Source organism: Bacillus salacetis (assembly GCF_003581585.1).
Lineage (GTDB): Bacteria > Bacillota > Bacilli > Bacillales > Bacillaceae_B > Rossellomorea > Rossellomorea salacetis.
The window spans coordinates 1-46,416 of sequence record NZ_QXIR01000039.1 but is presented as its reverse complement, the minus strand read 5'-3'; the positions used below and the strand labels follow the sequence as shown (position 1 = coordinate 46,416).

41 protein-coding genes and 1 riboswitch are annotated in these 46,416 nt (G+C 43.9%); of the genes, 19 read left to right on the top strand and 22 right to left on the bottom strand.

What is annotated here, in order from left to right:
• Positions 1-28: 28 nt before the first annotated feature.
• The 3 genes from msrB to D3H55_RS20775 form a co-directional block, all read right to left on the bottom strand.
• On the bottom strand, positions 29-1,003 hold the full coding sequence (gene msrB / locus D3H55_RS20785; RefSeq protein ID WP_420808779.1) for a peptide-methionine (R)-S-oxide reductase MsrB: 975 nt from the start codon (positions 1,001-1,003) through the stop codon (positions 29-31).
• 61 nt (positions 1,004-1,064) lie between these two features.
• On the bottom strand, positions 1,065-1,478 hold the full coding sequence (locus D3H55_RS20780; protein WP_119549220.1) for a VOC family protein: 414 nt from the start codon (positions 1,476-1,478) through the stop codon (positions 1,065-1,067).
• A gap of 35 nt (positions 1,479-1,513) precedes the next feature.
• Positions 1,514-2,320: an AAC(3) family N-acetyltransferase gene (locus tag D3H55_RS20775; protein WP_119549219.1), complete on the bottom strand. Its 807-nt coding sequence runs from the start codon at positions 2,318-2,320 to the stop codon at positions 1,514-1,516.
• A 332-nt stretch (positions 2,321-2,652) separates the two neighbouring features.
• Between D3H55_RS20775 and D3H55_RS20770 the strand changes: the two genes are divergently transcribed.
• The 6 genes from D3H55_RS20770 (at position 2,653) to D3H55_RS20745 (ending at position 9,637) form a co-directional block, all read left to right on the top strand.
• Positions 2,653-3,534, top strand: a complete 882-nt coding sequence (locus D3H55_RS20770) for an ABC transporter permease subunit (protein ID WP_119549218.1) — start codon at positions 2,653-2,655, stop codon at positions 3,532-3,534.
• Complete coding sequence (locus tag D3H55_RS20765) at positions 3,531-4,571, top strand: ABC transporter permease subunit (RefSeq protein WP_119549217.1); 1,041 nt, start codon at positions 3,531-3,533, stop codon at positions 4,569-4,571. The genes D3H55_RS20770 and D3H55_RS20765 overlap by 4 nt, the downstream gene beginning before the upstream one ends.
• Positions 4,572-4,597: 26 nt before the next feature.
• Positions 4,598-5,176 (top strand): hypothetical protein, encoded by a 579-nt coding sequence (locus tag D3H55_RS20760; protein WP_168413195.1) that lies wholly within the window; start codon positions 4,598-4,600, stop codon positions 5,174-5,176.
• 276 nt (positions 5,177-5,452) lie between these two features.
• The gene (locus D3H55_RS20755) at positions 5,453-6,943 is read left to right on the top strand and encodes a peptide MFS transporter (protein WP_119549215.1); all 1,491 of its coding nucleotides are present in this window, start codon (positions 5,453-5,455) and stop codon (positions 6,941-6,943) included.
• Positions 6,944-7,166: 223 nt separating this feature from the next.
• Positions 7,167-8,627 carry a M20 family peptidase gene (locus tag D3H55_RS20750; protein WP_119549214.1) on the top strand — a complete coding sequence of 487 codons (1,461 nt, stop codon included), beginning with the start codon at positions 7,167-7,169 and terminating at the stop codon, positions 8,625-8,627.
• Between the two features lie 119 nt (positions 8,628-8,746).
• Positions 8,747-9,637, top strand: coding sequence for a vanadium-dependent haloperoxidase (locus D3H55_RS20745; RefSeq protein ID WP_119549213.1), 891 nt, complete (start codon positions 8,747-8,749; stop codon positions 9,635-9,637).
• A 14-nt stretch (positions 9,638-9,651) separates the two neighbouring features.
• Here D3H55_RS20745 and D3H55_RS24570 read toward each other — a convergent pair whose 3' ends face one another.
• The 3 genes from D3H55_RS24570 to folE are packed head-to-tail and all read right to left on the bottom strand — an operon-like array spanning position 9,652 to position 11,317.
• Positions 9,652-9,894, bottom strand: a complete 243-nt coding sequence (locus tag D3H55_RS24570) for a hypothetical protein (RefSeq protein ID WP_119549212.1) — start codon at positions 9,892-9,894, stop codon at positions 9,652-9,654.
• Positions 9,891-10,655, bottom strand: coding sequence for an SDR family oxidoreductase (locus D3H55_RS20735; RefSeq protein ID WP_119549211.1), 765 nt, complete (start codon positions 10,653-10,655; stop codon positions 9,891-9,893). The genes D3H55_RS24570 and D3H55_RS20735 overlap by 4 nt, the downstream gene beginning before the upstream one ends.
• 23 nt (positions 10,656-10,678) lie before the next feature.
• The gene (gene folE / locus D3H55_RS20730) at positions 10,679-11,317 is read right to left on the bottom strand and encodes a GTP cyclohydrolase I FolE (RefSeq protein ID WP_119549210.1); all 639 of its coding nucleotides are present in this window, start codon (positions 11,315-11,317) and stop codon (positions 10,679-10,681) included.
• A gap of 226 nt (positions 11,318-11,543) precedes the next feature.
• Here folE and D3H55_RS20725 point away from each other — a divergent pair, with 226 nt between their 5' ends.
• The 9 genes from D3H55_RS20725 (at position 11,544) to D3H55_RS20685 (ending at position 21,886) form a co-directional block, all read left to right on the top strand.
• Entirely contained in the window at positions 11,544-12,422 is an 879-nt protein-coding gene (locus D3H55_RS20725) for a dimethylarginine dimethylaminohydrolase family protein (protein WP_119549209.1), read from the top strand.
• Between the two features lie 574 nt (positions 12,423-12,996).
• Positions 12,997-13,689, top strand: coding sequence for a response regulator transcription factor (locus tag D3H55_RS20720; RefSeq protein ID WP_119549227.1), 693 nt, complete (start codon positions 12,997-12,999; stop codon positions 13,687-13,689).
• Positions 13,686-14,690: a sensor histidine kinase gene (locus tag D3H55_RS20715; RefSeq protein ID WP_119549208.1), complete on the top strand. Its 1,005-nt coding sequence runs from the start codon at positions 13,686-13,688 to the stop codon at positions 14,688-14,690. The genes D3H55_RS20720 and D3H55_RS20715 overlap by 4 nt, the downstream gene beginning before the upstream one ends.
• Positions 14,691-14,791: 101 nt before the next feature.
• The gene (locus D3H55_RS20710) at positions 14,792-15,556 is read left to right on the top strand and encodes an ABC transporter ATP-binding protein (RefSeq protein WP_119549207.1); all 765 of its coding nucleotides are present in this window, start codon (positions 14,792-14,794) and stop codon (positions 15,554-15,556) included.
• Complete coding sequence (locus tag D3H55_RS20705) at positions 15,543-17,489, top strand: FtsX-like permease family protein (RefSeq protein ID WP_119549206.1); 1,947 nt, start codon at positions 15,543-15,545, stop codon at positions 17,487-17,489. The genes D3H55_RS20710 and D3H55_RS20705 overlap by 14 nt, the downstream gene beginning before the upstream one ends.
• A 155-nt stretch (positions 17,490-17,644) precedes the next feature.
• The gene (rluF, locus tag D3H55_RS20700; protein WP_119549205.1) at positions 17,645-18,352 is read left to right on the top strand and encodes a 23S rRNA pseudouridine(2604) synthase RluF; all 708 of its coding nucleotides are present in this window, start codon (positions 17,645-17,647) and stop codon (positions 18,350-18,352) included.
• Between the two features lie 598 nt (positions 18,353-18,950).
• Entirely contained in the window at positions 18,951-19,733 is a 783-nt protein-coding gene (locus tag D3H55_RS20695) for an HAD-IIB family hydrolase (RefSeq protein ID WP_119549204.1), read from the top strand.
• 132 nt (positions 19,734-19,865) lie between these two features.
• Positions 19,866-21,362 (top strand): glycine betaine uptake BCCT transporter, encoded by a 1,497-nt coding sequence (locus tag D3H55_RS20690; protein WP_119549203.1) that lies wholly within the window; start codon positions 19,866-19,868, stop codon positions 21,360-21,362.
• 146 nt (positions 21,363-21,508) lie between these two features.
• Positions 21,509-21,886 (top strand): VOC family protein, encoded by a 378-nt coding sequence (locus tag D3H55_RS20685; RefSeq protein WP_119549226.1) that lies wholly within the window; start codon positions 21,509-21,511, stop codon positions 21,884-21,886.
• 41 nt (positions 21,887-21,927) lie between these two features.
• Here the strand turns inward: D3H55_RS20685 and D3H55_RS20680 are convergent, their stop codons facing one another.
• The 3 genes from D3H55_RS20680 to htpX all read right to left on the bottom strand — a co-directional run bounded on the left by D3H55_RS20680 (position 21,928) and on the right by htpX (position 24,927).
• The gene (locus D3H55_RS20680) at positions 21,928-22,605 is read right to left on the bottom strand and encodes a YdeI/OmpD-associated family protein (RefSeq protein ID WP_119549202.1); all 678 of its coding nucleotides are present in this window, start codon (positions 22,603-22,605) and stop codon (positions 21,928-21,930) included.
• A 47-nt stretch (positions 22,606-22,652) separates the two neighbouring features.
• Positions 22,653-23,747: an ATP-binding protein gene (locus D3H55_RS20675; protein WP_240628726.1), complete on the bottom strand. Its 1,095-nt coding sequence runs from the start codon at positions 23,745-23,747 to the stop codon at positions 22,653-22,655.
• A gap of 298 nt (positions 23,748-24,045) precedes the next feature.
• The gene (gene htpX / locus D3H55_RS20670) at positions 24,046-24,927 is read right to left on the bottom strand and encodes a protease HtpX (protein ID WP_119549201.1); all 882 of its coding nucleotides are present in this window, start codon (positions 24,925-24,927) and stop codon (positions 24,046-24,048) included.
• A 195-nt stretch (positions 24,928-25,122) separates the two neighbouring features.
• Here htpX and D3H55_RS20665 point away from each other — a divergent pair, with 195 nt between their 5' ends.
• Complete coding sequence (locus tag D3H55_RS20665; RefSeq protein ID WP_240628724.1) at positions 25,123-25,896, top strand: DUF1836 domain-containing protein; 774 nt, start codon at positions 25,123-25,125, stop codon at positions 25,894-25,896.
• Between the two features lie 141 nt (positions 25,897-26,037).
• On the opposite strand, the gene D3H55_RS20660 is transcribed toward D3H55_RS20665, so the two are convergent.
• The 6 genes from D3H55_RS20660 to nhaC all read right to left on the bottom strand — a co-directional run bounded on the left by D3H55_RS20660 (position 26,038) and on the right by nhaC (position 32,834).
• Positions 26,038-26,922: a YitT family protein gene (locus D3H55_RS20660; RefSeq protein ID WP_119549223.1), complete on the bottom strand. Its 885-nt coding sequence runs from the start codon at positions 26,920-26,922 to the stop codon at positions 26,038-26,040.
• Positions 26,923-26,953: 31 nt separating this feature from the next.
• Positions 26,954-28,420 carry a potassium/proton antiporter gene (locus tag D3H55_RS20655; protein ID WP_119549200.1) on the bottom strand — a complete coding sequence of 489 codons (1,467 nt, stop codon included), beginning with the start codon at positions 28,418-28,420 and terminating at the stop codon, positions 26,954-26,956.
• A 29-nt stretch (positions 28,421-28,449) separates the two neighbouring features.
• The gene (locus D3H55_RS20650; RefSeq protein WP_119549199.1) at positions 28,450-29,001 is read right to left on the bottom strand and encodes a site-specific integrase; all 552 of its coding nucleotides are present in this window, start codon (positions 28,999-29,001) and stop codon (positions 28,450-28,452) included.
• Positions 29,002-29,431: 430 nt separating this feature from the next.
• The gene (locus tag D3H55_RS20645; protein WP_119549198.1) at positions 29,432-30,205 is read right to left on the bottom strand and encodes a TerC family protein; all 774 of its coding nucleotides are present in this window, start codon (positions 30,203-30,205) and stop codon (positions 29,432-29,434) included.
• Positions 30,206-30,585: 380 nt separating this feature from the next.
• On the bottom strand, positions 30,586-31,296 hold the full coding sequence (locus D3H55_RS20640) for a DUF421 domain-containing protein (protein WP_119549197.1): 711 nt from the start codon (positions 31,294-31,296) through the stop codon (positions 30,586-30,588).
• Positions 31,297-31,409: 113 nt separating this feature from the next.
• Positions 31,410-32,834: a Na+/H+ antiporter NhaC gene (gene nhaC, locus D3H55_RS20635; protein WP_240628722.1), complete on the bottom strand. Its 1,425-nt coding sequence runs from the start codon at positions 32,832-32,834 to the stop codon at positions 31,410-31,412.
• A gap of 430 nt (positions 32,835-33,264) precedes the next feature.
• Between nhaC and D3H55_RS24565 the strand changes: the two genes are divergently transcribed.
• Complete coding sequence (locus tag D3H55_RS24565) at positions 33,265-33,402, top strand: hypothetical protein (protein WP_168413194.1); 138 nt, start codon at positions 33,265-33,267, stop codon at positions 33,400-33,402.
• A 44-nt stretch (positions 33,403-33,446) separates the two neighbouring features.
• Here D3H55_RS24565 and D3H55_RS20630 read toward each other — a convergent pair whose 3' ends face one another.
• The 5 genes from D3H55_RS20630 to D3H55_RS20610 all read right to left on the bottom strand — a co-directional run bounded on the left by D3H55_RS20630 (position 33,447) and on the right by D3H55_RS20610 (position 39,537).
• Complete coding sequence (locus D3H55_RS20630) at positions 33,447-34,136, bottom strand: ECF transporter S component (protein WP_119549196.1); 690 nt, start codon at positions 34,134-34,136, stop codon at positions 33,447-33,449.
• On the bottom strand, positions 34,094-35,761 hold the full coding sequence (locus D3H55_RS20625; RefSeq protein ID WP_119549195.1) for an ABC transporter ATP-binding protein: 1,668 nt from the start codon (positions 35,759-35,761) through the stop codon (positions 34,094-34,096). The genes D3H55_RS20630 and D3H55_RS20625 overlap by 43 nt, the downstream gene beginning before the upstream one ends.
• Complete coding sequence (locus D3H55_RS20620) at positions 35,734-36,621, bottom strand: energy-coupling factor transporter transmembrane component T (RefSeq protein ID WP_119549194.1); 888 nt, start codon at positions 36,619-36,621, stop codon at positions 35,734-35,736. The genes D3H55_RS20625 and D3H55_RS20620 overlap by 28 nt, the downstream gene beginning before the upstream one ends.
• Positions 36,622-36,632: 11 nt before the next feature.
• Positions 36,633-37,481: a DUF4430 domain-containing protein gene (locus tag D3H55_RS20615; RefSeq protein ID WP_119549193.1), complete on the bottom strand. Its 849-nt coding sequence runs from the start codon at positions 37,479-37,481 to the stop codon at positions 36,633-36,635.
• A 67-nt stretch (positions 37,482-37,548) separates the two neighbouring features.
• Positions 37,549-39,537 (bottom strand): DUF4430 domain-containing protein, encoded by a 1,989-nt coding sequence (locus tag D3H55_RS20610; protein WP_168413193.1) that lies wholly within the window; start codon positions 39,535-39,537, stop codon positions 37,549-37,551.
• A gap of 146 nt (positions 39,538-39,683) precedes the next feature.
• Positions 39,684-39,872, bottom strand: a riboswitch (cobalamin riboswitch).
• Positions 39,873-40,262: 390 nt separating this feature from the next.
• On the opposite strand from D3H55_RS20610, the gene ahpC reads away from it, so the two are divergent.
• Positions 40,263-40,826 (top strand): alkyl hydroperoxide reductase subunit C, encoded by a 564-nt coding sequence (gene ahpC, locus D3H55_RS20605; RefSeq protein WP_119549191.1) that lies wholly within the window; start codon positions 40,263-40,265, stop codon positions 40,824-40,826.
• Positions 40,827-40,839: 13 nt separating this feature from the next.
• Entirely contained in the window at positions 40,840-42,369 is a 1,530-nt protein-coding gene (gene ahpF / locus D3H55_RS20600; RefSeq protein WP_119549190.1) for an alkyl hydroperoxide reductase subunit F, read from the top strand.
• A gap of 245 nt (positions 42,370-42,614) precedes the next feature.
• Here the strand turns inward: ahpF and D3H55_RS20595 are convergent, their stop codons facing one another.
• Both D3H55_RS20595 and D3H55_RS20590 read right to left on the bottom strand, forming a co-directional pair.
• Positions 42,615-44,189: a histidine kinase N-terminal 7TM domain-containing diguanylate cyclase gene (locus D3H55_RS20595; protein ID WP_119549189.1), complete on the bottom strand. Its 1,575-nt coding sequence runs from the start codon at positions 44,187-44,189 to the stop codon at positions 42,615-42,617.
• Positions 44,190-44,524: 335 nt separating this feature from the next.
• Positions 44,525-46,069, bottom strand: a complete 1,545-nt coding sequence (locus tag D3H55_RS20590; RefSeq protein WP_119549188.1) for a malate:quinone oxidoreductase — start codon at positions 46,067-46,069, stop codon at positions 44,525-44,527.
• Positions 46,070-46,416 lie beyond the last annotated feature (347 nt).

Below are 46,416 nucleotides of genomic sequence, written 5' to 3'. Positions count from 1 at the left end.
CCAATCCAAGCGTTTTTTTTATGCCACTTCACCGCTCCGTTTCCTGCCTTCCCGGAAACAGAATCTTAAAGTCTTCATATCCCTCTTTGGCGAGGTCTTCAACAGGAATGAACCGCAATGCAGCTGAGTTGATGCAATAGCGTAAGCCGTTTTTCCCCGGACCATCCTCGAACACATGGCCAAGGTGAGAGTCGGCATCCCGGCTTCGCACCTCGACTCTTGTACTTCTATGGCTCAGATCATATCTTTCCTTCACACTTGCGGACATGACCGGCTTTGTGAAACTCGGCCAGCCGCACCCGCTGTCATATTGATCTTTCGAGGTAAACAGCGGTTCACCGGAAACTATATCGACATAGATGCCTTCACGGTCATTGTTCCAGTACTCATTATTGAAGGGAGGCTCTGTGCCATTTTCTTGTGTAACATGAAATTGAATAGGTGTAAGTGTTTCTTTCAGGTGCGAATTATCCTTCGGCCAGAACTTCTTTGAAAATTCCTGCCTTCCGGAACCCCTTCTATACAATTCATACCTGAAATTATTCTTCTTATAAAAGTCCTGATGAAACTCCTCCGCCGGATAAAAAGGCTGGGCCGGAAGGATTTCTGTTACTATAGACTGTTGAAACCGTCCGCTTTCCTCCAGCTGCCTTTTCGACTCTTCCGCGAGCTTCCTTTGCTCATCACTGTGATAGTAAATAGCTGTTGTATACGCAGCCCCTCTGTCACTGAACTGTCCTTCCGGATCTGTAGGATCGATCTGCTGCCAATACAGTTCCAGGAGCTTTTCATAAGGAAATATATCGGGATTATACAGAATTTGGACGGCTTCCCTATGGCCCGCTTTACCGGAAACCACATCCTTATAGGAGGGATATTCCTCATTGCCCCCTGTATATCCAGAAATGATTTTCTCTATGCCCTGCTGCTCATCAAAAGGAGAAACCATGCACCAAAAACAGCCGCCGGCAAATGTCGCCTTTTGAAATTGTATTTGGGTCAATAAGAACTCCTCCTCCATCATTACTTCCGCTGCCGAAATCGTTTCACGTGAAACATTGTCATTAAATATTATATTTACTTTTAAACTCCGGGCTCAGTTCACTCCAGACATCGAACATATTTCCATCCATGTCCCAGAAGACAAAATTCCGGCCGGCATGTCCCCTGTCTTCTATATCGCCGACCTTCATCTGCTTTTCTTTGAATTCCTTTTGAAGTTCTTCCAATGCAGACAGGCCATCGACTTCAAATGTCACGGAAAAATGTTCTTCGCCGTTCTTATCAAAGAAGTTAGAAGATTGATTGCTTCCTGCGTGGACAAGGAAAAAACTCTGGTTTGCCAGATTCAATATGGCTTTATCCTCATCCTGATAGTTTATTTCTGCCCCCAGATTCACGGTATACCAGTCAGCGGCCGAAGCAACATGACGGACCGGTATATAAGAAGTGCCCACCCTTAACAGTTTTTCGCTCATCACCCTTTTTCATCCTTTCCATTCTCAGATATCCATTATGAATTTTTCTCCTGAAGCCATTTCCGGGCAAAGTCGACCGCCGGACGCTGCTTCAAGAGACGGCAATCGGCATGTCCGATTTTAACGGGGGTCATCCCGAGAAACCCATCAAGATCTTTTCCCAATTCTTCAAAATGATCGGAGTCATACAAAATCTCTTTGTATTCCTTCCATACACGTAGTCCATTCTCCTTCATCGCTGTCCCTTTTTTGACTTTCTCTCGATTGGGAATACTGTGTTCGGCAAAGTGCAGGGATGTGTTGCTGTCATGCGTCACTCCCAGCAGCAAGATCGACCCATCGAGTTCATAGAGTTTTGCCAATGGTGAGCGCGGGCCAAATCCTTCCTCCAGAGGCTGTTCACTTATTATGTAATCAGCATTCTTTCCCCAAGCTGCAAAAGAATAAACAGGATGGGAGCTCCTTTTGGTCCCCGGGAACATCCTGAATGCTTCCACGATGGCCCCCATGCCTCTTACAGGAGTTGTATCCGGATCATAGGCCGGCATTTCTGCCCGGATGATCGGCCACCATTCTTCCGGGACAGGGGGCATCTGCCACTCGGCGGGATCTGAGTTATCTGCCGATTGGGCTGGCATGATCAATGTACCTTCCTCACCCACTGCGTCCATCAGTGCTGTTACGACAGCTGCCGCCCCTCCGCAAACCCACCCAAGCGAGCTCAAGGATGAATGGACGATCAGCGTCATCCCCTTATGGACACCAAGGCGTTGAAAATCGTTAAACAAGCTTGAAATCGTGTGAGGAGTCTGAATCTTTTGAATCGCTTTGTTCTCTGTCATTGTTATCCCCTTCCATTATATCTAGTAATCCTTTATGGATTCGGACAGAAATTTTGAAAATGAGGCCATGTTTGTCCGAATCACATCGACATTCGGACTGAGTTCCCAAAAACAAACCATGATTGTCCGAATCGCACCACTACATTCTCTCATTATATCTTATTCCTAAACTAGTATTCTCCTAATATTTGGACTCCTTTTCAAAAACATTCTTGAAGGCATAATTTGTAAATGGTATAGTTATGTAGTTAAATAATCTGAAAAATTTGAAATATAATCGCAACAAAAGTGTTCGATATGCTTTATTAAATTCACATTTAGGAGGGAATCTCATGAAGCAAATCATGTGGCTGCCCATTCAATTTCTTCTGACTTGTACAGGTTTATTTTTATTCAGCGCCGCCGGTTCTTTGCTTTTTTATGATCATGAACTTGTGATACATCTTGCGAAATATATCCATACTTTGAAACAGATTTTCCATGATCTAATACACCCCGGCTCCATATTCATCACAGTGGGTGAGGAAGGAAAGAATTATCCGATCTTCCCTATGCTTTTGAAGTTATTTGGCTATTCCTTTCTTCTTTTGGCATCAGCATTTTCCATTGCTGTTGTGGTATCTGCTTTCACAAGCTATCTCATTATGTTTCTGCCGCGATGGGCAAAGCGGGTATGTTTCCGGATTCTGGATCTGTTTGATTCCCTCCCGGATGTGCTGATTGTCGTGCTGCTGCAGCTGTTCATCATCTGGCTTTTCAAACAGACGGATCTCCTATTGTTTGATATTTATAAACTCGGCGAAGATAAGATCTATGTTTTGCCGATCGTCTGTCTGGCCGTCCTGCCGATTGCTTTTCTTACAAAGCACTTCCTATTCCAGATTAGAGAAGAGGAAGACAGGCCGTACGTTGAATACTCTTTTTCCAAAGGCTTTTCGAAGGCTTATACTTTGTGGGTCCATTTATTCCGCAATGTATGGATTCAATTCTATTATCATATCAAGCCGATTTTCCTTCTGATGTTATCGAACCTCCTTATCATCGAGATCCTGTTTAACATCAATGGGTTCATGTATGTCATGCTGTCGACGGCTACAGTAAAGCCAAGCGCCTTCTTCATTGGAATGCTCATGATATATATTCCTTTTTTCATCATTTTCAGTGTGGGCCGGATTCTTTTAATGAAAACGATTGGAGGGGAACTTGAGGTATGAGTATATTTAAATCATTACGATTTTGGATTCCATTTGGGGTTCTCGCCGCTATGATTGTGGGAAGCTTCCTTGTTCCAGTCCTTTATCCCGACCTTCAGGAAGCTGGACCGCCTTACATAACAGATCCCGATACCCATAAAGTTCTTGCGGCTGCGCCGTATTCGCCGTCTGAAATGCCGCCGATGGGAAGCGATAAGCTCGGCAGGAACATTTTCCTGCTGCTGATTGATGGTGCCAAGTATACACTGCTGGCTGCACTGGCCATTGCTCTCCTGCGTATGATAGGCGGATTCTTCACCGGACTTCTTTACGCATTCATGCCAAGGTGGCTCCGTTCCGGTGTTAAGGGTTTTTGGGATACTTTCAACTTTATCCCGCTGGCTATCGTTGGATACATCCTTCTTCAGCCCCTTCAAGTTGCATATGAAGCCGGTGCTTTGACAAGTTTTCGGTTCATGCTGATTGAAGTGGCCGTCATTGCACTCATTGTCATCCCCTCCCTGGGAATGTACGTTGGACAGGGGATGAATGACTTCATGAAACAGGAGTTCGTTGATGTATCAAGGCAGATGGGCGCCAGCCGTTTTCATTTAATCAGGAAGCACTTAGTGCCTCACTTTGGAAGGCACTCGATCGTATTGTTTTCAGAGCAATTATCCCAAACGCTCCTGCTTCTGATTCAGCTGGGAATTCTGCATATCTGTCTTGGAGGACTCATGACAGCCAATTTTGGGATCATGGAAGTCATCCCTGAATATTTTTCAGCTATAAATGAGTGGGCCGCAACCATTGCGATCAATATTAAGCAAGTATTCATCCGTCCTTATATCGTATTGGGACCTCTCCTCTTTTTTGCTGTCGCCATTTACTGTGTAAATGAAATCAGTGCTGTCTTACGGTCTGTTTTAGTTGAAGGAAATCAGGTCGGCCTGAAATTCTTCGGCAAGAAAAGAAAAGAAGCAGAACGCCAATCCGCTCATCAGCCGCAAAAGGATGATTTCACCTTCGCCAGCCATAAAGGGGAAAAAGCATGCTGAGGAAAGGTATGTATGCAATAGTCCTGTTGCTAGTTATAAATTTGCTTGCAGGCTGCAGGGTGATTTGGGTTGATAAGACATTGGACGAAAAAACAGAAACTGTCATGTCAAAAGGGAAAGAAGAAATCAAGATTGAGGCCACTCTTCAATCCGACCAGACCAGGCTGATCTTCAGGGGGAATGCTAACCTTCCACAGGGTGCTGTTCTTGTAGCGGAATTAAAGGAATACCCTGATGGAGTAGAACAGACAGAAGTTTTGAATGGCGAGGTTCAGCCTGTAGATGAAACAGCTCTGGAAAAAGAGGCGGAAATGAACGAGGATGGCAGCTTTCTGATCGTAATGGACCGTCCTGACACGGAAAAGCGCTATCAGGCTGCAATCCGGTTCGCTCCTGAAATTCAACCAGAAGAAATTCAACAGAAATTCGGAAAAATGGGCGAGCTGATTGGTGAAAGCGACGGTTTGTATCAATATGAAGCCGACGGCACCACGGTTACAGGCATTGCCAAATATGCCCCGGTTTTCTCTTTATCTGATGGAGGCTGGTACAGAGGAAAGTTCGATATGTTTCCAAATATTGAGGATGCACGTCCCTCCCATTAAAAAAATACTCCTTGGTTTCCCAATGCCAAGGAGTATTTTTTTATTCTTTATATTTCCTATTTAACACAGGAAGCAATGTCCATTTTTGAGGCCTTTCTACCTAATTGTTATTTCGAAATAACATTAATACCACTACACTCCCTCTAAATCAAACTACTTTTTTCCTATATTTTCTTATAATTCATAATACTTTTACTTAAAAAAACACCAATAAGTTTTTTGACAACACGGAAAATAATAATTATTATAGTAAAGTATTTTATAGGAGGTAGACATATGTCAAAACTAGACAAACAAAGAATTGTTGAAAGCGTCCCTCAAAAGGGTTTCTTCGGCCATCCTAAAGGTCTTTTCACGTTGTTCTTCACTGAGTTCTGGGAGAGATTCTCCTACTATGGCATGAGAGCCATACTTGTGTTCTATATGTATTATGAAGTTTCCAAGGGTGGACTAGGTCTTGATGACAATCTTGCCCTTTCCATCATGTCCATCTATGGTGCACTTGTCTATATGTCAGGTGTCATTGGAGGCTGGCTCGCCGACCGGGTTTTCGGAACCTCCAAAGCGATCTTCTATGGCGGGATTCTGATTATGTTCGGTCATATTGCTTTATCAATCCCTGGAAGCCTTTCCATGTTCTTCGTATCGATGGTGTTCATTGTCCTTGGTACCGGATTGTTAAAACCGAACGTATCCAGCGTAGTCGGTGAAATGTATGCTGAGAATGACAGCCGCCGGGATGCGGGCTTCAGTATTTTCTATATGGGTATCAACCTTGGGGCGTTCATCTCTCCACTACTTACTTCATCTGTTTCAGATGCCTATGGATTCCATTGGGGCTTCGCGATTGCAGCGGTAGGTATGTTTGTAGGTTTGATTGTCTTTATGGCTACGAAAAAGAAAAATCTTGGACTTGCAGGAACGTATGTCGGCAATCCGCTGACAGCTTCTGAAAAGAAAAAGTATTCTATCATCTTCGGTGCAGCGATTGTTATCATCGGCGGTCTGCTGGCTGTCCTGATTCCTAACGGCCTGTTCACCGTAGATACATTCATCAATCTAATCGGTATTTTGGGTATCTTGATCCCTACAATTTATTTCCTTGTGATGTACTTCAGTCCGAAAACGAATGAAGTTGAGCGTTCCAGAGTCGTTGCCTATATTCCGCTATTCATTGCAGCAGTTATGTTCTGGGCAATCCAAGAGCAGGGATCCACAATTCTGGCAAACTATGCTGATAAACGGACAGATTTGGATTTTGCCGGCATCAGTATCTCACCAGGCTGGTTCCAATCACTGAATCCATTGTTCATCATCATGCTGGCTCCTGTGTTTGCTTCAATGTGGGTAAAACTTGGAGACCGCCAGCCAAGCATTCCTAAGAAATTCTCCCTTGGATTATTGTTTGCAGGGATATCCTTCCTTGTCATCCTGATCCCTGGCTACATCAGTGGAGATTCATTGGTGAGCCCATTATGGCTTGTACTCAGCTATTTCATCGTTGTCCTTGGGGAGTTATTGATTTCACCTGTAGGATTATCAGCAACAACCAAATTGGCTCCTGTGGCTTTCTCAGCCCAGACAATGAGTGTCTGGTTCCTGGCCAGTGCCGCAGCCCAAGCTTTGAACGCACAGTTGGTTAAATTCTATACACCTGCCAATGAAACCATGTATTTCGGTTCTATTGGTGGAGCAGCCATACTATTAAGTATCATCCTGTTTGTCATCTCTCCGATCATCCAGAAGTTCATGAGAGGGATAAATTAGTATACAGAATCAAGAACCGCCGGCCATTGGCCCGCGGTTCTTTTTCTTTACTCTTTTCTTCAATATTCCTGCTATAAATTTTATAGAATTTTCTCTGATAGCAACGGGGAAAATCCGCGATATGCCAAAATTCCTGGGTTCCTGCATAGTAATACCACTTTAAAATCCAGACTATTCTAAAACCATATTTTTCGATTATACTTGTCTAAAGGGAGGGATAAGTGTGAAAAAGTGGAAACTGTTTACCTTGATATTTATTTCTTTTTTAACTGTATTTCTTATTGTAACCGTTTACAAGACATTGACCATTGCTTCAAAGCAGCCTGATGGACAAATAACCGAAGCGACGGTTAATAAGAATGAAGCTGTAGAGCACCTTTCAGAAGCTGTTACATATAAGACGATTTCATACCAGGACAGGGCTAAGATGGAGTTTAGTGAATTTGATCGTTTCGTCGATTTTTTGGAACGCGCCTATCCTTCTGTCCATGAAGAACTTCAGTTAGAGAAAATCAATGATTATGGCCTCATGTATCAATGGAAAGGGAAGGATAATGGCAAACAGCCCATCGGCCTGACCAGCCATTATGATGTTGTACCTGTCCTTGATGGAACAGAGGGGAACTGGGAACAGGAACCCTTCAGCGGTACTGTCATTGACGATAAGATCTGGGGGCGCGGCACTCTTGATGACAAAATTGGGGTGATCGGGATCTTACAAGCCCTGGAATACCTTTTAAAAGAAGGGTATGAGCCAGAAAGGGACATGTATTTCATGTTCGGGTTCGACGAGGAAATCGGGGGTGATCTAGGAGCGAAAGCGATGGCAGACACCTTGAAAGATAGAGGAATCCAATTTGAGTACGTCTTGGACGAAGGCGGCGCGATAGTCGAGGATATGGTACCCGGAGTACAGTCCCCCGTAGGCGTTGTCGGTATCTCGGAGAAAGGATCTGCAACGGCCGAATTATCAATTGAAGGCAGCGGCGGCCATTCCTCACAGCCAAAAAGCCAAACAAATATCGGAAGGATTGCCCGCGCCATTACCAAGTTGGAGGATACCCAATTCCCTGCAGACCTTAAAGGTCCCGGCGAAGATCTATTTGAGTATGTCGCACCTGAAATGAGCTTCGGAATGAGATATATTTTCTCGAATAAATGGATCTTTGAACCCGTCATCGAAAGGGTCCTGCTGCAGGAGCCTGCCTCTGCAGCCCTGATCAGAACGACGATTGCACCGACAATTTTCCAGGCAGGCGAACAATATAATGCCCTGCCCGAAAAGGCATCTGCTGTCATCAACCTGCGCCTGATGCCCGGGGATTCATTACAAGATGTAAAGACTTTCATTGAAGAAACGATTGAGGATGACAGCATAAAGGTCGAAGTTGAAGGTAGTGAGGCAACAAAGGTATCTTCTGTTGAAGGGGAGCCCTTCCAAAAGGTCCAGCAGGCTGCGAAGAATGTGTATAACGATGCCGTCATCGCCCCTTACCTCATGTTTGCCGGCTCGGATGCCAAACACTATGACAGTGTTTCAGATAACACATACCGTTTCCTGCCTGTCCAAATCACCTCTGAGGATCTGAACAGGATGCACGGTACGAATGAGCACATCAGCATCGACAACTACTTAAATGCGATTAAATTTTATATAGAAATCATAAAGGAAAGTAACCGATAATCACTGAATACCTGCTCCCAATCCGGGGGCAGTTTTTTTTGTAATGCTCCCCATTCCTTGGCTTTAACCTATTCCACCTAAGGTCTCCCTTCATAGCATGTATAAAGGAGGTGTTGAGGTTGCAAAAACCCTATCTGCTATGGTCGGAAGTCCCTTATGCAGGGGAGGCGAGACCCCCGGATGACCCGGTGACACCTGATGCCGGATCCTGGCCCCTCGTATATTTAAAGCGCAGGCCAGATGGTGAAATTGTCACTCCAGGCGGCAAAAGGCTAAAACTTGCCATTAAGTCCCCTTACGACATTGATTTTGAGAGAGAACTAAAAACGGTTAAGGAAACTTTGAATTCATTGAGCCCGGAACAAAAGAAGATAGCTGTCTATTATGGTACAGGTGTACCCACCAAACAGTGGACACCGGTAATAGACCGGCTGATCGACTCCTATAATGTCTCTCCAACTGCTGCAGCATTCATATTGGCTGTTGTCCATGGAGCTGCCAGTGACGCAATGGTCGTTACTTGGAGACTGAAATATGAATGGGATGTTGCCAGACCCAATCAATATGATCAGACACTGGAGACTTTCATCTGTACGCCGCGGTTTCCTACCTACCCTTCCGGACACGCAGTCTTATCGGGATGCACAGAGGTCGTTTTGAGTTATTTCTTTCCTAAAGAGTCACACAAGCTGAGGAAGATTGCTGAGGATGATGCTTTAAGCCGGCTATATGGAGGAGTCCATTTCCCTTCCGATAATAACGAAGGCTTGAAATTGGGGAGAACAGTCGGCAGAGCCGTCATAAACATGATACAAAAACAACCTGGTATTTCCCGGGATATGGTATCCAGGAGCTATAGAAACGCCAATCTTTTTCCTGATCGTTACCGGCAGTTCATCCCTTATGAATTTCCTGGTGAGTGCTCTTCCCTGATTCTAAGCGATGGAAAAAATAAATCCACTCTGCAGAACCTGGACGCACCAAAGCCATTCTTGAAGAGACAGTATTGATTATAATGATTTTTTCACAAAGCTCTTTTCGTAACCTTGTTGCTATTCAATATGAGTTTCAAAAAATCATCCTGGTAAATCGTCGTAAAAACCCCGGTAAGCAGGAAAGAAAAGAGCTGCTCGTTCTTTTTCGAGAATAAACCCTTTGAATCCGAAAGCAGCAATATATGAGAAAACAGCTTTTGCCAAATGAATCCTCTCTGAATAAAAAGAAATCCCGCATCCCATGGTTTGGATGCAGGATTTCTTTTTTTCATTGAAGCACATTGCGGCTCACCACGTTGATGCCTCCCGTAGCAGAGATGATGCTCCCGGTAATGAGATCTGAATTATCATCACACAAAAAACCGATAATTCGGGATATGTCTTCACCTGTACCCGATCTTCCAATCGGGGTCCGGTCATCCTTGATCCCTCTTGCAGTATCTATCGACGACTCTTTCATCTCGCCTCTGATATCCCCGGGACATATCATATTGGCTGTGATTCCATGTTCAGCCTCTTCCAAAGCGATGGTCCTGGTCAGAGAAACCAGTCCCACCTTTGCCGCGCTGAAAGCAGACCTGTACAGCCATCCAGGAGAATGTTCAGCATCCTGAAAACCATAATTGATGATTCTGCCGTACCTTTGGTTTCTCATGATAGGAATCGTCAATTTCAAAAAATGAAAAACGGCGGTTAAGTTTCCATTGATCATCTCTTCCCATTCGGAATCGTCATAGTCAATCAATTTCTTGCGCTCAAAAATATAGGGACCGGCATTATTAATAAGATAATCGATGCGGCCGAACCGTTCCATCGCCTGAGTGACAATCCTGACGATGTCTTCCTTCTTTGTGATATCTCCCTGGACAAACTGGAGCTGCGGGAGATAAGGCGCCCATTCCTGTTTTAAATGTTCAACCCGCGCAATGTCACTTTTGAAATTGACGGTGACCGAACAGCCCCTTTCAAGGAAATGCTCCGTCACTTTTTTACCAAGTCCCTTGGAACCGGCAGTAATCACTGCATGTCTCATTTTTTTCACCTGCAATATCGACTTTATCTATTTAGAAGAGAAATGAATTCCATCCTTGCATCCGCTTTGTCAGCATACAATCCCCGTACGGCTGTGGTTGTGGTAGAAGCATTGGACTTCTTGATGCCCCGCCCGCACATGCACATATGCTTTGCTTCGACTACGACCATTGTACCCTGCGGTTCCAGGATGTCCTCTACAGCCTGGGCAATTTCATTTGTCAGCCTTTCCTGAACCTGAAAGCGTTTCGCATACCCTTCGACCATACGGCCGATTTTGGATAAGCCTGTGATTTTCTTGTCAGGGACATAGCCGACATGAGCGACTCCAAAGAACGGGGCAAAATGATGCTCACACATGGAGTAGAACTCGATGTCCTTTACCATCACCAGCTCCTTATGCTCGACATCGAATGTCTTTTCCAGGTGAAGCTTAGGATCTTCTCTGTACCCCTCAGTGTACTCCCTGAATGCTTTCAAGACACGGAAAGGCGTGTCCTGAAGCCCGTCACGTTCGGGATCGTCCCCGCAGAGTTCTATGAGGGTTTTGATTCCATCCATATACTGCTGAGCCTTGATTATATCTTTATCTATATCTCCAGAAGTTCCTTTGAACAAATCTTGGAGCTTTTTAATCATGAATTGATCTTCGGTCATTAACATAATAAATCTCTCCACTCTATTATGAAATAAAACCTTAAGAAGAAACATCTTACGGTTTCATGTATCCTTACTATATCACAAAGTTCATCAACCTTTTATATTGGAATGCTCCTTGAAAATCATTACCATTTTTGTTTCCCTTTCCCGAGCCCTCATAAAAAACCATAAATATTATCCGCTCATACGGTTTATCCTAAGGGTAAATTCATTTGTGAGGAGAGTTCTAATGAGTACTGAATCCCCGAAGAACCACAGGACGTTTTGCAGGAGTGAATACGATACGTTGAAGCGGGTCATTCTATGCGAACCCCATTATATGACAATCAGGGATGTCATCAACGAAACCCAGCGAAAATTCAAGGATGAGGGCATACATATAGAAAAGGCAGTCGAACAGCATGGGGAGTTCGTGAAAACATTAAGAGATAATGGTGTCGAGGTAGCCCTGCTGCCGTATCACAAAAAATATCATGAACAGGTCTTCACCAGGGATATCGGGTTCACCATAGGCCAGACTGTCTTTGTCGCAAGGATGGCAAGCAATGTCAGGAGGGGTGAAGAAGCTGTACTGAAGCAATGGCTTGAAGACGAGGATCTTTCCTACTACAACCTGGCAGAAGATAGAATTGAAGGCGGGGACGTGGTCATCGACCAAAATACTGTGTATGTGGGGCTGAGCGACAGGACAACCCAAAGTTCCGTAGACCATCTTCAAAGCCTCCTGCCCAACATGGAAGTGAAAGGGATTAAATTCAAGGCTGAATACCTTCATTTGGATTGTGTGTTCAATGTCATATCTCCTACAGAAGCACTCATCTTCCGTGAGGCTCTTACAGAACAGGATATTGAGTTCTTCGGCTCTCGATATGAGTTGATTGATGTCTCAAAAGAGGAACAATTCACACTTGGAACCAACCTCCTGTCCATTGGGAACAAGAAAATTCTCAGTCTCCCCATCAATAAGGGAGTCAACAATGAACTCCGGCAAAGGGGCTTCAGCGTCTTGGAAGTCGATATTACCGAAATCATCAAGTCAGGCGGATCCTTCCGTTGCTGCTCGCTTCCAGTCTTGCGTGAGAGCACAGCGAATGACGCTACACACTAAAAAGGTCCTCAACACGGAAACCTGAAACATTCAGATGGAGAACGCAGCCGCTAATGCTTCCGTTCTCTTTTTCTTGGCTCTTTTCGTAAACTTTTTTGCTATTCAATATAAATTTAAAAATTTTCCTGGTAAATCGCCGTAAAAACCCGATCAGCAGGAAAGAAAAGAGCTGCTCGTTCTTTTCGAAAGTAAAACCTTGATTACAGGGGAAAAATCCGGCACCCGGGATTTTCCGAAAGCAACAATAAATGCGAAAACAGCCTGTTGCTTTTAAATAGCGATAAATGAAGCTTAAGTACGCTCTCAGCCATTCCGCTATGAGAACAGGAATCGTACTTCCTTAACCTCACCTGCTGACAAGAACCCTCCTGCCCTTATGGACTAATTCTACGTTGTAGTGCGGCATGCCCCTCTCTCCCATGAGCGAACCGCCAATCTTGACGGGACCGCAGAGTCTTCACGCCTATAACAGTTAGTTCAACACCATCATACATTTTGGGTTCACCACTTGCAGGACACAAGGTAAACTCTGCTATAATCGTAATAAAATCAGGCAGACAGTGTGGTGTTAGCAGTGTTTAAAATTCTTGTCATTGAAGATGACTCAACATTATTCCATGAAATAAAAGAACGATTATCCCAATGGTCATACGAGGTCAAGGGAATTGAAGACTTTGGTCTTGTCCTCCAGGAGTTTACAGAACATAAACCTGAATTGGTCATCATAGACATCCAGCTTCCCAAGTTTGACGGTTTTCATTGGTGCCGGCTGATACGCTCCCACTCCAATGTCCCGATCATCTTCTTATCCTCGCGCGACCATCCAACAGATATGGTCATGTCCATGCAGCTCGGGGCTGATGACTTTATCCAGAAGCCATTCCATTTCGAGGTGCTGGTGGCCAAGATTCAAGCTATACTGCGCAGAGTCTACAATTACAGCACGGAAAATAATGTTCAACTGAAGACCTGGAACGGTGCAGCTGTCGATTACGAAAAAAATACCGTTACAAATGAAGCGGGAACGATTGAATTGACAAAAAACGAAATATTCATTCTAAAGCTGCTGATCAAAGAGAAAAACAAAATCGTCAGCCGGGAAAAACTGATGGAAAGCCTATGGGATGACAAGCGTTTCATCAGTGACAATACGCTCACCGTCAATGTCAACCGTCTCCGGAAACGCCTTGAAGAAATAGGACTAGGGAGCTTCATCCAGACAAAAGTCGGACAAGGATATACCGCCAAGGAAGAGACAGCCTTATGATCAGAATGTTTTTACGAGAAAGACTCAGCTGGATTTTACTCTTCATCTCCTTTCTGGCTTTCCTGCTTTTTTTCGCTTATCTGGATACGTCCCTCCCCCTGGAGCCGATTTTGTATTTCGTGTTTCTGTCATTGATCTTTTTTTCCATCTTCCTCGCCGTTCGTTACAACAAAGAAACGACTTTTTATAAGTCCTTAATGGACCGCGCCGATGACCTTGATCCATCCACGCTTGTCCACAGTGACAGTCCATTTGAACAAATCATTGAAGACAGCCTGACAGGACAAACCGAAACATTAAGGAAAGCTGCTTCGAAGAATCGAACGGAACTGGAGCAGGAGAAAGACGACCTCCTTTCCTGGATTCATGAAGTAAAGACCCCCTTGACCACCATGCATCTAATGATCGGAAGGATGGATAATGAAACAATGAAGGCGGCCTTAACTTATGAATGGCTGCGGATTCACCTGCTTTTGGACCAGAAGCTTCACCAAAAAAGGATCTCTTTCATTGATAGTGACTTGTATCTCGAAAAAACGGATGTGGAAGAGATTCTTTACGGAGAAATCAAGACACTGCAATCCTGGTGTATCCAAAAAGGCATCGGATTTGAAATCAACCTTGGCAAATCCCTTGTTGTCAGTGACGCCAAGTGGCTTGCCTTCATCCTCAGACAAGTGCTGTCCAATGCTGTTAAATACAGCAAAGACTCCGATATTGTCATTAACAGCAGCGGCAAAGACGGAAAGACGGTGCTGACAATACAGGATTTTGGCAGGGGCATCGACCCTAAAGACCTTCCCAGGATATTTGAAAAAGGTTTCACTTCCACGGTCCACCATCATGACAGTGCCTCTACAGGGATGGGATTATACCTTGCCAAGAAAGCAGCCGGCCCGCTTCATATCAGTCTGTCGGTAAATTCCGTACCCGGCCGCGGTACCACTTTTCAGCTGGTCTTCCCACAGGAGAATGCTTTCACCACCATCAGGAGCATGTGACAAAACTGTCACATGCTTTTGCATATTGTTAGATGATTCGCAGGAAAATCGTGTGCCGTCTTTCTATAATGGACATATCAACTTAAAAGGAGATTGAAGCTATGAATATTTTAGAAGCGGCTAAAATCCATAAAAGCTACGGAAATAAATTTAATAAACAGGAAGTCCTGAAAGGGATCGACCTTTCTATAGACAAAGGGGAGTTTGTCGGTATCATGGGGGCTTCCGGCTCTGGGAAAACGACCTTACTTAATGTCCTGTCATCGATTGATAAAGTCAGCGAGGGCAGCATCGTCATCAATGGCAGTGAAATGACTTCTCTTAAGGAAAAGCATCTTGCACAATTCCGAAAGAGCCACCTGGGTTTCATTTTTCAGGAGTACAACCTGCTGGATACTCTGACAGTGAAGGAAAATATCCTTCTACCCTTATCCATTACCAAAACCCCTAGAAAAGAAGCAGAAGAGAGATTCAGGGTTTTAGGAGAAGAGCTTGGGATCTACGAAATCAAAGATAAATATCCTAATGAAATCTCAGGGGGACAGAAACAAAGGACTTCTGCTGCGAGGGCTTTCATACATGAACCAAGCATCATTTTTGCCGATGAACCAACCGGTGCCCTTGATTCTAAATCGGCATCAGACCTTCTCAATAAACTTGCCGATTTAAATCAAGAAAGAAAAGCGACCATAGCAATGGTCACTCATGATCCGACGGCTGCGAGCTTCTGCAGCAGAGTCATCTTTATAAAAGACGGCCAGATTTACACCCAGCTTGTCAAAGGGGAACAATCCAGACAAAGCTTTTTCAAAGATATCATCAAAACCCAGGCGGTATTAGGCGGTGTTCAGTATGAGCATGAATGATCTTATCTTCCGCAACCTGAAGAAAAATCTTAAGAACTATTATCTCTACGTTTTCGCTTTGATTTTCAGTGTGGCCTTATACTTTGCGTTTGTCACATTGCAGTTTGATCCCTCAATGGATGGAACAAAAGATTCAATAAAAGGAGCAGCAGCGATAAGAGCAGCAGCGATTTTGCTTGTAGCCATCGTCTCGATTTTCCTACTCTACGCTAACACTATCTTTATCAAACGACGCAGTAAAGAAATAGGTTTGTTCCAATTAATTGGGCTGACTAAAGGCCGGATCTTCCAACTACTGAGCGCTGAAAATTTCATTCTTTATTTTGGTTCAGTTGTAGCCGGCATCTTCATCGGCTTTTCTTTTTCAAAATTAATCATCATGATTCTGTTCAAATTGAGCGGTGTCGATGCCATCGCCACTCTTCATTTTTCCGAACGTGCCCTGGTCCAAACCTTGATTGTATTTGCAGGAATCTATCTGCTGATCATGATTATGAATTATACATTTATCAAAAGGCAGAGCATCCTCTCATTATTCCGGGTTACAAGCTCTACAGAAGATAGAGTAAAGAAAATTTCATTCTGGGAAGTTTTCATGGGAGTTCTCGGTTTGACTTTGATCCTTTCTGGCTACTACTTATCTTCGAAGTTATTTGGAGGAGATTTCGCAACGATGAACCAAATATTCCTAGCGATGATTGTCATTCTGGCATCTGTCATCAGCGGAACGTACTTCTTTTATAAAGGATCCATTCGGTTCATTGCCAACTTGATAAGAAACAGCAAGAATGGCTATTTAAACATTTATGAAGTCCTTTCCCTTTCATCCATAATGTTCCGGATGAAGTCGAACGCTCTTCTTCTGACAATTATTACAACCGTTTCCGCGCTCGCCATCGCACTGCTTTCCCTAAGCTATATCTCTTATTATTCTGCTGAAAAATTAGCGCAAAGTAATGTTCCTGCGGATTTCACTTTTACCAATAAACAGGACATGCAGCAGTTTAAAGGTATCTTGAAGGAGAACGGAATTCCTTTTAGTGAAAAAACAATCGAGGTTCTTCAGGTAAATCTGGATGCTTCTGATATTATGGATTCCAAGCTTGACGAAATGAACTTGAATCCTAAAAGATTGACGTTCCCTGTTATTAGTGAAAATTCGGTAGATGGAATAGAGCTTAAAAACGATGAGCTTTTGTTTACAGGATATAATAGCCTGGTCCAGTCCTTCCTCTCCCTAAAAGATTCAGGAAAAGTGTCATTGCTTGGCAGTTCCAGCAAAACTCAGCAAAAGTATATGGGAATACAACCAGAGTATTATATTTCCAGGTATTTCACTACTGGCGGCTTTCCTATAGCTGTAGTAGACGAAGATACCTTTGACAGTCTTAAGAGCGACCTTGACCCGGAGATCCAGAAACCTTCTTCTCTTTATATTGGAATGGAGATCGAAAACGAGTCCCAGATAGAAAAGGCAAATGAGCTCTTCAGCGAAACGGACTTAGCAGAAAAAGAAGGTAATGACTCTCAATTGGCGATGAGCACCATTCAAAAGCAAATGATGGGCACCGTCATGTTCATCGTCGGTTTCCTGGGACTGGCATTCCTCATCACATCAGGATGCATTCTCTACTTCAAACAAATGGATGAGAGCGAAAGCGAACGCCAGCACTACACGATCCTGAGAAAGCTCGGCTATACTCAAGGCGACCTGCTGAAAGGAATCCAGCTGAAGCAGGTGTTCAATTTCGGGATTCCCCTTGTCACTGGATTGCTTCACAGCTATTTTGCTGTCAAGTCTGGCTGGTTCTTCTTCGGAACCGAATTGTGGACACCGATGATCATCGTTATGGGGCTATATACTGCCTTTTATTCAATCTTTGGCTTACTGTCCGTCCTGTATTATAAGAAAGTGATCAAGGCAGCGCTCTAAATGATTTATCCCGGCTGTACTGGCCGGGTTTTTTCTATCGCCTTTAATAAAATCGGCCAGAAGATTTCCCTCCTGCTCGCCACCCTTCCTTGAAAACCAGCCGGTAATTGGATATTCTTAAGCTACAATGATAATGATGAAGGTGTGTGTTCTAATTGCGTATAAATAAATTTATCAGTGAAGCAGGGAAAGCATCACGACGAGGCGCAGACAGGCTGATTGAAGAAGGAAGAGTCACCATTAATGGGAAAAAGGCAAAAATCGGTGACCAGGTTGAATCCGGCGACGATATCAGGGTAAGCGGGCAGCAGATCAGGGTTGCCCGGAACAATGTCTATATTGCATTAAACAAACCAGTCGGAATCACGAGTACAACTGAAAAAGGCGTCAAGGGAAACATTGTTGACCTTGTGAATCACCCCCTGAGGATATTCAACATTGGACGGCTTGATAAAGACTCAGATGGTCTGATTCTTCTGACCAACGATGGAGACATTGTCAATGAGATCCTCCGAGCGGAAAATGAGCATGAAAAAGAATATAACGTTTCGGTAGACAAGCCCATAACCCCTGAATTCCTGAAGCAAATGTCGGAAGGCGTCAAGATATTGGGAACAAAGACCCTTCCTTGTAAGGTAGAACAGCTTTCCAAATATGATTTTAAAATCATACTGACCCAGGGGATGAACAGGCAGATCCGCCGCATGTGCGAAGCTTTGGGATATGATGTACTGCGGCTCCAACGGGTGCGGATCATGAATATCCACTTAGGAAACCTTCCAGTCGGCCAGTGGCGCGATCTTTCCAAAAAAGAGAAAAAGCAGTTGTTCAGTGACCTTGATTACGAACCGAAGGAATGGTGAATCAGGCGCCGGGAAATAGGCAGGCTGTGTGATAGTCTGCCCGCTTTGGAAGCGGCCTCTTCGGATCAATGCGAGGACCTGATTAATATTTAGTTTTCTTTTTGATGTCCTTTGCTTTCGCTGCGGGGACATCATTTTTATGTTTTTTCCTGTTTGATGAACCCCTCCCGCTTTTCGAGGGAAACCCTCCTATGACTACATGGATTTGGCGGTTCCATCCAATCAACCTCCCCATTGGCCTCCTTTGACTACACCGATTCAGCAGTTTCACCCAATCAACCTCCCCATTGGCCTCCTTTGACTACACCGATTCAGCAGTTTCACCCAATCGACCTCCTCATTGGCCCCCTTTGACTACTCCGATTTGGCGGTTCCACCCAATCGACCACCTCATTGAGGTTCTATGCCGACTTCGATATAACATTTCCCCAAATCGGCAGCCCCATCAAGCTTTTATATTTTTCGATTTTGATTTCCCTCGCGCACACAAATCCAGCAACACTGTACCCATCAACCAAAACTCTGCCTCATTTTTACTAATTTCACTCTATTTTTTATAAAAATAGGGTATATATTACTCTATAAAAAGGAGGTTACAATGGCATTCTTTATATTCGATGTGGACGGTGTCCTCACAGACGAGCACGCACGCCCCAGCAACGATGTTTTAAATATAATCGAAAGACTGCACGGACAGGACCATCAGCTGGCCTTCATTACTGGCCGCTCAAGAAAATGGCTGGAGGAAAATATTTTTTCTTCCCTGAGCGAAAATCAGGATTGGTCCGGTTTATACTGTGTGGCTGAACACGGTGCCATCAAGGGAAAAGGTCCTGATATAAATTCATGGGAGCTGGATGATGATTTCGTCATTTCTGATGAGGTAAATGATGAGCTAAAACAAATCAGCAAAAAAAATGATTACGATGGACTAATTGAATGGGATGACACTAAGGAATCGATGGGAACTGTTGAAGCAGTTCACGGAGATCCCGGGGATGAAGAACATCTCGAGAAAACAAGAAAGGCATTAAAAGCCTATTCCAAAGAAGCTGAGAAAATCGCCGGCAAATACAATAAAAAGGTGGTAGTCTCTACTTACGGCGTGGACGTTGTTCCTCCAGACCTTTCCAAAAAGGTTGGGACGAAGTGGGTATTTGAACAAACTTCCCTAAATGGAAAACAGGTGTATGTTTTTGGCGACAGCCAGGGAGATTTCATCATGGCTGAAACAGCGCGCAAAAGCGGTGCAGAAGAGGTGACATTCTTCTGGGTAGGAGAAGGAGATGCTCCCGAAACGGATGACGAGAAGATATCCATCGAACGTTCTGATGGGAATTTTGCGGAAGGAACCGCAGAAATCCTTAAAGACATGATCTAAAAATGGCGGTTGTCTGCTTATTAAAGCGGATAACCGCCTTCCAGCTTGCAGGCTGAAAGCACCACTTTAGAAATCATGTTATACTAATAGAGTTGGATACTCTCAAATTGATTATTTTTTGAGAGGTGAAGTATGAATAAAGCTACACAAGTATTTTGGTATGCACTGGCCATTTCATTGGCCGTCGTTATTTGGGGAGCTGTGGCCCCCGAGAATCTAAACAACTTTTCTTCTGAGTTGACCGGCAGGATCTTAAGTGATTTCGGCTGGTTCTATTTACTGATTGTCATCGCCATTCTTCTTTTCTGTGTTTTCCTCATGTTTTCTAAATTCGGTAAGTTAAAACTGGGAAAGAAGGATGACGAGCCCGAGTTCAGCAGATCCTCTTGGTTTGCAATGCTCTTTAGTGCCGGCATGGGGATCGGCCTTGTCTTCTGGACAACCGCCGAACCTATATCGCACGCCTTTATCAGCAGTCCCATGAGTGAAGAAGGCACAAATGCTGCAATCAAAGAAGCATTGAAATATTCCTTCTTCCATTGGGGAATCCATGCTTGGGCTGTTTATGCCATCGTCGGCCTGATCCTGGCTTATTTCAAGTTTAATAAGGGAGCTCCAGGCCTGATCAGTGCCACACTTACCCCTCTGTTCGGGGAAAAAATGATGAGAGGGCCGCTCGGTAAAATCGTCGATGTGCTCGCTGTATTCGCGACTGTCATCGGTGTCGCAGCGACACTGGGATTCGGGTCTGCCCAGATTACAGGAGGCCTTGCCTACTTATTTGGAACCCCTAATTCGTTCACTGTCCAGATATTGGTACTGGCCATTGCTACCGTGCTGTTCATCTGGTCCGCCTGGTCTGGAATCGGAAAAGGCATCAAATATTTAAGCAACATCAATATGGGATTAGCCATTTTATTATTGCTCCTCCTATTTGTTGTCGGGCCGACCATGTACATCCTCAATATGTTCACAGATACCCTGGGAAGGTACATCTCCGATTTCTTCGATATGAGTTTCAGGCTCGCACCTTTGGATGAAGAAAATCGCGGCTGGATCAACGGCTGGACCATCTTCTACTGGGCATGGTGGATATCCTGGGCGCCATTTGTCGGCATCTTCATTGCACGTATATCAAAAGGACGGACAGTGAGGGAATTCCTATTCGGGGTATTACTCCTTCCATCCTTGGTATGTTTCATATTCTTCGCTGTGTTCGGTGTCTCTGCCTTGAACCTGGAGCAGCTTGGAACAGCCGCAATTTCTGAACTTTCCTTGGAAACCTCCACATTCGGAGTACTGGCAGAATATCCACTCGGCTTTTTCATGTCGGTCCTCACCATTTTGGTGATTGCGATATTCTTTATCACTTCCGCAGACTCCGCTACATTTGTGCTGGGAATGCTGAGTACCAACGGACAGCTGAACCCTGGAAACTCAGTGAAAATCGGCTGGGGCTTGATTCAATCAGCCATTGCTGCTGTCGTTGTTTACTTCGGCGGTACACAAGGATTGCAGAATATGCTGATCATCGCAGCCCTTCCGTTTGCCATTGTCATGATTTTAATGGGCGTATCATTTTTTAAAGAAATACAACAGGAAGCCCGTTCACAACGCAAAATAAAATAAGAAAACTGAATTGATCCATAGAGTATCCAATCAAAAGCACTGTTCCAACAAATGGGACAGTGCTTTTCTGTGAAAATAGGAAAATAGTGTATAATGGAAATATCAGAATAATTTTGAAAAAGAAAAAAGTGAAAGGGGAATCCTACATGAACACGGATGCCGTTCAAAAAATCGGACAAATCGGAGTGCCTGCACAGGATATCGGCCGTGCAGTGGAATTCTACAAAGAGAAACTCGGACTGACCCTTCTGTTCAACACCGACAGCATGGCGTTCTTGGAATGCAATGGGCTTCGGCTGATGCTGGCACTACCTGAAAAAGAGGAATTTGCCCAGGCAAGCTCCGTCATCTATTTTGATGTTAAAAGTATTAAAGATTCCTATCAAAAACTGAAGGAAAACGGAGTGGCCTTCCTGGATGAGCCCCATGTGGTCGCCAAGATGGGACAGACTGAAACGTGGATGACTTTCTTTAAAGATACAGAGGGCAATACCCATGCCTTAATGAGCGAGGTTTTCTCCTAAGAGTCAACGCCGGGATCCCATGACAGACCCCGGCGTTATTTTTATTTCCTTCTTTGTCTGTATAAGTCCATTGACTTATAGCCCTCAGCCAGCACTGTTTCCATCTGCTGAAGCCGCTTTTCCTGTGTGTCTCTCCGTTTTGCGCTGTAAACGTAGCGGGCCCAATCCTTCTGATACCCGGGGGTCAGCCCCTTATAGATAGCCAGTACTTCCTGGTTGCTTGTTAAATAGTCCTGAAGATCTTTAATATAGCCGATATAGTCATCCACGCTCTGGCTTTTGGGGGAGGAGGCTTTCTTCTTTTGTGGCTGCGCTTTCATTCCGACTACAGTAAAAACCTCATTTAAACTGACCATCCTTGAAAATTTCAGGTTGCTGCCGTGAACAAATCCATCTTCATCGTAATGGTTCTGATTATAAATACTGTCCCGCTCTATATACTCATTATAAACAGGATTATTTTTCTTCGGGTACGCGAAATATAAATACCCGTTATCTTTTATGAGCTTTCCTGCTGCTGCTTCCTGTAAATACTTTTGAAATTCTTCAAGACTGAAAATGAAGACAAACAACAAGTCATAGCTGTCTTTCTGAATCACATCGTCATAAGAAAGGGCTTTGAAATGCTCAATATCCCCTGGAAGATTAATCACAGCCTTGTCTGTGAATTTGGTCAAATTCAGTTTCTCGATGATGCTTTTCTGTGAGTTTCCGTTCATATGAGTGCCCCTTTCAATATACATTCAATGTTCAGCATTCACCGTTCTCAACTGCTTTCAGGAAATTGAAGAGTCACCGTCGTGCCGCTTCCCGGATCACTGCTGAACTCAATGGTGCCATTATATTTCCCGACTATATTGTAGCAAATCATCAGGCCAAGCCCTGTTCCTTTGCTCTTAAGTGAATAGAAAGGGGTACCCAGCAAACTGATTTCCTCTTTCGACATCCCTCTTCCGTTATCCTTTACCTCGATCTCCACCATCCCTTTCCGTTTGACTGCCTTCACCAACACATTTGCACCATGCGGAGAGGCTTCAATGGCATTCTTGATCAGGTTGATCAGCAGCTGCTTCAGTTCAATGGGATTGGCGGAAACATAACAATCTTCTTTAACCTGCAATTCAATATGATTGTCATGCAGAAGGCCGTAGGTTTTCAACAGCTCCGTGACATCATCAAGGACAGACTTCACAACAATCCGGCTCGATCTGGTTTCCTTGTCAGGTTTGGCAATCGAGAGAAACTGGGAAATTACATGTTCAGCCATGTCCAGCTCATCGATCATAAGGGAAAAGTTTCTCTTATATTCCTTCTTGAAGTCATCATTTCCTTCATAATATTGCAGGAAACCTTTTACAACTGTCAGCGGATTCCGTATTTCATGAGCGACCGCAGCAGCCAATTGGCCGGTCGTCTTCAGGCGCTCAGCATTCTGGACTTGTTCGTAATAAACCCTCTGTTTCTGTATCCGCATATTGGTGACATGAAAAATAAAATAAAGGATGGCCTGGCTTCCGGCAAAGTTAAGGATATTTCCAACTAAATCCGTTTCAATATGATAATAGCGTGCTCCCTGGTCCACCGTGTATATGTAACAGAAAGATAAGGTGATCAGAAATCCATTCAGCACAAGTGAGAAATAAAACAGCTTGGTATCAAACAACAGAATGGAAATAGCAGGAATAAAGCATAGAAATATAAAGGTCGACCAGGTATCAGGGTATAGAAAAAACAGGGTATAAAAATATGCTGTAGTTACGATGATCAAGACCACCCTGAACGGCCTTGTTTCATATCTCGGGTATAATAGAATTGAAAGTGCAAGAAGCACTAGAAGCACTGAATGCAAGGTATAACCCATTTTTATATTGCCTATCCGCGGGTTTGAAATAAGCAGCCCGAATGTCATCAAAAGAATGATTCCAAAGGATATAGCATAATATAATTTCCTGTTGAGAGTCGTATGAAATTCCTTCAGCTCTCTCACCGCCTAATAGAAGAGATATTGTAACTATCTTACAAATCAACCACAGAGTCAAACACTTTTCAGGAATATTTTTACAATCACTGCTGCTTTTTATGAAAATAGTATTTTTAACAACTCAAAAAAGACACACCCATATGGAACGGGCATGTCTTTATCCGATGTCTATCCAATTTTATCTGCCTTCAAGCCTGTTGATACGGTCATCCAGGTCAGGGTGTGTGGAGAAGAGGGCAGATTTCCTTCTGCCATTGATTTTCAATGTTGCCACGGCAGTATCCCTTTCTTCTACTACACGGCTTGAGTAGGCTTTAAGCATTCGCAGGGCATGGACCATCTTGTCCTTGCCGGCAAGATCTGCACCGCCTCTGTCAGCGTGGAACTCCCTGTAACGGGAGAAGGCAAACACAACCAGGCTTCCTAGTATCGAGAAGACAATCTGGAATACAAAAACAGCAATGAAATGGACGATTGGTGCCATATCCTCTTTTACAAATCGGGAGGCAATCCAAGCCGCAATTCTCGCAAGGAACACGACAAATGTATTGACAACCCCTTGCAGCAGCGTCATTGTAACCATATCCCCGTTAGCGATATGGGCTACCTCATGGGCGATGACTCCTTCAACTGCGGCGTCATCCATTTCCCGGAGCAGTCCTGTCGAAACGGCAACCAATGAACGCTTCTTGGAAGGACCGGTTGCAAAGGCGTTGACTTCAGGAGAATCATAGATACCCACTTCAGGCATATGCATTAATCCAGCTGCTTTTGATAAGCGGTGAACCTTTTCCACTACCTCTTGTTCCATGGCAGACATAGGCTTGTTCGGATCCAGTACACGGACATTCATCATTTTCTTGGCAATCCAGCGCGACATAGCAAGTGATATGAAAGATCCCGAGAAACCAATGATGGCACTGAATATCAAGAGAGCGCCAAAGTTGATGCCGCCTTGCTCATTTATATAATTACCCGCTCCTGTCACAGAGAAGATAATGCTGATCGTTAATAATACGAGAATATTTGTCAACAGAAAGTACAGAATTCGTTTACCCATTCATTCTCCCTCGCTTTTTTCAAGTTCATATGAACTTGTATATGAACTTATTATATGTTTTTTCCGTTTAAAAATCAATCTTTAATTAGAGGTCAGCCGATATATTTCAGCCTTTGAAAATTTGTGAAGGATTGACGAGTACAAGGGGAACCAGTACGATAAAGAAACATTGGAGAAAATTTGGAAGGATCAGGGGTGAAGAACGTGGAGACCTTCAAACTATCCAGAAAGAATATGGCTGATTTATTATCTTCCTTGAACGCTGCAACAGAAACCACACCATTGAAGGTGCTTCAGGGTGCCTGGACAGTGGCGCATGAAGATGAAATGAAAAATGGAAAAAACATCAAAGCATTTATTTCTACAGAGATGCCTTCGATTTTCGAAAGATTTTTCAAATCAGGGTGCGAGGAAATTGGGTTTTCCATCAATGAAATCGTCTCTTTGGGGAACCAGATCGAGTTCACAAATCTTTCCCCGAGTGCTGTACAGAATTGGGTCAAACGGGATATTAAAGAACTGATCGGCACACCGCAAATTGGCAGAAAGTATACCGTAGATCAAGCTGCCATCCTATTTATAGTCGAGGACCTGAAAGCCGCTCTGGACTTTGAATCCATCCGGAAAGTACTCACTTTGGTATTTAATAATCCGGAAGACCGCACAGATGACATCATCAATCCTGTGGATTTATATTCTGCTTATGCTTCTGTCTTCGATAAGGTACACCACCTGACAAGTACAGCTTCAAACAAAGGGGCAGATGATTCATCGATAAATGGACATGCCGACATGCTTATCAAAGAAGAATGCAGGAAAGTGCTGCCTTCCTTCCACGGGCTCTCAAAGGAGGATCAGGAAATTGTCCTGAATATCCTGATAGCTTCAGCCTTTACTGTACAATCCGTTTATTATCAGGCCATTGCCAGGAAATATGCGGGGGCGGCATTATTTTTTAAAGGCATATAAGATAAAGGCTCTGGATCCGGTAAATCGCACTTGACGGATTTTCCCTCTGTATTCCAAGGGGCACTCTCGAAATAGAAAGAGCAGACACCACTGATCCAACGACAGGATCAGTGGTGTCTGCTCTTCTTTCAGTTTCTATTCTTAATGAATATCCTTCTTCTTAAACCGTCCTCCGCGAACTTCATTAATGTCTGCGACAGCGAGGAAAGCCGTTGGATCCAAGTCCTCGACAATTGATTTCAACTTGGCCTCTTCCAGCCGGGTAACGATGCAGAAGATGACTCTTTTATCATCACCTGAATATCCACCCTCACCCCTTAAATACGTTACGCCGCGTCCCAGCCGGGCAAGTATGGCATCTCCAATTTCCTGGTCTCTGTCACTGATGATCCACGCTGATTTGGATTCATCAAAACCATCAATCACAATATCGATCGTCTTAAAGGCAATTACATAGGCAAGGACTGAATACATTGCACGATCCCAGCCAAGGACAAAACCACCCCATGTAAATATAAATACATTGAATACCATGATGAATTCGCCAACAGAAAACGGAAATTTCTTATTTAACAGGATCGCCAGGATTTCACTTCCATCCAAAGCTCCTCCATAACGGATGACCAGCCCCACACCTGCACCAAGAATGATACCGCCAAACACGGTAGCAAGCAGCATATCCTGCGTGAAGGCAGCGACTGTATGAAGATAGTAAGTGGTAATTGAAAGCACCGTTATTCCAAAGACTGTCGAAATGGCAAAGGTCTTTCCAATCTGCTTATAGCCTAAGAAGAAAAAGGGGATGTTCAATAGGAATATGAATACCCCGATCTTTATGTCCGTGAGATTATATAAAATGATGGAGATACCGACAATCCCGCCATCCATGATTAAATTGGGCACTAAAAATACTTCGATTCCCAACGCCATCAGCATGGCGCCAATCAGAATAAAAAAGGTCCGTTTAATCACTGCTTTGGTGCTTAATTTCGGATGCTGCAGTTCTCTTTGAACCTGCTGCTTCATAGTTTCATCAGCCAACTACTTCTCCCCCCTGTTATTCATGTATATTCAGCATTCTTTTAAGTTCTTTCTTGCTCTTTCTCGAAACGAGAATGTAAAGGACATCTCCTTTTTTAATTACAGTTTCGCCATAGGGTGTCACCAATTCTGTACCACGGATGACAGCATTGATCAAAACGTCTTTTGGAAATTCTACCTCTGCAAGGCTTTTCCCTAAAATAGGTATATCCGCTTTTGCCTCCACCTCAATGATCTCCGCGTTGGCTTTTCCAATCGAAACCAACTCCAGGGAATGTACAGGTTCCGACTTTACCGGGCCTGCCAATCCCAGTTTTTTGGCGAAGATGGAAATAGTGGATCCTTGAATCAACGCTGAAGTCAATACTACGAAAAAGACCACATTGAATATCATCGGCGAGTTCTCGAGCCCCGCAATAAGTGGGAAAGTAGCCAGGACGATCGGGACCGCGCCTCTCAAGCCAGCCCACGACAGGAAGATCTTTTCGTTTAAGTGGAAGTCCATTTTGATTGTCGAAAGGAAAACAGCAATTGGTCTTGCCACAATGATCAAAATGGCTGACAGCAGGACGCCCTTCCAGATGACCTCCCATGTAAACAACTGAGTTGGGAATACCAGGAGCCCGAGGATGACAAACATTAGAATCTGCATCATCCAAGCAAAGCCTTCGTTGAACCTGAAAATCGAATGCCTGTAGGTCAATTCGCTGTTGCCGATCAGCATGGCGGCTACATACACTGACAGTAAGCCGCTCGCATTGACCAGATCCGTGATGCTGTAAGCCAATAAAGCAAAAGCCATTGTAAAAACAGGATACAGTCCACTTGAATCCAAGTTGATCTTATTGATGCAAAGAGAGCCTAACTTACCGAAAGCGATTCCCAGCAGAAGCCCGAGGCCCATCTGCCAAAAGAATGAACCGACCAACAAGGCATATACCGGGTCTTCGACGGTCAATAGTTCAATGAAGGAGATCGTCAGAAATACCGCCATCGGATCATTTGTACCGGACTCGACCTCAAGGACTGACCCCAGCTTGCCATTTTGTCCCTTAAGCACTGCAAACACAGCAGCAGCATCTGTAGAACCTACAATAGATCCGAAAAGGAAAGCTTCAAGCCAGGAGAAATCCAAGATCAACTTCGCTGCTGCAGCTACAACTGCTGTGGTGATCAACACACCGGCAGTCGCAAGCGATAATGCCGGCTTGGCAACAGATCTGACAGTGGAAATCTTGGTTTGCAGTCCCCCTTCAAAAAGTATGACGACTAACGCCAGGACGCCGATCAGCTGAGTGACTTTTGCATTATCAAAATAGATTAAACCTAATCCATCACTGCCGGTTATCATCCCGACCAAAATGAACAGAACAAGTGCCGGCACACCGAGCCTGGTAGAAAATTTAGTTGTGATGACTCCAATAATAAGCAGCAAAGCTGCAAGTAATATAAAATAATCCGAACTTATCAATAAATCATCCACCCTTTCGAACTCTGGTTTCTGCTTATGGGTTACAAGTTTACATCTACCTTAATCGGGCCTTCGGAATGCTTATCAATTCCTATGTAGTTCAATGTTTCAGAGGGTGTGGAATGGTTGAAGATTTTCTGGAGGATCGACAAAGCGATTCCTTTTTGGTACGCATGGTAACCAAAGGTTTTTCTGAGGGTGTGGGTACCTACTTTTTCTTTGACCCCGGCTTCCTGTGCTGCTTTGTTGATAATCCGGTAAGCCTGCTGCCGTGTAATCGGCTGATTATTTTTCTTGGACTTAAACAAATAGTCGCCATCCTGCAGCGTACAGTTATTCAAGTAATCAGCAAGAGCGCGTCTTACCATCCTATTTAAATAGAAGCGGTTTTCCGTATTAGATGGACTGTAAAACTCTTTGAGGCTGCCCTCTTCTTGGATATCTCCCACTCTGACCTGAAGAAGGTCGCTGATACGCATCCCTGTGTTTATGCCCAAGACAAAAAACAGGTAATCTCTTGTTGAATGTTGATACAACAACTTTTTTATTTCATGAATGTCTGCAATATCTTTAATTGGCTCAACAAACTCCATATTGTTCCTCCATAATGTTATGTTACTTAATATTCATTATACGTACCTTTAGTAACATTAACAAATCTTATGTTTAGATAGAGTTCCTTAGAACAAAGCCTAATCGTTCGAATAAGCTTGGATGATTTTCTTTCGCTAAAGTATATATATCTATTCGCTTTGGAAAAGGCTCTTTTCGTAAACTTTGTTGCTGTTCAATATAATTTCCAACTAATATTCTGGTAAATCGTCGTAAAAACCCCGGTGAGCAGGAATGAAAAGAGCTGCTCGTTCTTTTTGAGAGTAACCCTTTGACTACAGGGGGAAAATACGGCACCAGGGAGTTTTCCGAAAGCAACAATATATGCGAAAACTGCCTTGGAAAATAATGTTTCACGTGAAACAAAAAAACGGACCCATATCACTGAGTCCGTTTTTTAAAAGCTATTGATTAACTGCCTTCTTGTGAAGATGATTTTTTCTCTGGAGCAAACCATCCAAACAGGGCAATTGCTATCAGTACACCATAGAAAGTCAGTGTCCAGCCTGTGCTGTGAGGAAAATGATGGTCAAGTACACCAATGTCCTCGTGCGCCAAGGTAATGACAGCAAGTTTGACACCTACCCAGGCAACAATTGCATAAGCTGTTGTTTCCAAAGCCGGCCGTTTCGCGAGCAGCTGTACAAACCATGTGGCTGCATACTTGATCAAGATGAGTCCGGCAATACCTCCGAGTACAACCACGATGAATTTACCGGCGTCCATGCCGCCGAAGTCACCAAGACCTGAAGCAGGCAGGCCGAGTGCCAAGGCAACAGCCGCAAGAATGGAATCGATGGCGAAAGCGAGATCTGCCAAACCAATCTTACCTACTGTCGGCCAGAACCCTTTCCCCTTTGATTCCTCTTCAATTTCTTCTTCAATGTTCTCATTTTCTTTTCCGAACTTTGCAGTTATCAGATGCTTTCCTCCCAAATAAATCAGGTAGGCTGCACCGATTGCCTGCACCTGCCAAACATTCGCGATGAATGAAATAGCAAAAAGAGCTCCAAAACGGAAAAAGAATGCCATAAGAATTCCATAGTTGATCGCTTTTTTCTTCTGGTCATCCGGTAAATGTTTTGCTATAACAGCAAGTACAAGTGCGTTGTCTGCAGAAAGCAAGCCTTCAAGACCAATCAAAATTAATAATGCCCATGCATATTCCAGCCAGATCGACTCCAAAATACCTCTCCTTCCTTGAATTGCAAAGTATTTGCAGTAAAGGTCTGGCTAACAATTTGCATTGCCAATAAAGCCGGAGGAATTCCTCGTGATGACGACTTTTATTGTACAGCTACTCCCCTTTACCTTTATATAATGCAGACAAATTGTGAAATTGTCAAAAAAGAACATGAATATTCGTAAAACACCTGAAGATGCAGGTTCACTCGGCTTATCTTCTCCTTCGGGTACTGTAACTATTCCTTTTCATGCCCGTTGTTAAACTATGTATAAGGGGTTTTCAGGATGAATAGCCCCTTCTGGAAAATAACATAAAAGGATGGTTTTTCGAGTTCTTATTTACTTTAGACAAAATCAGTAAATAGCTGGAAAGGTATTTCTTATTCTTCGTCTACCGGTCTGGAAATATGATCCTTATAGGTATCTATGTACACCATCCCATTGGCAGCAAGGACAGCATACACTACCTCCTTTTCCTCAAGATTCCGCCTCTCTAATTCTCTCCTGAGCCAGATTCGGGCTCCTTCATTTTCGCTCAAGTTCTTTTCGATGACCTCCCCGTCCATGATCATCTCGATCGGCAGCCTTTGCTCCTCTTGAGAAGGTGCCCCTATATCCTGTTTTGTCACGCTTCTGAACTGAGGTTTCTTTAATACAGTTAGTGTACCGTTCGTTTCCACAATGGCAAATAAGACCTCCTGGATGTCAAATACATCTTTTTCCCTTAACTGCTGATTCAAATAATCCAATGCATAACGCATTTTCTTCATATTATGTTCCAGAATCCTGCCATTCTGGATGACGACTGCAGGGTCACCGGCAAGGAACTTTCTTGCTTTGCGGCTTTTTAACGAAACCAATTCAATAAGGAAGAATACAAGGACAAAAATAATGAGTGAAAGAATAAAATTCTGTGCCTTAATAGATGTATTAAAGGATAAATTGGCTGCGATTGCCCCCAATGTAATCGCAGCGGTGAAATCAAATACTGTCATTTGTGAAATGGTCTGCTTTCCTACTATTCTTGCGCCGGTCAGCAAAAGCCCCAAGGCTGTCACCGATCTTAGCAGTACCTCAAAATTTTCTTCCATAGCACAATCCTCCTTCCCATTACTCCTATCATTTCCATAATGATTCCTTTATTGCATAAAAGAACACAACAAAAAAAGCTTCAAGCCGATATGCAGGCTTGAAGCTTTCCCCCTTACGCCTCGACAGCTTTGGCTGCCTGGTTCTTTTTCCTCGGCCGCTCCTTCTCTGTCATGGTCAGACCGGTGATCCCATAGAAAAGGGAAACCAGTGGAGTCAGAAGAGCCAGGAAACAGAACGGCAAGTATGCTCCGGTTGCTACACCCAATGCTCCTGAGGTGTAGATGCCGCTTCCTGTCCAAGGAAGCAATGAGGAGCTCTGTGTTCCTGTATCTTCAAGAACCCTTGATAGGTTCTCTGGCTTAAGGTTCAATCGTTCAAAAATCGGCCTCATCAAGGTTCCGCCCATTACAGTTGAGAAATAAACGGAACCACCGATAGCCAGTGTAGTATAGCTGACGATGATGGTCACAAAGACAAGCATGCCTGTATGCTGAATCTTATGGGCAAAGGAAGCGATCAATGCCTCCAGCACTCCTGACTCTGCCAGCATTCCACCCAGTCCAAGAGCAAAGAGGAACAGTGCTACCAAGGCAAGCATACTTGATAAGCCTCCGCGCTGCAGCAGGCTGTCGACAATCTCAATGCCGGATTCAATTTGATAACCGTTATAAAAAATTGAAATGATACTGTTAAAGCTGACTCCTTGATAAAGAACCGCAACGGCACCGCCTGTTGCCGCCCCTATGAAAATAGAAGGGATTGCCGGCTTTTTAAGCATCAGTAAAGAAACAAGAACAATGATGGGAACCATCGGGACGATTCCCAGGCTGAACGTATCATCCAAATAAGTGGTTAATTGGACGACACTTTCTGCATTCACACCCTCGGCATTGTATCCCAAGCCGACAAAGGTGAAAATCACAGCAGTGATGACATAGGCAGGAATCGTTGTCCAAAGCATATGCTTGATGTGCTTAAATAAATCTCCTCCTGTAACTGTCGGCGCCAAATTGGTCGTATCCGACAGCGGTGACATTTTGTCTCCAAAATAAGCCCCGCTGATTATCGCACCCGCTGTAAGCCCCATGGGGATACCAAGAGTCGTACCTACCCCCATCATGGCAATTCCGGCGGTCCCGATCGTTCCCCACGAAGTTCCTGTCGCAACCGATACAAGTGAACAAAACAGCAATGTAGTTACTAGAAAGAATTGCGGTGAAATCGCATTAACTCCATAGTAAATCAGAGTGGGCACAGTTCCAGATGCAATCCATGCACCGATTAAAACACCGACGGTCAACAGAATCAGGACTGGCTGAAGCGCCCTGCTCATCGATGACATCATCGACTTTTCTACTTGTTTATAGGTAAATCCCAGTCCCATCATAAATGGGATCAGCACAAGCATACTGATAAACATCAGAATTTGAATCGGTGCATCAAACGCAAGGATTCCAACCGAAATAACCGCCACGGCTGCAAGCAGCATGGACAATGCGTACATGAATGAAGGTTTTCTGATAATATCCGTTTCCAACAAACCACTCCTTAATTTTAAGTTTAAACTTGATCTCAAATACCTTTCTGCAGATCATTTTGTAAATTGGATTATAAAAATAGGGGGTTTTCAACAAAATGGTATTGGCAAACCTGGTAAGCAGGGGAACCGCTTAAAGGATAAAACAGGGGTTTACGCCTCTAAAAAAGAAAAGGTATATCAAAATAATACTCCATATCTAATTTTCTGTAAATTCTGATTAGTATCCATATTATATGAAATGACGCCATTAGACCAATTTGCTTTGCACTATACTCGAGGATCCTTAAATATACTTCATCATTGGCCAGATCCGTTCAGCCTGACGGAACGCTGAATAGGCAATGAAATACCGGGGAAAGTAACTATGAATAGCAACATTGTAAGAAAAGAGCCTTAGATAAGGACCACAGGAAAAAGGAGCTTTGATATGGAGAAGGATAAGCAGCCAGATTGTAAGGAACAAGATTATCTGAACCACTTCCTGATTGAACAAATCAATAGGATCACAGTGGAGGACCAGGGGGAGCAGATGGAGGAAGAGCTTGAAAATACAGACCTTCCCTAATCGATAAGAATGAAGGGGGCCGTTCATCCAGCCTCCTTCTGATCTCAAGCATTTTCAAACAGACCATATTTCAACTTGAATCTTCGGATGATCTTCAGCCAGCTGCTTCCGAATACCCAAAGAAAAAAGACGTTACAGACGGCATGGGCAAGGTCAAAGTAAAAGCTGTTGCTGTAAAACAATAGTATGGATGGCCAATTCAAGTCTTGAATGAGTCCGATTATGACCCACAGATTCATGACCCAGCCAAAGAGTATCCCCGCAGCAAAACCATAAATGCACCGTCCTGCCCTGCTTTGCATCAACCAGGTTTTGCCCAGCAGACCTGCCGTTAAGCCGATCATTCCCCACGCATACATCTGCCATGGTGTCCAAGGACCCTGTCCCAAAAACAAATTGGAAACAATCGCCGCCAATGTGCCGACGGCAAATCCGGACTGTGGCCCGAGAACAATAGCAGCCATGATGATCACAAAGGATGTTGGCTGCACACTTGGTATTGAAGCAAACGGCACCCGGCTGACAGCAGCAATAGCCGCAAGGATGGCTATGACCACAAGTTCCCTGCTCATGACATGTTTCTTGGAAAAAGTAATCATAAGAGGAAAAAAGGAAGCTGCCATTATGAGAAGGCTCAAAGCAAGGTAATGCCTTGTATTGAATAATGGAAAGCCAACCAGCAGTACAAAGATTAGTATCGCTGTTCCGATGAGTATCTGCTTTGAACGTGCCATAACCTCTTTGCCTCCTCCAGCGTAACAACAGGATGTACATTGCTGTTGCGTGTTACTCGATTAATGACTGTTGTGTAATAAGTATTTTCATGGAAGAAGTTCTTCGTTGTTTCTGTTACAGTGATTTCCCCTTGGAACAGCATGCTGCACCTTGTCGCATAACTTGCAGCGAATTCAATATCATGAGTTACCATCACTACTGTCAGTCCATCCTCTACTAAAGAAGATAGAAGATCACCGAACGCTTTTTTAGATTGAGGATCAAGTCCTTTTGTAGGTTCATCAATCAGCAAAATCGTTGGTTCTATCAGCAGGGCACCGATCAACGCAGCCTTTTGAATTTCCCCGCCGCTCAAATCATACGGGTGGCGGTCTTGAAGGTGACCCATATTGAATTTCTCTACAAGCTCCTGTATTCTTCCATCTGCATTCTTCAAACCATATTGCTCTCCGAGATATTCATATTCCTGTTTAATCGTGTCCTGGATGAAGAAAAGTTTTGGGTTTTGAGGAAGATAGCTTACCTTCTGAACCTCCCACTTCCTTACTTTCTTTCCTCTATATCTCATGCTCCCATGCTGTGCTTTTACAATGTTCCCCAGGACTTTCAAAAGGGTCGATTTGCCTGTCCCATTGGCACCCACCACCGCAAGCCATTCTCCCTCATAAATTGTAAGGTCGAGGTTATAAAGTACAGGCGAAGAATGTCTTTCATACTGAAAATCCACGCCTTTCAACTCGAGGATCGGCTGATTGGATTGTTCCTTCATTTGAGGAGGCGCCGCCGCTTTGAGTTCCTGGTCATTCAGCCATTGCCGCGCTTCCTTCACATTTAAAGGAATAGACTCTGGAAGCCGCTCTTGTTGGAAATTCAAATACAATAATGCAGTGCTCGGCAAAAAACTCTTCATTGTTTTGTGGTCTGCAAGTTCCTGAACAAACTTTCTTGGTGATGTGTCATGCAGCAACTCACCGTTTTCGAGCATGATCACTCTGTTCGCAATGGTAAAAAGCTCCTCCAGACGATGTTCTACAATGACAATCGTGATGCCGAATTCATCGTTTAACCGTTGCAGCATGTGAATGAATTCCTTAGCCGCAATCGGGTCCAGCTGGGCCGTCGGTTCATCCAGAAGCAAAACAGCCGGCTCCAGTAATAATACCGATGCCAAGTTGATTAATTGTTTCTGCCCGCCAGAAAGCTCGTCTGTCTTTTTTTCAAGCAAATGATTCAGTCCGAAGAAATTCACCATTTCAGCTACTTTTTTGCGCATTTGTTCAGTCGAGAAGCCCAGATTCTCCATTCCAAATATGAGCTCTTCCATTACATTATCCATCGCGATTTGGTTTTCCGGATCCTGGAACACCATGCCGAGTTCCTTGGCTGTAGTAATCAGGTTCAATTCACCGATCTCTGTTCCACGAAAGGCAAGGGTTCCCTCTATTTCCCCGTGCGGAGCAATTTCTGGTTTAAAAAGGCGGAGCAGTGTCGATTTCCCGCTTCCCGAGGGACCGCAAAGAACAACGAAGTCCCCTTGCTCGATCTTAATATTAATATCTGTTAATGCTGCCGTTTCTGCTTCCGGGTAGGTAAAACTTAGCCCATTCGCCGATAGTATTTCCACTTGATCAACTCCTTTCCTTCCATCCAAACCGGAAAGCCTATGAACACACACCATACCAATAAATAGAACCACTCCCTGCCATACAGCCTGACGGGTTCGAGGACTGGCATCAGTGTCATGACACCATCTTCAAGCCACCAGCCAAACAACACAAGTGAGCCGCCTGACAATAGATACATTAAAGCAATCCAGTCTCTACGTTTCATATAAAAGGGTTGATATTTACTCCTTTTCCCCAATCCATATCCTCTTGCTGCCATTGAATCTGCCGTTTGGATCGATTCCTCCAGCGACCATGTCAGAAGGATCTGCAGCAGGAACATACCCGAGCGGGCACGGCTTTTAATTGGACCGCTTTTGACCGATAAACCTTTAACAGCCTGAACGTCACCGATTTCAAGCAGTCTCCGTCTCAACAGCGGTACAAATCTCATCGAGAGCATGATCAGAAGTGCCCATTGCGGAAAGAATTTAGAAAAAAGAAAAACAAATTTATCGGGTGTTATGACGATATTAAAGGTGATGAAAAGGGCGAGAATGGCCGCCAGGGTCAAAGCAATCATCACTCCTTGCCATACAGCCTCCAGCACCACTTGATTACCAAAAAGATAAAATAAAATATGATTGCCCCTTCGATTAAAAAAGGGTGTCAAAATAAAGATCAGGACACCCATAATCAGAATCATCATCCGCCATTTTTTCAGTTCTCTTCCGCCATCCAGCAATAAGTTAATGAGGAGTATGATGAATACAGCCGCAGCTAAGAACACGGGATGCTGATAAAGCATAAGCCCTGCTATGGCAAAGGTATAGTAAAGTAATAAAATAATAGGATGAAACGAACGAAATCCCCGTATCATTTTGCTTCAACTCAATCCTCCAGATAATTCTTCGTATACCGCCACTTTATAGTTTCTCTTGGCCGGACCCCATATACCCCCGAACTTCTGTCCAGCGGTGTACCTTCTACGAATGCTTCCCAGCCGCTCATCGGTCCTTCATCGAATTCGTATAGATTGTCGATACCTTCCACATAGGCCGTTGCACCCGATCCCCTGACACTTATTTGAATTCCGCGTGCTTTCACGATTCTTTGTGTAATATCAAGAACCGTGTCCCCTTCCTTCCATTCCACTGCAGTAACAGGCAGTATCGTTCCCTTTACATCAGGGGCAGAAATGGTAATGCTGACTGTTTGTTTCGGTTTAGCCGGTTCCTTGGGTGGTGATTGTTTTGGAGGAGCGGTTTCCTCTTTTTCTGCATCAGCTGGCTGCTTTGGTGTTTCTTTAGAAGTGTTTTGGCTCTCCCGGTTCGGCTTCTCAGTTTTGCCGGTTACCTTTGATGCAGAGTCAGCAGGATTTTCTTTCGTTGTCTTTTCTGCCTGATTGTTGTTTTCCTGCTTATTGGCTGAAGGGGTTGAAGCAGATTTATCCGTCTTGCTGCTATCTTCAGTCTCTTGACCCTCAGTTTCCGTACTGTCAGTTTGATTTACTTTGCTATCTGAACTGCTTTCTTTTTTCTCAGCAGTTGAGCTGCCCTCCTTTATTTCTTGGTCTTCTTTCTCTATGGACTTGTCCTCCAAAGCAATTTCAGAATCAGACATCTCACTTGCCTGTTCTGAAGAATCTTTATCCACTGCCGGCACTCCGGCATCATCTTTGGCACAACCGCCTAATATGATGAATACCAGTAACAATACTGCAATCATCCAGCGTTTCACTTAAATCTCCTCCTTTCTTATAATGAATGAGGGTAATCCATCCAGAGATGGATTACCCGTATATTTCTTATGCTGTTCTTTTGCGATTGATGTAGAAAAGAATGAGGCCTATAAGCAATAAACCAAGACCAGCTATCATTACAGCCATCGTATTGGTTCCCGTTTCAGGCAGCTTCTTTCCTTGATCTTTCTTATCTTTTGTTTGATTTTCTGTATCTTTGGCATCCCCGGTCTTCTCAGGTTGTTCAGATTGATCCTGCTCTTGATCATCTGTTTTGCCTGAATCATCTGATCCTTCCGGTTGACCTTGCTCAGGCTGCTCTGGCTGCTGTGGTTGTTCCGGTTCTTCTGGAGTTTCTTCTCCATCATTAAGATTAAATTGATAAACCGAACCTTCTCCATTTACAAAATTTTGATACGCCTTAAATGCCAATAATGCCTGTTGTGCAGCCATGGCACTTGATGCGCCATCATCCAGTATATGGCTGAATCCGCCATCCTCCTGCTGGAATTTCAACAAATGCTGCACAAGATTGCCTCCGGATTTTGTGAAATCTTCCGCTGTCGGATCGACTCCTACAGAAGCAAGTCCGATTATTGCCTGAGATACAGATTCACTGGAATCTCCGCCATTGAATTCAATATCAAAACCGCCTGACTCTCCTTGTGCTTCTGAGATATAAGAAACCGCGCGGCCGATTGCTGCTTTAACCTCAGCTTGATCACTGTATGGGGCTAAAGCAGATAGTGCCATCCCTGTCATATCAGGACTGGGGTTTGAACCAAAGAATGTCCAGCCGCCGCCTTCCAGTTCCTGATCCAGAATTGCTTTAACCATCCCATCTCTAAAACCTTCAGGAGTTTCATACTGACCGCTGTCCACTGCCAGCAAAGCATAGATATTCATATTAATAGACGGATTTTCAAGGCTTGCGTGGTTGACCAGCGAATCTACTAAATTGTAGCCTTCAATAGATGTCGCATCCGTCTCAGCAGCCGACAATCCCATGATCACTTTTTCCAAATCAAAAATATTACGGAAGTTTCCTTCTACTGTTTTGACTCTTTCCTTTACGCTCTCCACATAGGAAGCAGGGATTTTACCAGTTGTGTGAGCCGCTCCCCACACCCACCATTCATTTCCATAAGTAAGGGAAACACTGTTGGCTTTCATATAGGATAAAATATTTTCAACGCCGGCATTGATCACTTCATCCGTGACAGGATCTGCTTCTTCAGCAGGCTCTTCCGGCTCTGGCTGTGGTTCTTCTGGTTCACCTGGCTCCTCTGGCTCACCCGGTTCCTCTGGGTCCGGATCTGTTGGAGGCACGTAGGTTTCAAATGTTAACTGGACATGATCATTTGGCTGAACAGTGTAATCTGCGATACTAGTATTTAGTGACTCGTCATTCACACCAACGCTCCAATAATCATTTGTACCAAGTTCTACATTTCCAACATTATTAATGAAGGTGAAATAGGTCCCATCCACAGAAGCATCAACAGCCACTTCATGCTGTGCAGCTGCCTGGGTCAATGCGTCGTATGCGCTAGCACCGTTCGTTAGCGTGACGACTGTTTCAGGGAGAATTTCCTCTCCATTTTTTCCGATGACGGAAACAATTGTTGGGACAGATGGTTCAAATGTATCCGTTAATACAAATAAAAGATTGTCTGTATCTGTAACCTCATAGTCAGATACCCCCATTATCCCAGGTGCAAGACCATTCACATTAAAAGACCAATAGAATGGTGCATGCTCAATGGCTTCACCTATACCTGTTACCATATTTCCAAAGTCATACTCTTTATAGCTGATCTCTAAATCACGGGTTTCCCCGGCTTCCAGTAATACATCAAAGGCATTATCCCCTTCTTCAAATTCTACTGCTGTCAGCGGTAATACCACATCGCCATCTTCATCAATGGCTTTAATCGTCACCGCATTATCTATTGCGGCCGCCTGGACAGCCGGCTGCACAAATGACAGATTGCCGGCTGCAAGTAAGATGACGGCAAATATTGCGGTGAGGCGCTGTGCAATTGCTTTGTTCATCGTAAATTCTCCCCCTGTAATTATATTTGTCCAAAAAAAATACACCCCTATTTCAAGAGATGTGTACATAGTCATGGTTCCGGATAGAATTATGTAAAAAATACATATCATCAGAATCATCGTACACCTCCCTATCCGCGTAGGTCGAATGGCGTCAAAAACAGGCAGGTCTCCTGACTCATGATCAGCATCTTCTATCACCTTCCCATCAGTTTGACAGTGGTATTTGATAGAAAACTCACATTTACAGTGGCGGGACCGCGCCGGAATTTCACCGGACTTCCCTTTTAATGATTTACTAGATTAGCAAATCAACCTGTTCTTTTCGTATTCAGTTACTATTAGAATAGTGAATCATGCAGAATTTGTCAATAAATACAGGGACAAATCCTGTCCCCTGAAAGCCGAATCCGCCTATCGAGTGACTCGCTGTACTTTTGAAATCCTTCTCAATTCTCTTACTCTATTGATAAAAACGGCTTTATTAATTGTTGATTATAAAATGAATAGATTCTGCCATATTGTCCACAATAGTGAGGGGTGAATGAATATCAAAAAAAATTTCAAAAGGGAATTCCTTGAATTTCAGGACTCAATGAGAACTTTTTTTGAAAATACAAGGCTTACCCTTTGACAAGTTCGAAAGATAATATGATAATGAATATCGAATTAGAATTATTCTAATCTCAAAATGGGATTAAAAAAACATTAGGAGGCCATTCAATATGTCATTAATCGGAACTGAAGTATTACCATTTAAAGCACAGGCTTATAAAGATGGAGAATTCATCGAAGTAACTGAAGAAAGCCTAAAAGGTCAATGGAGTGTGTTCTGCTTCTACCCTGCAGACTTCACATTTGTGTGCCCGACTGAGCTTGAAGACCTTCAAAACAACTACGAAGAACTTAAATCACTTGGTGTGGAAGTATACTCTGTTTCTACTGATACACACTTTACTCATAAAGGCTGGCATGACAGCTCCGAAACAATCGGAAAAATCAAATATGCAATGATCGGTGATCCTTCTCAAAGAATCACCCGCAACTTTGAAGTACTGAACGAAGAAGATGGACTTGCTGACCGCGGTACATTCATCATCGATCCGGATGGTGTTATCCAAACAGTTGAAATCAATGCTGGCGGAATCGGCCGTGACGCAGACATCCTGGTAAGCAAAATCAAGGCGGCTCAATATGTTAGAAAGAACCCGGGCGAAGTTTGCCCTGCTAAATGGAAAGAAGGTTCTGAAACACTTAAGCCAAGCTTTGACCTTGTAGGTAAAATCTAAGGAGTTGGTTTAAATGTTACTCGATGCAGATGTAAAAGCACAGTTGGCCCAATATCTTGAATTGCTGGAGGGCGACATCCTGCTGAAAGTAAGCGCGGGTGAAGATGAGACTTCCCGTGACATGCTTCTTCTTGTGGATGAACTGGCTACCATGTCTTCTCACATCAAAGTGGAGCATGCTGATTTAAAACGCACACCGAGCTTTAGTGTGAACCGTATCGGCGAAGATACAGGTGTTACCTTCGCCGGTATTCCCCTTGGACATGAATTCACTTCTTTGATCCTGGCCCTTCTGCAGGTAAGCGGAAGAGCTCCAAAAGTAGATGACAGCGTCCTTGAGCAAGTTAAAAACCTTGATGGTGAATACCACTTTGAATCCTACATCAGCTTAAGCTGCCACAACTGCCCAGATGTGGTACAGGCACTTAACCTGATGAGTATCTTCAACGAGGGTGTCACTCATACGATGATTGACGGCGCTTCTTTTAAAGAGGAAGTGGAAAGCAAAGAGATCATGGCCGTACCGACTGTTTTCCTTAACGGGGAAGAATTCGGCAGCGGACGCATGTCCATTGAAGAGATCCTCGGCAAGCTGGGCGGCGGACCGGATGCCTCTGAACTTTCCGGCAAAGACCCTTATGATGTCCTTGTCGTCGGCGGCGGCCCTGCAGGTGCAAGTGCTGCCATCTACGCAGCACGTAAAGGGATCCGCACAGGGATTGTTGCCGAGCGCTTCGGCGGACAAGTGATGGACACGTTAGGCATTGAGAACTTCATCAGTGTCAAACACACAGAAGGCCCTAAACTTGTTGCGAGCCTTGAGGAACATGTCAAAGATTATGGGATCGATGTCATGAACCTCCAGCGCGCAAGCCGCCTTGAGAAGAAGGATATGATCGAGCTTGAGCTGGAAAATGGTGCAGTCCTTAAGAGTAAATCTCTTATCCTATCAACAGGTGCACGCTGGCGCAAAGTCGGCGTACCAGGCGAGGATGAATTCAAGAATAAAGGGGTAGCCTACTGCCCGCACTGTGACGGTCCTTTATTCGAAGGAAAACACGTTGCAGTCATAGGCGGCGGGAACTCCGGTGTCGAAGCAGCGATTGATCTTGCGGGGATCGTCAAGCACGTGACCGTGATTGAATTCAATGCTGATCTGAAAGCGGACGCTGTATTGCAGGACCGCCTCTACAGCCTTCCAAATGTTACAGTGATCAAAAATGCTCAAACAAAAGAGATTACAGGTACTGATAAAGTTAATGGTCTCACATATGTTGAGCGTGATACTGAAACGGAACAGCACATCAATCTTGAAGGTGTCTTCGTCCAAATCGGTCTTGTTCCAAACACAGACTGGCTCGGCAATGCACTTGACCGCAACCGTATGGGTGAGATTGTGATCGATAAGCAAGGTGCTACAAGCATGCCTGGCGTATTTGCTGCCGGCGATTGTACAGACAGTGCTTACAAACAGATCATCATCTCCATGGGCTCAGGTGCCACTGCAGCCTTGGGTGCGTTTGATTACCTGATTCGTAATTAATACCTTTTAAAAAACCGCTTCCCTTTTTTGAGGAAGCGGTTTTTTTGGCTCTTTTCATAAACTTTGTTGCTACTCAATATAAATTTCAAATAATATCCTGGTAATTCGCCTTAAAAACCCCGGGAGCAGGAAAGAAAAGAGCGGCTCGTTCTTTTTCAAGAGTAAAACCTTTGGATACAGGGGGAAAATCCGGCGCCTGGGATTTTTCCGAAAGCAGCAATATATGCGAAAAAAGCCTTTTAATTCTATACGGATCTGGCCTTTTCCCGGTAAACGCAAGCCCTGTCCCTTCCCTCATCCTTCGCTGAATAGAGAGCTTTGTCTGCCCGGTTAAGAAGGTCATGCAATGTCTCATTTTTTCCTTCTGTCGTTTCTGCTATACCAAAGCTTACAGTTACAGATAGACTTGTCCCTTCTATCACCACAGGATGTAACCTGAGGTAGCTGCGGATTAAATCTGCGGTGTTCTTACCTTCTGACCCCGTTGACCCTTTCATGGCAATTACGAATTCCTCTCCGCCATAACGGGCAAATATCGCTTCGTCATCCAATTGAGCCTGACACGCCTTCACAACATGAACCAATAATTGGTCTCCTGTAAAATGCCCATATGTGTCATTCACCCGTTTGAAAAAGTCGATATCCATCAGCAAAACGGTATACGGAACCGATTCCCTTTTAGCGTCTTCAAAGTTCTGCTGGCATTGCTGAAAGAACGCCCGGCGATTAAAAATCCCGGTTAACTCATCATAGTAGGCAAGCTTCTCCAACTGCCCCTGAAGCTTCTTCACTTCCGTAATATCATTGAAGATCATTAAGAACCCATTATGCCTCTGCCCGTCTTGCAGGCGTGTGACATGGACCTGATACGTATTCTCCTGTTCTCCGCGTCCATTGCCTGGACTTACTTCCTGATGGAATGGGGCATTCTTCAGCTGAAGTGGAAAGGCAGAAGCCGAGATCGATGTCCAAACTTTGCTGAATTCCCAGCCAAACATATTTCTGTATAACTGGGGAAACATGCTCTTTCCTGCCTGGTTAAATTCTATCAATCTACCTGCTTCATCCAATACTATGACCCCATCATTTATACTGTTGAAAATGGCGTCTTTGGCGATAGGCATAATGCTGAACATCCTGGAAGAACGTATCGCCCAAAAGTAGAAGAGCGAAGTAAGCCATAGAACCATAGGAACAGGGTCAATCCCTTGGGGTGTCAGTCCCAGTAAATAAACAAAAGCGGTAATCATCGGCACAAGCTGGCCCCACAGAAGAGAGAGAAGCTGGGGACGGTAGTCTTTGTCGGTTTCCCTCCAGCGGGAAAAGACGAATATAAATGCGACAAACAGACTGGCGAATGTATAGATGCCTTGTACAACATACCAAATGCCGATCTCCTGGTATACAAAAGGAGCCCCCAATTCGGGGTGTATCTCATATGCTCTATAATACAATTGGTGAAAATCATTCGAAGCGACCAAGATCAAGCTTGTAAAAGGAACCGCCAGAAGTGCCATCAGCTTTTTGGATGACAGATTCATTCCGAGGTACCGCATGATAAAAATCAAGCCCATGGTGGCGGAAAACGGCATTCCAAGATACTGGATAACAGTCCAGAATTTAATCTCTGCAAGTGTAGTGGACATCAAGCCAAAGGCTGCGCCTAAGCAATAGATGGAGGTAAAAAGAGTATGAAGTATAAACAGTGGAGCAATATTCTTGTAGTGGTGTCTCTTCGCAAAAACATAAATACACAGGTACAAACTAAAAACACAGGAAGTGCAAATCAGAGTGATATAAGCTGTTAAGTCTGAGTTCACTAGCGTAGACCTCTTTTACTATCTTTTTATTTGGCTCTTTTTGTAAAATTTGTTGCTATCCGATATAAATTTCATAAAACATCCTGGTAAATCGCAGAAAAAAGTAACAGTTAGCAGGAAAGAAAAGAGCTGCTCTTTCTTTTTCAAGAGTAAAACCTTGCAATACAAGGGAAAATCCGGCTCCTGGGATTTTCCCAAAAACAACAATACAGGTGAAAGCAACCTTTTATTTTAATGTAGCATATTACAAATTGTTTGTCTTACTCTCTTGAATTCAAAGTAAAAAAAAAGAAACCCCCGATCCATTTTATTAGATCAGGGATTCCGTTATATATTTAACTGGTCACCTTTTCATCAATTTCTTCTTTTTCCAAAGACTCCACTAATGAAACCCTGTTTTCATTCAACTGCAGAGTCTCAGCAGTAGCCTCACTGATTTCACGGAAAAGCTCCGGATTGTCAGACAGGGATAAACCATAAGATGGAATCATTTCTTTCAATTTCGGTTCCCAGCTCTTAAGCTGGTCTGGGAAACATCTTTGGAATAACTCCAGCATGACATTGACTGCAGTAGAAGCGCCAGGGGATGCTCCCAGCAGTGCAGCAATTGAGCCGTCAGCCGCACTGACTACCTCTGTACCGAACTGAAGCGTCCCTTTTCCGCCTGCCTCAGTGTCCTTAATCACTTGTACACGCTGACCAGCTACGACAATATCCCAGTCCTCGCTTTTGGCATCCGGAATGAACTCCCTGAGTTCATCCATACGTTTTTCATGTGATAGCATTACCTGCTGGATCAGATATTTCGTCAGTGACATTTCTTTAGCACCTGCCGCCAGCATTGTAAAAAGGTTATTCGGTTTTACAGAACTGATCAGGTCCATATTGGAACCCGTTTTCAAGAATTTAGGTGAAAAGCCTGCGAACGGTCCGAATAGCAGTGATTTCTTGTTATCAATATACCTGGTATCCAGATGCGGAACAGACATAGGAGGTGCTCCCACCTTTGCTTTTCCGTAAACTTTCCCATGATGCAGGGCGGCTATTTCAGGTTTGTTGCACACAAGGAAAAGCCCGCTTACAGGAAAACCGCCAATTCGTTTTGACTCTGGGATCCCCGTTTTTTGCAGCAGGTGCAGACTCCCGCCTCCGCCGCCGATAAAGACGAATTTTGCCGTATGGTATTCGATTCGATTGCTCTCGATATTATGGATTTTCACTTCCCATGAGCCGTCATTTGTCCGTTTAAGGTCTTCCACACTATGCTTATAATTGATTTCAACATTTTGATTCTTGAGATGATCAAACAGCATACGCGTCAATGCACCAAAGTTAACATCAGTTCCAGAGTCGATTTTTGTTGCCGCTATCGGCTCAGCCGATATACGGCCATTCATGATAAGCGGAATCCACTCTTTGAGTTTTTCAGGTTCATCGGAAAACTCCATTCCTTGAAACAACGGATTATTTGAAAGCGCTTTAAATCTCTTTCTTAAAAAGTTGACGTTGCTTTCTCCCTGGACCATACTCATATGAGGAATCGGCATGATGAAATCCTGCGGGTTCTGGATCAGGCTGCTGTTCACAAGATAAGACCAAAACTGCCTTGATACCTGGAACTGTTCATTGATCTTGACAGCCTTTGTAATGTCGATCGTCCCATCAGCCTTTTCAGAAGTATAGTTAAGCTCGCATAATGCGGCATGTCCCGTTCCGGCATTGTTCCATTCGTTCGAGCTTTCTTCTCCTGCACTGGAAAGCTTCTCAAAGACTTTGATTTCCCACTCCGGAGCTACTTCCTTCAATAATGCCCCTAATGTTGCACTCATGACTCCGGCACCGATTAAAATAACGTCTGATTTCTGCTGTACGCTGCTCATGATACCTTACACATCCCCTATATTCGAAAAATGATTGTGACGCTCGTGCTTACTTATTTTTTGCATTAGCGCCGCCGTGGCACACAACAATACTTCAATTTATAAAATTTATTCTTATTCTATTATAATAATTTTTTCAAATTATAAAAATACTATTATCTGATAATTATAAACTACTTTCGACAAATTGTAAAAAAAGGATTGCTGGATATTATCATTAAATTTGCTGGGCCTATGTTGAATAGTGTAAGCGAGATACTAAAATCTCACTAATTGAAAGCGGACATCCGTATCAGCATTTTTCCAACAAAAAAATTGAGGCTGGGGCAAAAGTAGAAAACAAATTG

Bases quoted from the DNA above. Each gene is read 5' to 3' on its own strand.
- htpX (WP_119549201.1), bottom strand. From the start codon at position 24,927: ATGGGTAAACGAATTCTGTACTTTCTGTTGACAAATATTCTCGTATTA.
- D3H55_RS20755 (WP_119549215.1), top strand. From the start codon at position 5,453: ATGTCAAAACTAGACAAACAAAGAATTGTTGAAAGCGTCCCTCAAAAG.
- D3H55_RS20735 (WP_119549211.1), bottom strand. From the start codon at position 10,655: ATGAGACATGCAGTGATTACTGCCGGTTCCAAGGGACTTGGTAAAAAA.
- D3H55_RS20770 (WP_119549218.1), top strand. From the start codon at position 2,653: ATGAAGCAAATCATGTGGCTGCCCATTCAATTTCTTCTGACTTGTACA.
- folE (WP_119549210.1), bottom strand. From the start codon at position 11,317: ATGTTAATGACCGAAGATCAATTCATGATTAAAAAGCTCCAAGATTTG.
- D3H55_RS20705 (WP_119549206.1), top strand. From the start codon at position 15,543: ATGAGCATGAATGATCTTATCTTCCGCAACCTGAAGAAAAATCTTAAG.
- D3H55_RS20680 (WP_119549202.1), bottom strand. From the start codon at position 22,605: ATGAACGGAAACTCACAGAAAAGCATCATCGAGAAACTGAATTTGACC.
- D3H55_RS24570 (WP_119549212.1), bottom strand. From the start codon at position 9,894: ATGAAAAAAAGAAATCCTGCATCCAAACCATGGGATGCGGGATTTCTT.
- D3H55_RS20710 (WP_119549207.1), top strand. From the start codon at position 14,792: ATGAATATTTTAGAAGCGGCTAAAATCCATAAAAGCTACGGAAATAAA.
- D3H55_RS20650 (WP_119549199.1), bottom strand. From the start codon at position 29,001: ATGGAGTTTGTTGAGCCAATTAAAGATATTGCAGACATTCATGAAATA.
- D3H55_RS20620 (WP_119549194.1), bottom strand. From the start codon at position 36,621: ATGATACGGGGATTTCGTTCGTTTCATCCTATTATTTTATTACTTTAC.
- D3H55_RS20630 (WP_119549196.1), bottom strand. From the start codon at position 34,136: ATGGCACGTTCAAAGCAGATACTCATCGGAACAGCGATACTAATCTTT.
- D3H55_RS20715 (WP_119549208.1), top strand. From the start codon at position 13,686: ATGATCAGAATGTTTTTACGAGAAAGACTCAGCTGGATTTTACTCTTC.
- D3H55_RS24565 (WP_168413194.1), top strand. From the start codon at position 33,265: ATGGAGAAGGATAAGCAGCCAGATTGTAAGGAACAAGATTATCTGAAC.
- D3H55_RS20695 (WP_119549204.1), top strand. From the start codon at position 18,951: ATGGCATTCTTTATATTCGATGTGGACGGTGTCCTCACAGACGAGCAC.
- D3H55_RS20780 (WP_119549220.1), bottom strand. From the start codon at position 1,478: ATGAGCGAAAAACTGTTAAGGGTGGGCACTTCTTATATACCGGTCCGT.
- D3H55_RS20775 (WP_119549219.1), bottom strand. From the start codon at position 2,320: ATGACAGAGAACAAAGCGATTCAAAAGATTCAGACTCCTCACACGATT.
- D3H55_RS20660 (WP_119549223.1), bottom strand. From the start codon at position 26,922: ATGAAGCAGCAGGTTCAAAGAGAACTGCAGCATCCGAAATTAAGCACC.
- D3H55_RS20765 (WP_119549217.1), top strand. From the start codon at position 3,531: ATGAGTATATTTAAATCATTACGATTTTGGATTCCATTTGGGGTTCTC.
- ahpC (WP_119549191.1), top strand. From the start codon at position 40,263: ATGTCATTAATCGGAACTGAAGTATTACCATTTAAAGCACAGGCTTAT.
- D3H55_RS20725 (WP_119549209.1), top strand. From the start codon at position 11,544: ATGAGTACTGAATCCCCGAAGAACCACAGGACGTTTTGCAGGAGTGAA.
- D3H55_RS20610 (WP_168413193.1), bottom strand. From the start codon at position 39,537: ATGAACAAAGCAATTGCACAGCGCCTCACCGCAATATTTGCCGTCATC.
- D3H55_RS20640 (WP_119549197.1), bottom strand. From the start codon at position 31,296: ATGGAAGAAAATTTTGAGGTACTGCTAAGATCGGTGACAGCCTTGGGG.
- D3H55_RS20690 (WP_119549203.1), top strand. From the start codon at position 19,866: ATGAATAAAGCTACACAAGTATTTTGGTATGCACTGGCCATTTCATTG.
- D3H55_RS20590 (WP_119549188.1), bottom strand. From the start codon at position 46,069: ATGAGCAGCGTACAGCAGAAATCAGACGTTATTTTAATCGGTGCCGGA.
- ahpF (WP_119549190.1), top strand. From the start codon at position 40,840: ATGTTACTCGATGCAGATGTAAAAGCACAGTTGGCCCAATATCTTGAA.
- D3H55_RS20685 (WP_119549226.1), top strand. From the start codon at position 21,509: ATGAACACGGATGCCGTTCAAAAAATCGGACAAATCGGAGTGCCTGCA.
- D3H55_RS20675 (WP_240628726.1), bottom strand. From the start codon at position 23,747: ATGGGTTATACCTTGCATTCAGTGCTTCTAGTGCTTCTTGCACTTTCA.